Origin of the sequence: Loigolactobacillus coryniformis subsp. coryniformis KCTC 3167 = DSM 20001, from assembly GCF_002706425.1 — a bacterium.
Taxonomy (GTDB): Bacteria; Bacillota; Bacilli; order Lactobacillales; family Lactobacillaceae; genus Loigolactobacillus; species Loigolactobacillus coryniformis.
Window position 1 is genome coordinate 1,095,758 of sequence record NZ_CP017713.1, and the last position, 57,671, is coordinate 1,153,428.

The following is a 57,671-nucleotide window of genomic DNA, read 5'->3' on the forward strand; positions in this document are numbered from 1 at the left end:
TTAGTTGGTACGGCTATTCAACCTTATTCACGGCAAGATTTTTTTATTATTTCCAAATTCTATCCTCAAAATGCCACTAAACAGCGAATGCAGCAAAGTCTAACGGCTAGTTTACAGCGTCTTGGGACTGATTATTTAGACTTATACTTACTTCATTGGCGCGGCCGTGTGCCGTTGGCAGAAACAGTTGCTGGTTTGGAAGATTTAAAGCGAGCGGGAAAAATTCGTCATTGGGGAGTTTCTAATTTTGATCAAGCTGATTTATTAGAGTTGCAGCAGATCAATGCCGGCCAAAACTTAGCGGCTAATGAAGATCTGTATAACTTAGGTGCGCGTGGGGTTGAATTTGATGTTTTACCCTGGCAACAACAACGACAAATTCCGTTCATCGCTTATTCACCGGTTGCACAAGGGGATAAGCGTTTCAATAATGATGCAGTTGTCCAAGCGGTTGCAGCGGCACATAATTTAAGTGCACAACAAGTTTTGCTGGCTTGGACTTTACGGCAACCTAATCTGTTGGCGATTCCGCAAACCAGTAATTGGCAGCATATGCAGGCTAATATTGCGGCTGCAGATATTATTTTGACAACGGCTGAATTAACCGCGCTTGATCGTGAGTTTCCGGCGCCAACACGCAAGCAGCCTTTAGAAATTATTTAGTTTTTCGTTGAGTGAATTATGCTAGACTAAATAGATAGTAGAGCGAGAGGTGAGCTGATGGTTCAATTCACAGCAGCAGAAAAAGAACAATATATGCGTGAAGCATTATTTGAGGCACAATCAGCGGCCCAAATTGGTGAGGTTCCGATCGGTGCAGTGGTTGTGCGTCAGGGTGAGATTATTGGTCGCGGACATAATATTCGTGAGCATACCCAAGACGCAACGACCCATGCTGAAATTCTGGCGATCCAAGAAGCTTGTTTAAATTTAAAAAGTTGGCGTTTAGAGGATGCAGCGCTTTTTGTTACATTGGAGCCATGTCCGATGTGCAGTGGCGCAATTATTAATTCGCGGATCGCAGCGGTTTACTATGGAGCTACTGATCCTAAGGCGGGGACGGCCGGTACTTTTATGAATTTATTGACGGATACGCGCTTTAATCATCAAGCAACTGTGGAATCAGGTGTATTAGCCGATCAGGCCCAAGCACAATTACGAAAATTTTTCCGTGGCATTCGTGCGCAGCGAAAAGCGGCCAAACAAGCAACTCGAGAAAAATTAGCAAAAGATGACGTAAAGGACTAGCTTTTTTGAGCCAGGTCTAATATAATAAGTATTGCCGCAAGGCCTTAAGGCAATGGTGTGCTTACGAATCGTGTCAGGTTCGGAAGAAAGCAGCACTAAGTAGGATACGTCATGTGCCTTTTGTTTATTTGAATTGAGACAGCTCTTAGTTGACCATAGACTAAGAGCTTTTATTTTGAGCTTTATGGTTATTGATCGTTAAATGGGTGCTGGATTTGGCGATTTGATCAATGAACCATTTTAATTGGGAAAACGTGCAAAAAAGGCAGATTATTGTGTATAGCTACGCTAGCCAAACGAGTCACTTCATGTCTCTTATTGCCTGGCTAGTACTTCATAATCTGAGCGCTTTTTTGACACTCTAGGGCCATGATTCTTGCGGTACGGTTTTTTGCCACAAGAATGGTTATCGTCCGTAACATCGAAGTTTATTAGCGTATTTGGCTAATAAACTACCTTAATTGTGAAGTAGAAAGGAAGCATGGGGTTGGCTTATCAAGCATTATACCGAGTTTGGCGGCCGCAACGGTTTGCTGACATTGTGGGACAAGAAACGATCACGCAGACATTGCGTAATGCATTAGAGGCGCATCAAACTAGCCATGCTTATCTTTTTACTGGTCCGCGAGGGACCGGTAAAACATCGGCGGCGAAAATTTTTGCCAAGGCAATCAATTGCCCGAATTTGAAAGATGGCGAACCCTGCAATGAATGTCCGACTTGCCAGGCGATCACCGCTGGTACCTTAAATGATGTGATCGAGATCGATGCGGCATCGAACAATGGGGTCGACGAAATTCGTGATATTCGTGATAAAGCAAAGTATGCGCCGACTAGTGCACCGTTCAAAGTGTATATTATTGACGAAGTGCACATGCTATCAACTGGCGCCTTCAATGCTTTACTGAAAACATTAGAGGAACCACCGAGTCATGTCGTTTTCATTTTGGCAACAACAGAACCGCATAAGGTCCCATTGACGATTATTTCGCGGACGCAGCGGTTTGATTTCCAACGGATCTCGGCACAGGCAATTTACAATCGTATGAGTTATATTTTGCAAGAAAAGGGGATCACCTTTGAAGAACCAGCGTTAAAAACAATTGCCAAAGCGGCAGAAGGCGGGATGCGGGACGCGTTAAGTGTGCTGGATCAGGTATTGTCATTTAGTGATAATCACGTGACCTTGGACAATGCGTTGCAAGTGACTGGTAGTGCGGCACAGCAGTTGCTGGCTGATTATATGCAGGCAGTTCAAAGTCACGATACGCCGCAAGCATTGGAATTGCTGCAACAAGTTTTGGCCGCTGGCAAAGATGCGGGACGCTTCATTGAAGATTTGATCGAATATAGTCGTGATCTATTGCTTTACCAGCAGGCGCCAGCAATGGTGGAGAAAATCGAATTAGGTAGTATCGATGATCAGTTTAAGCAGTTAAGTCAGGCTTTTGCTGCTGATGAATTATATCGGGTAATCGATGTGCTGAATGATAGTCAGCAGCAATTGCGCTTTACTAATCATCCCGATATTTATTTGGAAGTGGCGTCAGTCAAATTATGTCAGACGCCGACGATTCCGGTGGCTGCGGCTGCAACTCCAGAAACAACCGCCGAACTCAGTCAACTGCAGCAAGAGTTAAAAACTTTGCATCAGCAGTTGGCTACTTTACAAACTAATGGCGCTGCAACGTCACAACCGGCGGTACCAGTGCAGACACCACCACGGCGGGCTAGTAAGCAACATACCAATGTAGCAGCAATTTATCCAATTTTGGATCATGCCACTAAGGATAGCTTGCAACAATTGAAGTCAGTTTGGGCCGAGCTATTGCAAATGCTGACGGTACAACATCGGGCGTTAATGCACGCTTCGAAACCGGTGGCGGCAAGTCACGATGGTGTCGTTGTTTCCTTTGATAGTGACTTTTTACTTGATCGGGCTAATAGCAATCAGGCTATGGTTGATTCGTTGGAAAATGGATTGGATCGTTTGGTCGGTTATACGCCAAAGATCATTTTTGTGCCCCAGGATGAATGGCCGCAAGTACGTAAGTCCTATATTCAACAACATCAGCGCGCCAAACAACCGACAGAACAAACGGCTGAAACGAAAGTAGCACCGGTGGTTAGTCAAGCGGAAGCACTATTTGGTAGTGAAAATATTGAAATTAAGAATGATTAAAATTTTATCTCTTGAAAGGATGATCAACTATGATGCGTGGCGGAAATATGCAAGGTATGATGAAGCAAATGAAAAAATTACAAAAAGAAATGGCTCAGGCACAGGAAGAGTTAAATGCGCAAGAATTTAAAGGTGCTGCTAGCGATGACGCAGTTGTGGTGACTTTTAACGGCGAAAAGAAAATGCAAGATATCCAGATCAAAGCCGAAGCTATCGATCCGGAAGATCCTGACATGTTACAAGATTTGATTATTATGGCAGTTAACAATGCATTGACCAAGGTTGATCAAGAAACTGAACAAAAAATGGGTAAATACACCCGCGGTTTACCAGGAATGTAGCTTTTAGATATATTTTAAGGTACGGCTAGTTAAGTTTATGAAGATGTGTTTATTAGTATAAACGTGGTCGAAAAAGTACTGTCGCTCATTGGTGGCAACTCGCTATAGCAAGTATTAGATTTAGCACTTGTTCGTTAAATAGAGCTTACTTCTCGTTGACTACTCCACAGCAGAGGTAGCTATACCGCATAATTTGAGTGCTTTTTCAATCCACTCTAGGAAGGAACGTTGCAATGCAATATCCTGAACCAATTGCAAAATTGATCGAAAGTTATATGAAATTGCCTGGAATTGGCAGTAAAACGGCTACTCGGTTAGCTTTTTATACGATCGACATGCAACAAGATGATGTCACTGACTTTGCCAAAGCATTGATCGCTGCACAACGAGATTTGCATTACTGCAGTATTTGCGGCAATATTACAGAAGAGGATCCTTGTTTGATCTGCACCGATAAAAGTCGTGATCAGAGTACTGTTTTAGTTGTCGAAGGGCCTAAAGATATTATGACGATGGAACGGATGCATGAATATCATGGCTTATATCATGTGTTGCACGGTGTTTTATCACCAATCGAAGGTAAAGGACCTGAAGATATCAATATTGCTAGTTTGCTGAAGCGGCTGCAAAATGATACGATCAAAGAAGTGATCGTTGCTACTAACGCAACGCCTGAAGGAGAAGCCACGGCAACTTATTTATCACGACTGATCAAACCAGCTGGGATTAAAGTGACTCGTTTAGCTCATGGCTTGTCAGTGGGTAGTGACATTGAGTATGCGGATGAAATGACCTTACTGAAAGCAGTTGAAGGTCGGCAGGAAATGTAAACAACATTATTGCACAGTCTGTTTTTAATGGGTAATAATGGATAAGTAATTTTGTGGAAACGTACTACAAAAGGTAGATTATTCAACATAACTACGCTTATTAGTAAGCTAGGTTATGTTCCATAATCTGAGTACCTTTTTTAGCACTCTCTGGAAAGAGGTATTTAGATGTTTAAGCGTAAGCAGGATCAACGTTCTAAGCTGCAGAAAAGTTATGATGAAAAATTGCTCAGCGCGATTTATGAAGCGATGAGTGATTGGAATCGGGCTAAAGAAACAGTCATTTCAATTGACGATGCGGACGAAGAATTGATTTCACAAACGCAATTAGCACGGGCTAAATACTTATTTCTGTACCATGAAGCTCGTATTCGCGGTACGAAAGGTGATCGTTTGATGCCTGGAGCGGCGCGTAGTGAGCATGATTTCTTAGAATAAACGGTGATTAGAAAGTCGTGGCGAAATTTATTTTTCGTTGCGACTTTTTTTGCGATATTTTCGGTCGAAAGACGTTAATTAAGGGAAATTCCGATTAGACAGCAACGAAGACTTACAGTAGAATAAAAGTAGTTCAATCAGACGATAGTAAACGTTGATCTATTCAGAAAAGTGCTAGTTCCGGATAACGGATAAAGCATTAAAGTAGCGCAAAAATAACGTTAAGCGACAATAAGTATATATAGAAATAGAGGAATTAATGTGGCGGGTTTATTGATTACATTTGAAGGTCCTGATGGCGCTGGCAAAACCAGTGCTTTGACTGAGTTGGTGCCGCGTTTGCAGCAAATTGTGCGACGACCGATTGTGGTGACACGTGAGCCAGGGGGCAATCCGATTTCAGAGGCGATTCGCCAGATTATTCTTGATCCTAAAAATACGGCGATGGACAAGCGGACTGAAGCGTTACTATACGCAGCAGCGCGACGCCAGCATATTGTTGAAAAAATTCGTCCAGCCTTGGCAGCCGATAAAATGGTTCTTTGCGATCGTTTTGTGGACAGCTCATTAGCTTATCAAGGCGCTGGCCGTGATATTGGCGTGACGGCGGTGGGTAAGATGAATGAGTTTGCCACTGAACAGTTGGCACCAGATCTAACCTTATATTTGGATGTTCCTTCAGAATTAGGGTTACAGCGGATCGCGGCACATCGACAATCGCAAAATGATCGTTTGGATCAAGAAGCTTTATCGTTTCATCAAAAGGTCCGTGGCGAGTATTTAGCATTAGCCAAACAATATCCGCAGCGCATCAAGACAATCGATGCAACGCAGTCATTAGAGCAAGTTATTGTTGCGTGCCAGACCGTAATCACAACAACCTATCAGGACTGGTTTAATTAGTTGTACTGCGGTTAGCAGTCGATTTAACCAAGTCAGATCGTGTCATATAGGAGGAGTTTTAAATATGAAAATGATTTTTGCCATTGTGCAAGATAAAGATAGCAATCGCTTGAGCGCGGAGTTCGTTGACGCTAATATTCAAGCCACTAAGTTATCGACGACTGGTGGTTTTTTGAAAGCTGGCAATACAACCTTTATCATTGGGATCGCCGATGAGCGGGTGGATGAGGTATTGAAGATTATCAAAGAGACGTCGCACACACGCGAACAATTTATGACACCACCAGTTAGCTTGGATAACACGGTTGGTGGCGAAAGTACTTATCCAGTCGAGGTCCAGGTCGGTGGTGCGACTGTTTTTGTTTTGCCAGTCGAACAGTTTCATCGTTTCTAAGCGATGACATTGACGATTGAAACGCTGCAACCGCGCTTAGTAGCACTATTTCAAAGTGTGATTGCGCGTCAGCAGTTAAGCCAAGGCTACTTATTTAGTGGTGACACAGGAACTGGTAAAAGTGAGCTGGCTACATGGGTTGCATTGCGGTTATTTTGTACTCATGTGGTGGATGGTATGCCAGACGGTACTTGTAGTGAGTGTCAGCGAATTCTTAGTGGCAATCATCCCGATGTTGTCAAAGTGGCGCCAGAAGGACAGAGTCTAAAAATTGAGCAAATTCGCTTTTTGAAACAAGAATTGACCAAAAGCGGTATGGAGACTAACCAACGCGTATTTATCATTCAAGATGCCGATAAAATGACGGTCAGCGCTGCCAATGGCTTATTGAAGTTTCTTGAGGAACCTGCACCACAAACTTACTTGATTTTGACGACAACAGTTAAAAATCAGATTTTACCAACGATTATTTCACGCTTACAGATTATTGAATTTAATCGTTTACCACGGCCGCAATTAATTGCGCAACTAACGGCTGCAGGTATCAATACGGTTGACGCGGCGTTATTGGCACGACTGACTAACAGCTTGCCTACAGCTCAGGAATGGCTAGCCAGCGATTGGTTTGAGCCGCTACGGCAGAAAGTCTGGCAGTGGTTTGGCCACGTGCAAGAAAATAATCCGTTAGCATTTGTTGATGTACAAGCTAATTTGGTGCCTGTAGCTAAGGAACGAGCAATTCAAAATGAAGTGCTGGCCCTGATTTTATTATTATTACAGGATGTGCTGGCATTACATTTTGGCCGCGATACTGAGTTGAGTTTTCCTGGGCAAAGGACGCAATTATCAAAATGGGCTGAGAATGTTACTAATCAACAATTATTAACGCAAATGGAAGCTGCGTTGGCGGCACAAAAGTACTTAACTGCTAATGTTAGCTTTCAAAATACATTGGAGCATTTAACCTTGCAACTATTAAAATAGTAATATTTGATTATGCAGTTTATTCGTTAACCAGCTTAATTGTGAAGTAGAGCCATGTTTCTTGCGGCACGCTTTTCGCCACAAGAATGGCCATCGTCCGTAACATCAAAATTTATTAGCGTACTTGGCTAGTAAATGTCCTTAATTGTGAAGTAGAGCCATGTTTCTTGCGGCACGCTTTTCGCCACAAGAATGGCCATCGTCCGTAACATCAAAATTTATTAGCGCACTTGGCTAATAAATATCCTTAATTGTGAAGTAGAAAGGTAGGGGTGCGTGTATGGAAGTTATGGAAATTCGGTTTCAAAAGGCAGGCCAGTCGCATTGGGCGGTCAATCAGTTGCAGGTGCAAGCTGGCAGCCAGATCGTGGTTAAGTTCAACCATTGTCAAGATCTGGCACAAGTGGTGCGCGCACAAGAGCTAACGACGGATGAAGTTGCTTTAGATGAGATCGTGGTTGAGCGAACTGCTGTGGAAGCTGATTTGACGCACGCGGTCAGCAATCAGGCGGACGCACAGGCTGCCTTACACCAAGCGAGACAAATGGTGCGGCAACACCATTTACGAATGAAATTGACCATCGCACGCTATACATTGGATCGACATAAGTTGATTTTCTATTTCACAGCTGATGGTCGCGTGGACTTCCGTGAATTGGTCCGTGATTTAGCTAGTGTGTTCAAAACACGAATCGAGTTGCGTCAAATTGGTGTTCGTGATGAGGCAAAGTTGTTGGGCGGTATCGGGCCGTGCGGTCGTCAATTATGCTGTTCCACCTTTTTGGGTGAATTTGTGCCAGTATCGATCAAAATGGCCAAAAATCAAAATTTATCGTTGAATCCAACTAAAATATCTGGGCTTTGCGGTCGCTTGATGTGCTGTCTACAATTTGAAGATGACATGTATGAAGAAGCAAAAGCGGCGCTACCTGATTATGGAGAACGCGTACAAACCGTTGATGGACCTGGTAAAGTTGTTGGCATGAACTTATTATCGCACGTACTACGTGTACGTTTAGACGGCCATGAAGTGCCGGTAGACTACGATTTAGAAGAAATCAAGCAGCATTAATAATATATTGCTAAGCAACTATTCTAATTAAGTGAGATAGAGCCCTGTTTCTTGCGGCACGAATTTTGCCACAAGAATGGTCATCGCCACGAACATCAAAAGTTTATTAGCGTACTTGGCTAAGCAACTAGCACTAATTAAGTGAGATAGAGGTGAACAAAAAGTGGAGAAACGGGAGCTGTACGATAGTTTCGTACAACTAGAGGCCGATATGAAGCGTATGCTGGCCCGTATTGATGAAATGCAGACAGATATGACACAGATCTTAGAGCGCAATGCAGAACTGGAAATCGAAAACCAACATTTACGCGAACATTTGCAGGAAATTCAGTCTGAGGAAGTTGAGCACCAACAAGCAACAAAGCAACACGAGCAAACGCCACAATTGTCGAAATCGCGTGCTAACTTGGAAAAATTGTATGAAGAAGGGTTCCATGTTTGCTACCTAATGTATGGTTCACGGCGCATCGATGACGAGCCGTGTGCTTTTTGCTTGGACGTTATCTATGGTGAACGCCATTGATTTTTAGCTGAGCTTGAGACTCAGCTTTTTTATATAATAGTAGTTTTACTAATTTTTAGTGAAATAAATAATTTGACTTTTATTATCTTAATATTGTGGGATAGGAGCGATTGCATGCAGGAACAACGCAGTTTTGCTGCTCAGACATCAGGTACGTTATTTTTAGTACCAACGCCGATCGGGAATTTAGACGATATAACCATGCGCAGCATTAAAGTGTTGCAGCAAGTGGATTTGATTGCGGCAGAAGATACCCGTAATACGCAGCGATTACTTAATCATTTTGACATCACCACCAAACAGATCAGTTTTCATGAACATAATACGCAAGAACGAATTCCACGTTTGCTGGCACATCTGCAAAGTGGGCTGTCCTTAGCACAAGTTAGTGATGCTGGAATGCCGTCAATCAGTGATCCGGGGAAAGAATTGGTAGCAGCTGCGATTGAACAGGCGATTCCAGTAGTCCCACTACCGGGAGCTAATGCCGGTTTGACCGCTTTGGTTGCCTCAGGTTTGGCCCCACAACCGTTTTATTTTTACGGTTTTTTGCAACGTAAATCACAACAGCAATTAACTGAATTAGCACTGCTGAAAAATCATACTGAAACGATGATTTTTTACGAGGCACCACATCGTTTACTGAAAACTTTGACTAGCTTAGCCACAAGTTTTGGAGAACAGCGCCAGGTTGTTTTAGCCCGTGAAGTGACTAAGAAATATGAAAGTTTCTTGCGTGGAACCCTGGCTGAAGCGCTGGCTTGGTTCACCGAGCATGAGCCGCGTGGCGAATTTGTTATCTTAGTTGCTGGTAATCCACAACCAGCTGAAGCCGAAGATGATGCATATGCTGATTTAGATTTGCATGATTATGTCGCGCAACTAGTCAGTGAAGGCAGTGATCCTAAGCATGCCATCAAAGTGGTTGCTAAACAGCGGGATGTGGCCAAACAAACGGTTTACAAAGCGTACCATCAGTTTTAAATTTTTAACCGGTTAGCAGCTATGCTAGAATGAAATAGGGGGAAATTAACGTGGCGGCAATCTACACAGAACCACATCAAGTCACTTATTACGAAGGTGATACCAAAAATCAAATGACACTGGCAATGTTACTCAATGTTGCAATTCTAGTTTCCGAGCGCCAGAATGATCAATTAGGTTTAACCAATGAAGTCGTTCATGGCTACAATGTCGGTTGGGTCGTGACTCAATATCAGATTGAAATTGAGCGGATGCCACAGGTTGACGAGACGGTGATATTTGGGACGACAGCAACTGGCTATAATAAATATTTTTGCTATCGTGATTATTGGGTTGAGGATGCTGCCGGTAAACGATTAGTGACGATTCACAGTTCATGGGTCTTGATGAGTTACGAAACCCGTAGTATGGTGTCCGTAATTCCAGCGTTAGTACAACCCTATGCTGCACCTGAAATAAAGGGTATTAAACACTTTCCCCGAGTTCACCACGTGGACACAGCGAATGCCGAACAACAAGAATATCGTGTCCGGTATTACGACATTGATGCTAACCATCATGTCAATAACGTGCATTATTTTGACTGGATGTTCGATCATTTAGGGATGGCTTATCTAAGTAATCATGATTTAGTTCGTGTTAATATTCGGTATGAACATGAACTAACGGCTGGAGATATTGCTAGTAGCCATTATCAATTAGACGGGCTAACCAGCCAACACTTGATCAATAATACCGCTGGTAAATGTGCTGAAGCGGAAGTTGTTTGGCAAGAACATGAACAACTTAATTAGAAAATTAAGGACGCTCTAAAGTTTTCTAAGTTTTCTGTAACCTACTATGATTTATATTGCTCAGGTTTGCTGACACTGCTATACTGGGACAAGTATCTTGCTGGATTTACGGGTAAACTTGTTTTTGAACCGGGAATTCAGTATACTTACATTTGTTGTTTACACGAGGAGTTGTTGGAACAACCTACTTTGTAAATTTGAAGCAACACACCCTGTGCGTCTGCTTACGGCCTTACCTTAGTAATGAGTCGGTTTTAGGAGGATAATTATTGATGGAGAAAAAGGAAAGCGTAGGGGCTAATTGGCAACAATCACGGCTACTCACGTCTAACCAAATTAAATACCTTGAAAATATGCAAACACGTTCGAAAACTTATTTAGCGATCAAGCGGACCTGCGATATTATCGTTTCCGGATTGGCTTTAGTTGTACTCGTGCCAACTGTCTTTCTCGTCATGGCGATTATTTACCGATTTGGCGAGAATAAAGGACCGATGATTTATAAACAGCGACGAATCGGTAAAAACGGTAAGCCGTTTAAAATCTGGAAATTCCGCTCAATGGTTGTCAATGCCGACAAAAAATTAAAAGCAAATCCTGAATTGTATCGTAAATACATTGCTAACAGCTATAAGTTACCTGCAGAAGAAGACCCACGAATCACCAAGTTTGGTCGCTTTATTCGTAAAACATCGATCGATGAACTACCACAATTTATCAACATCTTCAAAGGTGATATGGCGCTAGTTGGGCCACGTCCAGTCGTTGAACCTGAGTTGAAAGAATATGGCGATCAAGTTGATAAATTGTTATCAATGACACCAGGGGCAATGGGCTGGTGGCAAGCCAGTGGCCGCAGTAACATTGAGTACCCTGAACGTTGTGAGGTTGAGCTATATTATATTGATCATGCGAGTTTGTGGTTTGATTTGAAGATTATTTTTATGAATATTGCTAGTATATTCAAACATACAGGCGCCTATTAATCTAAAACATGAAATGTGCTGGTGAATTTGATCAGCACTTTTTTTTTGAAATAAAATGATGGAGATACATATGAATATTAAAATATTGGTGGCAGCACATAAAAACTATGTTATGCCGCAAGATCAAAATTTATACTTACCTATTTTTGTCGGTAAAGACCTACACCCGGATGTTAATCATACTTTTCAAGGGGACAATACTGGCGATAATATTTCGGTTAAAAATGCTCATTACAATGAGTTGACGGCCATTTATTGGGCGTGGCGTAATTTGGATGCCGATGCGATTGGTTTGGTGCATTATCGGCGCTATCTCAGTTTGCATAAGCAAAAAGATTTGACTAGTGTGCTTGATCAAGCACAGGCAGAATCATTATTGCAAGATCATGATATTATCTTACCTAAAAAGCGCAATTACTATATTGAATCCAATTATTCACATTACGTTCATGCTCATCATGCGGAACCATTGGATTTGACCCGTAAAATTATTGAACAGGATTATTCGATGTATCTAAACGCTTTTGATGAAGTCATGCAGCGTAAATCGGCGCATATGTTCAATATGTTTATTATGAAGCAACAACCATTTGACGAATATTGCCAGTGGCTATTTGACATTTTAGCTAAAGTTGAGCAAAATTTGGATATTAGTGATTACAACCAGTATGAAGCGCGAGTCTATGGTTTTATCAGTGAGCGGCTGCTGGATGTATGGTTGGCAGTGAATGAGCAGTACCGGACAACTGAAGTTAATTTTGTTTATATGGAAAAGCAAAATTGGTTGGTTAAAGGTGGTAACTTTTTGAAGCGAATGGTTAAACCGAATTATTAGAATAAAGAAAGATATCAGTATATTTTGCAGTTTGATCGTTAATCTGGAAAGGAAAAATAATCGCGCGTTTTATAATCAAGTTAGCCAATTAGATCCAGCTAATTGAAAAAATAAAAAACACCAAGACAAATCTCTGTTATCATTGATGTTCCAACACAAAAATGAAAGAGGTTATTGTCTTGATGCAAGAACAGAATACCACAGTCCGAGAAAAAGGTCACCACCTAACTTCATTTGAGCGCGGCAGAATCGCCACGCTACACAGCCAAGGATACTCTAACCGCGCAATTGCTAGAGTTATCGGCGTTTGTCATCAAACAATCAGTAATGAACTACGCCGTGGTGAGATCGACCAAGTTAAAAAAGTGAACGGTCAACGGCAATATCACCGCGAATACTCGCCAGAAGCGGCACAGGCCAAATACGAAGCTAACCGAATGTCCTGTCATCGACCTTTGAAACTCGCTGGTGTCGCTGACTTTATCAACTACTTTACGGCCCATTTGCACCAAGACGGTTGGTCGCCTGATGCCGCGGTGGGCCGCGCTAAACTTGAAGGCTTATATCAACCTGAGGAGATGGTTTCGACCAAGACGTTATACCACTATATCGATGCGCAACTACTTGAAGTCCGTAATCTTGATCTGCTCGAAAAAAACCGGCGCCGCACCAAACACCACCATTCACCCAAGCATAAGCGTCTGGCCGGACGAAGTATCGAAGAGCGACCTAAAAGTATTGATCAGCGCCAAGAGTTCGGTCACTTTGAGTTGGATACCGTAGTCGGTAAACGTAACGGCCAAGAAAGTGTCATTCTAACGCTGATCGAGCGCCAATCTCGCTGTCAGATCCTGCGTTTGATTGATGGCCGTGACGCCGATTCAGTCAACTACGAACTGGCTAAGATCTGCCAAGAATACGGGCACATCATGAAGTCCGTTACCGCTGACAACGGGGCAGAATTCGCAGCGGCGGGGACGGTGCTTGACGGGGTTGCCGACCTTTATTATGCCCACCCTTACCGCTCTTCAGAACGAGGCACAAATGAGGCGCATAATCGAATGATCCGTCGTGATGTGCCTAAGGGCCTGTCCATGGATACTTTAGGCCCTAGTGATATCCAAGCAGTGGAAGCCAAGCTAAACAACTTACCACGCCGGCAGTCAGGTTACCAAACCCCAAAAGAGCTTTTCTCCGCTGCCGCTGGCTAAAGATTGAATCTTTAAAATATGAATATCAATGAAAATACTGTCTTGCCGGGATTTATTGCGTGGCTAATTTGTTCTTGCAATTTGGGAAGGAAAAATAATGAGCCGTTTAAAGAATTTTATTAAGCATAGTGACTTGATTGGAAATATCTATTTTCAGATTATGCGTTGTATTTTAGCTTTATTATCGCATGTGGTATCTGTCCGCTCTAAGCAAATTTTATTAACTAGTTATTCAGGGCGTCAATATAGTGATAGCCCCAAAGCAATTTATTTAATGTTAAAAGCAGATCCTGAATTTAAGGATTATACTTTTCTATGGGGGTTTCAAAGGCCAGGAGAGTTTCCAGAAATCCCTGAGAATGAAAAATTATCGATTGACAGTTTTCGGTATTTCATTAAATTACTTCAATCAAGATATTGGATTTCTAATACTTCGATCGAACGTTTAATTCCTTTTAAAAATGCTGAGCACATTTATATAAATAGTTGGCATGGGATTCCTTTGAAACATCTTGGACCTGATGAAGCTCACTTAGAATTTCTACCACGGAATTGGTATCGTAAAGTTAGTTTTGATCTTTTACTTTCTTCTGGTCAATATGATCATGATATTTTTAAACATATTTTTCCAAATACAAAACAAATTAAAATCACTGGATTACCGCGCAACTATGAGCTTGTGACAACATCTGATCATGAAAAGGAAGCAATTAAACAGAGAGTTGTGCAACAGTTAGGCCTTGATCCAAATAAAAAGAGTATATTATATGCGCCTACCTTTAGGGAGTATCAGCAAGTAGCTGGTCATAACGATTTTAAAGTGCCGTTTGATGATGATTTTTTTCGGCGAATGAATGAGAAGTATAATTTTATTTTTCGGGGACATTATTTTGTTGAACGAACCGAGAATAGTGATCATATATTTGATGCATCTAAGTATCCAGATTTAAATGAGTTGTTTATTTCTACGGATCTTTTGATTACCGACTATTCTAGTTTAGTGTTTGATGCTGCATTACTGGAAAAACCAATTATATTGTATTTGTACGATTTAGAAGAGTATCGCAAATTGCGCGGATTTTACCGTGATCCTGAGGAACTTAATTTACCTAAGTCCTATTCGCAACAAGAGTTAGAACAACAAATTGGAGTAAGCCTAAGTAATACTTATGAGTTGTCTATTGAACACGAGTTTAACCACGAGTATAATCAGCGGCTGGATTTAGACTATAAGGCGATTAAGTCGTTATTAAAAAAGTAAAAATATTAGAGATCATTTTTAAACTCTAGTTTATTTTACGGCCTCAACCTTAAAACTTTAAATTAGATCTATGCTAATAAATTTTAAGATTTTTCTTGTCGTGTTTCAGTAATTGTAAGGTGTTTTATATTGAAGGAGATGCTAGCAAATGGAAAAAAGACTTACATTAGGAGACCTATTAAAAATTATTTTAAGATTCTGGTATATCCCATTAGTTTTATTAATAATTGGTGGTTTTTTAAGTAGAACATATGCTCAAAAAAAGTATGAACCTATTTATACAGCAAAATCCACGGTCATAGTAAAACAAAAACATGCTAGTAGTAATCATCTTGAACAACAGATCAGTGGGGAATTGCAATTAATGCCTACTTATCAGGACTTCATTAGTTCTGATAAAGTGATGGAAAAAGTACATAAACAATTAAAGAAAAGTACTTCACGTAGTGAAAGCGTTACTGAATTACAAAAAAAAGTTGCAGTAATAACTAAAACTAATTCATTAATTTTGAATATTCAGTCCTCTGATCGTTCAAAGAGTAGTGCGATAAAGCAAGCTAATATAGTTGCTCAAGTTTTTAAAAAACAAATTCATACTATATCTTCAACAAGTCAAGTAAGAGTTATATCTAAGGCAAAAAGTAAAAGTGTGACTACTTCTGGTTTTAGTGGTAAAAACCCATTATTGTATGGTGCTATTGTTGGTGCTGTGTTAGGAATTTTTATTGAATTTATAATTGGTGTTTTGATAAACCGTAAAGACTAAAATACACGATACTTTATGATTGGAGGGGTGGTTCTGTGGCACAATGGCTAGTTTTAATTGGTCTTTTTACGAAGACATATGGATCATCGATTCCAGTTACAATGACGTCTATTCCCGTTTATCTTTATTTTGTTATATTTTGTCGGCAAATTTGGCTACGACCAAACAAATTTAATAAACTTGTTTTGAATTCAAAAGTAGTTTTTTGGACTTTTATTGTTATATTGGATCAGTTGTTAATGATTGGTTTTAGTTACTATAAAACGCTACAACCGGATTTCACACGAGGAATTTTTAATGGTTCTGTAAATGCGATTCTTTTTGTGGCAAATGTATTTTTGATTTATTATTTACTGATGTTACTAATTGATAGTGAAACGCAAATTTTAAGTTTTGTACGTGGTACAATCAAAATATTTATTGGTTTTATGTGTTTTGTGTTACTGCCACAAGTTGTTGCTACCGTAAGTCATATATTTGATGGTTGGGTTAATTTAGTAGGTAATTTATTTGAGGCAAGATATATTGGACGTGATGATTTTTATCGGATGGGGAGTTATGTAACAACATTACATCGGGTTAATGGATTTTCATCAGAGGCAAGTTTTTTGGCTGCTTTATTAGGTATAGTGTTTGTGCCATTTGTCTTAGCTGCCATTCGTTATAATTTCTCTTTTTTCAAGAATCGAGTCGATTCAAAAACAACGAAATATTATATGTTGTTTTTAATAGTAAGTTTTGGCGTTTTATTTTTTGCTAAGACTACTACTGGTATTGTGGTTATCATACTTTCTAGCTGCATATTATTAATTCGTTCAAATGGTAAACAACGAAAAAGAATGGTAAAGGTCGCTTTTTTTGTAATAATAGTCGTATTTGCTCTTTATTTTGGGGTTCCATATGTTCAAGATTTATTAAATAATTATCTTTTTAAAAAACAGGGAACTTCTAATCGTTTCGGCGGAACTATTGGATTACTATTGACATTTTTACATTATCCTTTAACTGGTGTTGGTGATGGTTTTACTAGCTTTTATAATTTCCAATTTGTTCCAAAAGATACTATTCGTAACTGGGAATTTCAAAATGTTTTCTTACAGTCTGGTTATCCAGTATTGAGTGTATGGGGAGGATGGCTAGCAGGATTTGGTCTTGTTGGGGTAGTACCAGTGGGTATGTTTATTTATCATAAATGCAAAACTGCGGTTAAATTGTATCAAGATATATCTTTCATGGATAATGAGCAACTCACGCTTTATCAGGTTTTGATTGAGAGCTTTTTTTACTCACTATTCATGTTTTGTGTTTTAGCCTTATTTACATTCTCATGGAGTGATAATATTTATTTTGTGATCTTCTTTTTTTATCTTGCAGTGTTTAGAATCATTAGAAATCAACTAGATAATTCGAAATAATTCCGAATCATTTATTTTCTAGACGCTTTAAAAACATTAAATTATTGGTGCCGGATAACTTTTAACTAAACTATAAAAATTGGGATGATTTAAATGACGACTGTATTAACTTATGGAACTTTTGATTTATTGCATTGGGGACATATTAGACTGTTAGAGCGCGCAAGTAAGTTAGGTGATCAGTTGATTGTTGGTTTGTCAACGGATGAATTTAATGCTCAAAAACATAAGGAAGCTTACCATAGTTATGAACATCGTAAATATATTTTGGAAGCTATTCGTTATGTAAATCAAGTTATTCCGGAAAAAAATTGGAAGCAAAAGATTTCAGACGTTAAAAAATATCATGTAGATATTTTTGTTATGGGTGATGATTGGAAAGGACAGTTTGATTTTCTAAAAGAGTATTGTCAAGTGATTTATCTACCAAGAACAGAGGGCATTTCAACGACAAAAATAAAAGATGATTTAAATTTTGATCATCCCTCAACCAATAGTAAATAAAATTTTTTCTGCATCGATTCTATTAATCAGCTACAGAATAGAGCCAACAATACTGGAGTATTATAATGAAAATATTAGTAGTTTGTAGGACGTTAAAACAGGGCGGCGGAATTTCGGAATGGATTCTTAACTATTATCGTGAATTAGCTAAGAAAACAGATGTTTCAATTGATCTGTTGGTTGAAGAGAAGAGTGCCGATTTCACTAGAATTAATATTCCACAGGAATTTAATATTATAAATATTCATAGTCTAAAATCTAACTTTTTTGGTTACCTTTCAGATTGGTATCGGATTAGTCAAAAAGTAGAGACAGACTATGATTATGTTCATATACATTTAGACAATTTTGTTCGTGTCTTTTATCTACCTTTCTTAAAGAATAAAAATAATATTATTCTGCATTCGCATAATTCATATAACGATGATGTCACCAATAGTTTTATAAAGCGTTGTATTCATAATATTGGTAAACAAATTGTTAAACACGGACGATTTATTCGTTTTGCTTGTTCTGATTTAGCAGCTGCCTGGCTTTTTGATGAAGCACCATATAAGCAGATTAACAACGGTGTTAATTTATTGGATTTTCAATACGATGGCGCAACGCGAGCAGCGTATCGCAAGAAATTAAATTTAATTGACAAGACGGTTTATGGTCATGTGGGTCGTTTTGTTTATCAAAAAAATCAACAACGTTTAGTCAAAATTTTTTCTGAAATATATAAGAGTAATAGGAATAGTGTTTTATTGTTAGTTGGTACTGGTACTGAACAAGACAAGGTCAAACAATTGGTTAATGAACTTGGTCTAGAAGAGGCTGTTTATTTTTTAGGGCACCGTAATGACGTAGCTCAACTCTTGAATGCACTAGATTTCATAATTTTTCCATCGCACTATGAGGGGCTTCCAATTGCCTTAGTTGAAGCGCAAGCTAATGGAATACCTGTTTTTTATTCTGACAGTATTACAAAAGAAGTTGAGTTGTTACCCACTTCCTTTGCCTTTTCATTACATGATAATGATATTCAAATTGCACAAAGAATTTTACAGGCGCAATCATTATTGAATCGAAAGTCAGCAACAACAATTTTGAAAGCTAAGGGGTATGATCGTAATGATGTTGTTGAGAAGCTTTATCATTTTTACAAACAAGATTAAGGTGGAAAAGTTTTGAAGAATATTGCAGTGATTGTAACTTTTAATAAAAAAACAATGTTAGTTGAATGTTTGAATGCGCTATTGAGTCAAACTGTTAAATTAGATGGTATTGTCGTGTTTGATAATGGCAGTAATGATGATACTAAAACATATTTGCAATCAATTGAGGATTCGCGAGTTCATCCTATATTTTCAACTGTCAATCTGGGTGGAGCTGGTGGATTTAATAGAGCCATTAAAGCAGCAATGGAATATGATCCAACGGCCGTTTGGATTATGGATGATGACTCTATTGTTAAGCCTAATGCTTTGGAAGAATTAGTGAGTGCAAAAGAACAGTTGAAAGACAAATATGGTTTTTTGTCCAGTAATGTTCTTTGGACGGATGGTAATCCATGCTTGATGAATATTCCTGAGGTTGATAAAGTTTGGAATAGTCAGATGACAAACGGGTTAGTGAAGTTAAAGCATGCTTCATTTGTTTCAATGTATGTTAACGCCCAAGCAATAAAAAAAGTAGGTTATCCAATTTCTGAGTTCTTCATTTGGGGAGATGATATTGAATATTCTGAACGGATTTCTCAACACTATGCTAGTTATTTTGTACCTAAAAGTACAGTAATACATAAAATGAAAGATAATGTTGAGGTGAATATTCTAACGGATGATCCTAACCGCATATCTAGATATTATTATGATGTAAGAAACAAGTTTTATAGGTTTAGAAAAAAAGGTATGAAGTATTTAGTAAAATATATTCTTAGAATTATTTTACTAAATTTTAAAGTTATCTTTGTCAATAACCAACATAAATTACGTAAACTTGGTATTATTACAGAAGGTTTTTTTGCTGGTGTTATTTTTAATCCAAAAATTGATAAGTTCAGTAATAAGAATAATTGATTGTGACATTGTTATATACTAATTAATCTTAGTTTGTTAATTATTACAACTAAGATTTTTATTTATAGTTTAGTGCTAGAATACCAAATAATTTCTCTTTTATTGTAGGCGTATAATTAGTACTTAAGATTAGGTAAAAACAGGTGAAAGTGATGATTCTTTTTGAAATCAAAAATAAGTAAAGCTTCGATAATTCCATTTTTTGCTGGTGTTCTTATTTTATTACATTATATTTTAGTTAGCAGTGTAACTCCACCTACAAATAATGGTTTGGGAATTCGCTATTTATTTTATTGGTTATTAGTCATTATTAGCAGTATTGGAACAAATCTTTTGGCTCTATATCTTGGCTATACTGCTATGAATGATAAATATCCTTGACGTAAGTTAGTAAAAATTGCGCTTTATTTAGGATTGACAGTTGCTACTAGTGTTATTATCGGGATTGTTTTCTTTCATCGCTTTTCTGCAAAAGATCTATGGCTAATGTTCGTTCCTATTAGTCACGCCGATTTTCCATTTGCTGCTTCAATGCTTATTTGGTACTCCTTAGGTCCAATTTTAGCACAAGGTTTAGCACACATTTCGCAGGCAGCCCGACATACACTAGCTTTCTTATTAACTTGGTTTACTCTAATTATTCCCTTTATTTTTGCGAAATCTGTCTGGGGAATAAGTGATGCTAATAATATTGTTTGGGTGGGTGTGCTCTACGTATTTGGAATTTTGATTGCTAATGGCGAATATAAATGGATTACGCGTAGGTGGGCAGTTTCTACAATAGTTATTGGATTGGGCGTTGCCGCCATCATTTTAAGATTCAGCTCAATCACAGCTACTCCAAATCTCTTAAGTGGACGCTTTTTTTCTATTCATTCATTAAATGTTGCTTTGATTAGTTTTGCAATATTTGGTGTTCTAATTCAAATATCAAGAATTTCTTTTTTTAACTTAAACAAAGCTCATTGGCCTAATTGGTTTGCCATGATTGCTTATTTTGTTTCTTGTCTTCCAATTGTAACGAGCTTTTTAAATGAAAGCTTTTTTATTAAGGAGAACTTGAGCTCTCTTGAATGGTTATTATTGATTGTTATTTATTTAGTGGTATTTATTGTATTAGTCACTTGTTTAACTGCAATATTTGCGATAATTAGTCGATTTAAAATATTTAAACGACTGATCGATGACTTTCCAATAAAAAAATTTTCTGATTTTACTCAATTACCGCAACTATTTCAAAAGAAAATTCGTGATAATTGGCGAATCTTACTCGTTATTTGTAATGGAGTACTCTTTACTTTTGTACAGATGTTCATTTCTTCTTTGGCTACAACTAGCTTTTCAATTGAAATCGTAAAAAATATTTTCAAAACTTCATCAGGTCCAATATTGTTAAGCACAATTATTTTTACTTGTTTTTTCTGGTTATTATATAGTTTAATCAATCGTTTTTGGCCAGCTTTACTTTTTACTATTGGAGTGTCAATTTTTATTACCGTGGCTGAATTCCTAAAAATTAGTTTACGTGATGAGCCAATTTTACCAGCCGATTTATCTATGGTTACTGCTCTTAGTGAGATTGCTAAAATGATCAGTCCAGTCATTATTGTTGCAGCTAGCTTACTAATTATTATATTAGTTACAGCTAGTTTAATTTTACAAAAACATTTAGGTGGAATGTATCCGCAATACGCTTGGAAAAAGCGTGGTTTGATAATTGTTCTGATGTTAATATTTTTTACTGGTGGTTTTTGGGTTAATCATGAAAATTCTTTACCGTACATCGTTTTTAAGGCTTTTAATGTAAGTTCTTGGTTTTATGATCAAACAACAGGTGCTAAGATGAATGGACCAATACTGCAATTTATTAATAATTTAGATGTGAAAATTATGGATAGGCCCGCGGGTTATTCTAGAGTAAAAATACAATCGATAATGGCTAAATACGATTGTCAGGCTAAAGTAATCAATAGAAAGCGAACTAATAGCCTGAGTAACCAAACTATTATTTTTGTTTTAAGTGAGAGTTTCAGTAATCCCAATAGAATACCAGAAATGAAAGTTACACCGAATCCCATACCATATTTAAGTAATTTAGAAAAAACTACGGATTCTGGGTTAATGTTAAGTTCTGGATACGGTGGAGGTACTGCTAATATGGAGTGGCAGGCTTTGACGGGATTATCAATCAGTAATTTGTCACCAACATTACCAACACCGTACACTCAGTTAGTGCACCAACAAAAAACGGCACCAGCTTTTACAAATTTATTTGATTCTAAGATTGCTATCCATCCTTTTAACGCTAGCCTATATAATCGTAAGCAGGTCTTTAAAAAATTTGGTTTCAACCGATTCTATTATGAAGGCAGTAAGTATAAAATCAGTTACAAGAAGCGTTTAGGAACAAGTCCTTATGTTTCTGATGATTCGGCATACAAACAAACCATGAAAATCGTAAATCAAGCTCAATCAGGTTCACAGTTTATTCAGCTCTCAACAATGCAAAATCATATGCCATACACTAATTACTATAAAAACGGTAAAAAATTTAAAATTACCGGTTCAGCATTTGATTCGGCTAATGCTTCCAGTGTCCAAACATATACGCAGGGAATTTATTATACTGATAGAGCGCTGAAGGAATTTATTTTGGAATTAGATAAATTAGATAGGCCGGTTACAGTTGTTTGGTATGGAGATCACTTAGCATCCTTATATAAGTCTAATTTAATGAATAAGTACCCAATTCAGCTCCATGAGACGGACTATTTTATATACAATAACAAAAATCACAAATTATCATACACAAATAGATTAGTCAGTCCTTATTCGTTTTCAGCACTTGCCCTTGATAATGCTAATAGTAAAATAACTCCATACTATGCGCTTATAACTAAAGTAACCGAAGATTTACCTGCAATGACAACTAATCCATCGACATCGCAAATCAATGCAGTCAATGGTGGAAATGTTTTTGTTGGGCAAAATAGTAAACTGATCAAATATAAGGCATTAACTAAGAAGCAAAAAGTTTTATATCATGATTACCAGTTGATTCAATATGATATTGTTGCTGGAAAACAATATTCGACTAAATGGGCCGAACAGAAGATTAAGTAGACAATATTATTAGGTTCAGTCGGCAAAACGATTTATGATTTGAAAAACACTATGAGTGAGGAATATTGAATATGTTAGTTTCAAACAAGATAAGAATTAAGTTAACTCTAGTGCAAATAATGCGGGTTCTAGCGTTATTGATATTTATAGTAATTGGTGTACAAGCAATCTTTTTTACAAATAATTTTTTTGGCTCTAAGATAGGTTTGTCAGCGTTTAATATTGTTATTGGTAGTGTGATGCTAATTGCTGTACTTTGTTTGCTTGTCAGTTGGCTGAAGCGATTGTCTTTAAAGAAGCAACGTGCAGTACTATGGATTCTGATGTGTATGTGGCTGTTGTTGCAGCTATTCTTTGATTTTTATGTTCAAGGTGCTCAAGGTGTTGATGATTTAGATGTTAGATTGCAAGCACATAAGTTAGCTGCTGGTGATATCAATTGGTCGGGTTATTTTCATGTGTGGCCTAATAATGTTAATATTGCGATTTTTTTTAGTTGGATAATTAGATTCTTTAGATTGATTGGAATAACTGATACTTGGTTGCTGTTTAATTTATTTATCACATTAATTACTTTTGTAACACTAGTCATGGGGACTAAAATACTTGATAATATTGTTTCTTTTGAAGCAAAAATAGTATTATGGACCTTTATTTTATTTTATGCACCATTTTACGTAGTTAATTTTTATTCTTATACTGATCCTATAGCAGCATTTTTTGTTGTGCTCAGTTTTTGGGAGCTTTCTAAGCTAGGTGCACATAATAAATGGGATCTTATACATCTTCTTTGCGGGATTATTTTAATTGTTTGCGGAACACTAATAAAAACAAATGCGGTTATCTTTGTTATTACAATACCTATTTTTATTTTTTTCAAGTATGGTTGGAAAAAATTGGCTCAGTCTTTATTAATATTAATTATTGTTATGGGATTGGGAATTTTTTTTCAAAATAAGATTCAGTCTCAATACGAGTATTCTGAAAATAGTGAAGTGAAATTTCCAACTGAATATTGGATTGCTTTATCCTACAATAAATATTCTAAGGGAACAGTGAAATCGAATCAGTATACTTGGAGTTATACAGGCAGAGTTAAGGGTGTTAAGAACAAGGTTAAAGTTGACAGGAAACTGATTAAAGATGAAATTCGTTCATTAGGATTAAGTGGTGTCTTGAAACAATATTTGGATAAGACTAACGTAATGTATTCCAGCGGAAATGCTGGCATAATAATGCGTGATTTCTCCATATATCCAAAATATTCTAAAATTACAACTTATTTGAGTGGAACAAATGGAAATTTGATGTCTTATCTAGCACAAATTGTTTACACCGTGGCGATAATTCTGGTTGCGTTTCAGATTGGCTATATGTTTTTAAGACGTATGTCTGTGACATTATTTGATATGTTTTTAATTTTCTTCATTGGTCTTTATATGTTCCATATTCTGCTCTGGGAAGTAGAAAATAGATATTTATATTTAATTTTACCGTTGATATTTGTTTTTGCAGCTTACTCATTTCTAAGTAATAATTTAGAGAATGAAATAACTGTATTAGTTGGTCACTCAAGTCGCGGTAAATGGCTGATTACTGCCCTTATTATGACTATAATTGGGACTTTCTTGATTGGAAACTATAGTTTAATAGAATTCAAAAATAGTAATTATGTGGCCATACAACAACAAACATTTTTTAGAACTGATTCAATAAAATTAAAGCCACAGGAGTCTATTGAACAGACTTTTAAATTGAGTGTGGCGCCTAAGTATTTAAAATTAAATTTAGGATCAAAATATGACCATTTTCATACTACATTGATTGATTTAAAAACACATAAGAGCATATTATTTGGTCAGCAGAATGGCTATTATAAATTGAAAGCTAATTCAGGAAATATTTTAATTAAAGTAACTAATAAGTCAAATCATAAACAAGATTTATCGGTGAATAAATCAAAGGATATGAAATTAGCACAGAGTATGATTAAAGTTAAAGATGTGCAACAAAAAAAGCATAGCGGTCTATATTTAAATGAAGGATTTTATCGTGATGGTTCATACCCATTTTCAAAAAAAATTTATTGGTTTGGTGCCTTCTTACTAATAATATTAGTGGCGATAGTATTGGCAGTAGTGTGGAGAGTTTAATTGTATAGCTGGAGTTTTCTTATAATCAAGGCTAGGTTACAATATTATTTGTTGCCTAGCCTTGTTGTATTTAAGCGTAATATCTATTGTAGAAACGATATTTTAATTTTTATTTGGGTTAGATTAATAGGGGGAAAGTTTATGCATGCATATTTAATAATTGCCGATCGTAATTTTGATCAATTAAAAACTTTGTTGAGGACACTAGATGATGAACGTAATGATATTTATTTATTAATTGATGCTAAATCACATTTCCAAGATCAAAGTTTACTAACTAGTGTGATTAAGAAGTCAAGAATTATTTTAGTAGATCCAATAAAAATATTTTGGGGAAGTTTTTCTCAAATTCGGGCCGAATTATCATTGTTTAAGGCTGCCGCGCCTAAAAAATATGAATACTATCATTTGCTGTCAGGGCTTGATCTACCATTGCAATCGCAAGATAAAATTCATGCTTTCTTTGAACAAAATGCGGGCAAGGAATTTCTAACCTTTTCTGATAAGTCAATTGCTGAGAAAAATAAAATAAACGATCGTTTAGACGTTCATTTATTTCCTGATATATCCAGTAGGACTTTTAAATCTAGAATTGGAAAAAAGTTATATCGCTTGTATAGAAAGTTTGAGCACATATTTGAACATCTATTTAAAATTGGGCTTAATAAGTTAGATTGTCCGTTGGGATATGGGTCGCAATGGGTTAGTATTGATCATTCTTTGGTCGAGTTTATATTAAGCAAGGAAGGCTGGATTAATATGAATTTTAAGAGTGCTATTCTTTGCGATGAAGTCTTTATACACACATTAGTAATTAATTCAAAATTTAAAGATAGAGTCTATGCAATAAAAGGAGTATTGGATCATCCAGAAGATGTACAAGGAAATCTGCGTTATATTAATTGGTGGGATGGTAATCCGCATACTTGGACAATAAAGGATTGGCCAACGTTAGAAAGTGTTAGCCAAGGTAATTACTTTTTTTCTAGAAAATTTGATGAGCTTGTGGATAAGGAAATTATAGAAAAAGTTATTCAATCATTATAATAAAAAATACGTTTATAGTCTTAGCAAGAATCATTAATAATGATTCTAAAGGATGCTGATTAGTGAATTTGAAAAAAATGTGACTTTTTCAATTATCTGAAAAAACAATTAAAAATTGAGTTATAGTTAAAGAGTATTATATCGCGCGTTTTATAATCAAGTTAGCCAAATACTTTTAGCTAATTGATAAAATAAAAAACACCCAGACAAATCTCTGTTATCATTGATGTTCCTACACAAACAATGAAAGAGGTTATTGTCTTGATGCAAGAACAGAATACCACAGTCAGAAAAAAAGGTCAGCACCTAACTTCGTTTGAACGAGGCAGAATTGCTACGCTGCACAGCCAAGGCTATTCCAATCGTGCAATTGCCAGAGCGCTTAATGTTTGTCATCAAACAATCAATAATGAATTGTGCCGCGGCGAGATCGACCAAGTAAAAAAAGTGAATGGTCAACGCCAATATTACGCTGTATACTCACCAGAAACAGCACAAGCTAAGTACGAAGCTAATCGAGCCCACTGTCATCGACCTTTGAAACTCGTCGGTGTCGCTGATTTTATCGACTATTTTACGACTCATTTGCGTCAAGATGGTTGGTCGCCTGATGCAGCAGTAGGACGGGCCAAACTTGAAGGCTTATATCAACCTGAGGAGATGGTCTCGACCAAGACGCTATACCACTATATTGATGCCCAGTTACTTGAAGTCCGTAATCTTGATCTACTCGAAAAAAAGCGCCACCGTGCCAAACATCATCACTCGATCAAGCACAAGCGTCTGGCCGGACGGAGTATTGATGAACGGCCTAAAAGTATCGACCAGCGCCAAGAGTTCGGCCATTTCGAATTGGACACCGTGGTGGGCAAGCGCAACGGTCAAGAGAGTGTGATCTTAACGCTGATCGAGCGTCAATCCCGCTGCCCAATTCTACGTTTGATCGATGGTCGTGATGCCGATTCAGTCAACTATGAGCTGGCCAAGATCTGTCAAGAATACGGATCAATCATGAAGTCAGTTACTGCCGATAATGGCGCTGAGTTCTCGGAAGTTGGCGCTGTACTTACCGGTGTCGCTGACCTTTATTATGCCCATCCATATCGTTCCTCTGAGCGTGGGACTAACGAAGCGCATAATCGAATGATCCGCCGCGATGTACCCAAGGGTCTATCCATGGATATTTTGGGTCCTCATGATATCCAAGCAGTTGAGTCAAAGCTAAACAATTTACCGCTGAAGGCGGCATCGTGAATTAACCAAGTGAGCGTAAAAATTGACCACACTCGGCGAAAGAATTGACCAACTTATGCGAAGAAAATTGACCATACGACTAAAAGAACCCACTAAAGTGGGTTCAAACATTGTTATTGCTCTAGGTATTCTTTGATCAATTTAATACCAATATCAACGAGCTCATTCTCACTAATTTGTTCATTGCTTTGAAGCATGGCCATTGTTAACCGATCAACCAATTTATTTTCAAAGCTTTCTTCTATCGAGTTAAGAAAGTAGTAACTAGCGAGCCGATTGCGCACATCTTCTGGAATCATACAGAGTCACCTCGTAATCCATAGCGTTCACGCATTGATTTATCGCCTTGAATTAAAATCGGGTAGGCATCATGGATAATGCGATCAAGGATTGCATCGGCTATTTGTGGATTACCTAGTTTATTATGCCATCCATCTGGCGCAAACTGTGAACAATAAATGGTTGATGATTGATGTAATCGACTTTCTACTAGCTCTAAAACATAGGTAGACTGCTCTAAAGACAACTCCGTTAACAACCATTCGTCAATGATTAAAACATCAACTTTTTTATAGCGAGCTAATATTTTATGAAAATTTCCATTAGCTTCATGCTTAGCTACAGCTAAGTCGTCTAAAAGTTCTGGCAGCCGAACATACTTCACCTTATAAAATTGGCGACATGCTTCTATGCCTAAGGCATTAGCGAGCCAAGTTTTACCATTGCCAGATGCGCCCATCAAAATAATATTATGATGCTCACGAATGTAGTTCCCTGTTGCTAGTTTTTGGATTAGCTTACGATCCAATTTGCGATCTGGCAAATAATCTATTTCGGCTAACGCAGGCTCTATACTCGGAAAATCAGCGCTGTGTAATAGCCGACTAAGCTTATTAGATTGCTGTCTGGCATAAGCACCATCGACAATTAATTCAAACTTATCTTCAAAATCCATTTGTTGGTATTCTGGTTGCTGTTCCTGAACTTCTAAAATCTCAACCATAGCGTTGAGTCGCATTTCTCGTAATTTACGCTTAGTTTCATCTGATGTCATTATCTTTTTCCCCTTCGATTCCAAAATAGGCTGCGCCACGCGTGAAGCCATAAGTGTTTTGTGCACTTGCATTGTGAGGTTGCTCCTGTTGTTGGCTACTGCGTAATAAACGCTCGATTACTGGCACCGTTGGTGCTGAGGCAATTTTTATAATATCTTGGCAAGCCTGCTCAATCGCTTCACTGGAGTACTTACGGCCAAAATTCTTTAAACGAAGGGTTGCTTTCAGTGCTTGCTTTTCCACTTTTGCCGATTTAAGCAAATAACGAACGACTTCCGTTGTTGCTTCACCAATACTTTCGGCCCACTTAATTGCTTCTTTTGGGGTGTAATCAAGATACAACTGGTGGTTCTCTGGTAGATGATCATGATTAGTCGAGAATTGACCAAGCTTGCCATAAAGTCGTTTGTGTGAGGCAATACGACTATCTTTGTAAAAGATCTCAACGAGATCTTTCGTAACTTTAATATCAACTTTATTCTGGATATATTCGTAAGGAACAGAATAAAACATATTCTCCACATTAGTGTGGTAATCTAATTGTACAGTGGCAGTTTTCCAGGTTGCCATTTTATAAGGTACCCGTGGTAGAGGCTGTAATGCGAACTGCTCTTCGCTAATAAAAGCGTCTTTACGGTTACCTTTTTTATATTTCTTGGTGAATGGTCGCAAATTAAACTCATCTAATTTTTCCCTAACAGCCTGATTTAATTCTATTAATGTGAAAAACTTTTCGTTACGTAGCGCAGCGATAATCCAAGTTGAAAGGATCTTTACACTACCCTCGACGTTGGCTTTATCTTTAGGTGTTCGGACACGTGCCGGCAATATAATCGTGTTATAGTGACTTGCCAATTCGCGGTAAGTCGAATTAAGCACAGCTTCTCCAGCTTGGTGCCTGGTAACACCAGTTTTTAAATTATCTGGGACAAGGATTTCCGTAACCCCACCAAAGTACTTATAAGCGTGAATATGACTAACTAACCAATCTTCTTGTTTCATTGACAAGCGAGCCTCACAGTAGCCATATTGGCTACACGGTAGTGTGGCGACAAATAAATAAGCTTTAACAATTTCTCCTGTATCTGAATCAGTTAGAGACAATGTTGTACCTGCCCAATCTACTTCCATAGTTTCTCCCGGCTTACGCTTTATGCGCATAGTCGCTTTATACTTTTGTGCATATTCGTGATAATACTGACAAAATGTGCGGTAAGCGTAGGGAATAACATTATTTTGACGGCACATTGCCTCATATTCATAGTGTAGTAGTGACAACGTCACATTAGACTTAGCTAGTTCCGTATGGATATGTTCAAAATCTGGCAATTGTCTGCCTTTAGACTCACGCTTTTTATGCGGGAAAAGTAGCGCTTCGAACCATTCGTCATCCATTTCATCAGTGAACGGTGGTACTAACACTTCTTCTTTTGCCCGTTTGATGATCTCTGCAATTTTGGGGCGAGAATTACCTGTAGCTGCAGCGATATTCCGTTGTACGACCTTTTGAGCATGGAGCTCAAGAATCTTACGATACTGAATGGACATAAAAAACCTCCTGTATAATATAATTACGCAATGTATGCGCTATCACATTATACAAGAGGTACCTTAGGGCTGGTCAATCTCTTTTGCAGAACTTGGTCAATTTCTTCGCTTAATGGGGTAAAATTTTATGCCGAAGGGGGTAAATGGGAATGCCGTCATCAACCGCGCCGGCAAACTGGCTATCAAACACCCAAAGAGCTTTTCTCCGCTGCTTCCGCCGGTTAAGTTAAGTCCATAAAATATGAATATTAATGAAAATACTGATTTAATAGGATTTATCGTGTGGCTAATTTGTTCTTGCAATTTGGGAAGAGTATTATATCTATATTTATGGGGGAAAAATCTGTGCATGATTACAATTTTAAAAGTAACGTAAAAAGACGTTTTAAACTTTATAAGGCAGGTAAACATTGGGTAGTAGCGAGTATTGGAGTTACTGCTCTCGGTATTACTCTTTTTACAGCCACTGCTGTTGATGCTGCGAGTCAAGCATCATCAACAGCGAAGGCGGAACCTACTGCTCAAGCTGTGGGCAGTGCAGCCTCAGTGACGGATAGTTATCAACTAAGTAATGCAGCACTTTCTTCGCAATCTGCAGCTATGGTAGCAATAACTGACAATAGCCCGAATTATTCATACGAGGTTTAATATCGGCATACCGCACAATTTTGGACCAATTCTCGTGCTGCTATGGTGTAGTCAAACCAAGATGTACTGTTTTTGCTAAAGGCTACCAAATTATGGGGCTGGATAAATTTTTGATCCTCAATTTTGAGCATACTTGCCCCTTGGCCGAACCGACTTTTTTTGATTTATTGCACCAGTTTAGCCCCACTGTAGCGCTTGGATTCGAGCTAACAGTTGATAAAACAAATCCTGATAGACGTGGTGGCGGCTTAATTTTAGATAAAGTTGCCGGCCGCTGGTCACCAGCTTACCCGCTACTTTAAACAGCCATAAGCGCAAGGTTGTAACCTGTAATCGCTGATGTTGTACAGGCAACAATTGGCGCATCAAGCTGACTAAATTATAAGCGAGGACACTGAGCATCATGCGGGCATAATTTGGTATAAATTGCGAGCTAGTCATTTTATCCAGGTAAAAGCCAGCCTTGGCTTCCTTGATATAATTTTCCATTTGGCCCCGTTGATGATAGGCTTGAAACGCATCTTCGGCGACAAAACTCGTTAAATTGGACACAAGGTATTCATGTTGAAATAACAATTCACCAGCTGGTCGAGTTGATTTAATATAGATCTGGCGCGGCTTAGGCCATGATCGGGCTTGATAAGACGCGCGATAATAATGGACCTCGGTCTCAGTCCAATTCTGCTCATCACTGATCTGAACAAAACGTTCAGCCAGTTGGTTCAGCCGCCGATTGGCTTTCAGGCGGATCAAGTAAAAAGTGTCGTTGGCTTCACAAGTTTCGTATAATTCTGGAGTCGCAAAGCCACTATCCCCGCGGACCAAGATATCAGCGTTCGGTTTGACTTGATGATAGTGCTGTAGTAGTGGTGTGATAAAGGGGGCAATATCCGTACTGGTATAAACATTACCTGGGCGCAATTGAGCCTTTAAACAGTGGCCCGTTTGCCCGTCAAAAGCGACCAGCGGATGGTAACCCGTGGTACCGTAATGCGCATTAAAGGCCGTTTTTTCCTGATGACCATGAGTATCGGCGTGAGTCGAGTCAATATCGAGGATCAGCTGTTGTTGCTTGGCGCCAGTCCACGCTTGGTCAAGCAATGCTTGATTCAACGTTTGTAATGAGGTGATGGTCTGCTCGTCACAGCGTTGCCAAAAACGGGATAACGACGGTTGTGAGGCCAATTGCGGTTGTGCCAATAGTAATTTAAATGTGGGGTCATTGCGCAAACTGGTGGCAGCTAGATCGGCCGGGTAACCGGCGATCAACTGCAGCACGACCTGTTCTAGTAGACTAACGTTGCTGTAACGAGCGTAATGGCGCTGGTCATCAAAATGGACTAATTGATACGCTAAGGTCGTGAAATTGAGTTGCGCCATTAATTCTTTGAACAACACTAGCCCAGCATCAGTGGAAAGTTCACCACCAGTGTGCGAAATATGTAATTTAGGATTGAAATTAACTCGTTTTTCCGGTAAAGTTGCCATGAGAAGGACCTCTTTCTTTTGGTGGATAGCTGACTTGTGGTGAATCAACTATACCAAATCGGAGGTTCTTTTTCTGCACTAAAAAGGTGAAAAATAAAAAACACAGTACCGCCCATGATACCGGGGTGACACTGTACTTGGAGAACTTATGGTGAATAATTCAGGAATAGTATAGCTGCCAATAGTGTGACGGATCAATCCGAAGTTATTAGTGCTACGTCTGAGATGGCAAGTGAAGCTACAGCAGCGACTAGTTCAAATAATAGTGATAACTCATCTGCCAGTATAACTGCTACTAGTACGGCAGCCAGTGCAACTAATGACCCAACAGCTCCAAGTAGTACGATTAGTGAAGCTGCAACAGATACACAAACATCTACAGCTAGTAATTGGGACTCAACAACAACTAATATTGATAGTGATGCGACGCCTTCGATGGCAACAGGTTCTGCTAGTTTGGCTAATTCAGTAACCAGTCAAACGACTGCTCAGGCTAATTCTGCAACCTCGACAACTGTTGATGATCAAAGTAAACTACATAATAGTGATGCAGAACAATACATTGCTGGCGAACGTTCCAATACTAGTGCAGCTGAATATATTCCTGTAGTTGGTTCAATCAGTAGTTACATTAATGATCAGGGACAAAATGAGTATGATATACCGACTGGCTTATCGGATGATGTTCTGGCACAGTGGATTGCAAATGTCAAAGAGCAGGCTACAACTGACTATAATAATACTGGTGTTGCTCAAGTCATTACAATGAAAGATGCTAGTGTTGATACTTGGACGATTGGTGACTCGAGTCGTCCTACTGTTGATGCGGTCGATATTTCCTCTTATCAAAGCGGCTTAACACAAGCTAATTTTAATAGGTTAAAGAGCTTAGGCGTTAAGACCGTTATTGTCAAGTTGACTGAAAACACAAACTATACGAATCCATATGCGCGGAGTCAGATTCAGATGGCTAGGAATGCAGGATTAACTGTTGAAGTTTATCATTATGCTAAATTCGCTACTGCTATAGCTGCAGCAAATGAAGCTAGGCATTTGGGGAATGTGATGAGGAGCCTAGGTTTAGGCGGTAATATACGTGTGTTTGCAGATATGGAGGATAGATCAACTTATTCGTCAAATATTGCCGCTAATTTAAATAAGTTTTGGAGTGTTTTATCGAGTTACGGATACACTAACCACGGTGTTTATACTTATGTTTCATACAAATATCGAGATGCAGTGATTCGTACTGTTGGTGCTAGCAAAACGTGGATGGCGCAATATCCTTATTCACCAAGTTCAAATAATTTATGGAATACAGGTTATGGTGCTTGGCAATTTAGTTCTACTGCAATGTTGCCTGGATATTCTGGTTATTTAGATGTTTCAGTTGATTATGATAATCTGCTGACAGGTAAAAGTTACGCAACAATTACATCTACAACTAGCGTTAATTATAAAGCAAAAATTTCGACTCAAGATGGAACGCGTAATGATGGCTTGTATGTGTACGGACCATATGATACAAGTGCAGCAACAGCAAAACCTAATTCAACCGTATCTCGGTACGAAAATTGGGAGGTTAATGTCAGCTTAATTTCAAAAACATCTAATGGTGTGAGCTATGCTAAAGTAACTTCATTAGATGGTAAGCACACTTGGTGGGTAGATACACGAGCACTTTCATATGTTATTATTTCTACACAACAAGTCAATAAATTGGCAATGATGAGTACACAAAATGGGACACGTAATGATGGCTTGTATTTGTATGGACCGTATGATACAAGTGCAACAACGAAAACACCAAATTCGACAGTATCCCGTTATGATAATTTGAAAGTTACAATAAGTATGATTGTTAATGCTTCAAATGGAGCTAGCTATGCTAAAGTAACTTCATTAGATGGCAAACATACTTGGTGGGTAGATACGCAGGCACTTAATGACATCATTTTAAATACAACAAGCGTAAAATATGTAACAACTATGAGCACACAAAATGGGACGCGTAATGATGGCTTGTATCTAGATGGACCGTATAACACGAATGCAGCAACTAAAATGCCAAATTCAACAGTATCTCGTTATGAAAATTGGGGGGTAACAGTAAGCTTAATCGAAAAAACGTCAGGTGGAGCCAGTTATGCTAAAGTAACTTCATTAGACGGTAAGCATACTTGGTGGGTAGACACGCGTGCACTTAATAATGTTATATTAAGCACAACAACCGTTAACTATACGGCTACGTTAAGTACACGAAATGGGACACGTAATGATGGTTTATATCTATATGGACCATATAACACTAGTGCGACTACCAAGGTGCCTAATTCGACAGTATCTCGTTATGAGAATTGGGGGGTTATTGTTGGTAAAATTGAAAAAACATCAAGTGGATTTAGTTATGCTGAAGTGACTTCATTAGATGGTAAACATACTTGGTGGGTTGATGTACGTGCGCTAATGTCAGTTTAGATAAAAAATTCAAGAATAATAAAGTCTATTCATGGTAAATCACTTGAAAAATTAGGTAAATATTATCATATGATAGGCTTTTTTTACTTATATACAAGCAGTAAAAGAAAACGAATACATTGATTTTACAATAATTCATGCTTAATGAGAGGTGTGCTATAATGAAAAACGTTGTTTATTGTGTAAAGGATCCGGGGTGAATGTTGTGGTTAAGTTGAAGAACATATTATTATTGTTAGCAAAATTCAGTTGTTTAGTTTTATATACTCTATTTTTTATTAGCACAGTAGTATCAGATAACTTTATCGTTAATAGTTTAAGAAGAAGATACATAATTGTGGTAATAGTGTCGGTAATCTGTGTCGTATTATATATAGCCTTCAGGTATTATTCCAGTAGTTTTATAAAAAAAATAAGGAGTATTTTTCAGATTAAGCTAATTAAATACAGTTTGGCAGTTCTATTAATTAGTCTTCAAATAATTATTGCATTAAAATTAAAAGCGCCAACTGGTTTTGACCCTGGTGGCATCATGAATCAAGCCACATATACAAGTCTGAGTAGCAGTGGACAGTCTTATTTGTCTAGGTACCCTAATAATCTATTGTTATTCTTTTTAGAGAGATTAATTTTTGTTTTAGCGGGTAGACCAAGTGCAATTAACTTTTTAGCGGTTTTAATTATCTTAAATATAGTAGTATTGGATTTAACCATTATTATTAATTATTTAATTTTAAATATATTCAATCCAAAAAAGATACAAATACTTATTTTTGGCTTTTTGAGTATTACTTTTTTTGTGTTTACACCGTGGATAATTGTTTTTTATTCAGATACATTGGTTTTATTACCCAACAGTATTTTATGTTATTTATTACTGACTTATTTTAGGTATAGTAATACAAAGTGGTACTTATTACGCGGACTGGAGATTGGAATCACGCTCTGGTTTGCTTATCATTTGAAGCCTACCAGTGTTATTATTTTATTAGCTGGTGTAATAGTACTTATTTTATCTAAATCGATTCGTAAAACAAAAATAGTTATTTTACTTTTAAGTAGTTTAATCTTGGCTACCAGTTTTATTGTTTTACAGCAGGGATTTACACAATTCACTAATCAACAAAAAATTGTTCACTTAGATTGTAATGCACGTTTTACAGCAGCACATTTTATGATGATGGGATTACAAAAAACAGGTCGTTATTCAAGAACAGATGTTATTAACAGTATTAATCAACCAACGGTTAGTAAACGAACGGCTTATAATAAAAAAATTATTTTTCAACGTTTAAAGGCTTTTGGAGTGAAGGGCTATATTAAATTCCTGATTAAGAAGAATTACTATAATACTGGTGATGGTACGCTAGGTTGGGGAAAAGAAGGAAACTTTTTAATAGATTATTATCCAACACAGCATCGATTTATTAAATCCTTCTTTTATCCAAACGCGCAAAGACAGATATATTATCGAGTGTTTTGTCAGGTAATCTGGGTCTTTGTTTCATTTGGTATACTTTTAACTATATCAATTAGTGATCCGAGAATACTTATGTTACAGCTAGCTTTCGCTGGATTATTATTATTTTTACTATTATTTGAGGGCGGTCGTTCACGCTATTTGATTCAATTCTTACCGATTATACTAATGTTAGCAAGTATAGGCTATGCCAGATTAGCTGACTGGCTTAAACATAGGTTATGTAGTAGTTAGATTAAGGAGTAAACTGTATATGAGTTCAATAAAGCAAAATAAAAAGTTGACCGTTATCGTTCCTTGCTACAACGAAGAAGAGGTTCTGCCAGAGACGGTTAAAGAGCTAAGCAATATTTTAGATAGTTTAATTAAGTCCAAGCAAATTGATTCACAAAGTCGATTATTATTTGTCAATGATGGTAGTAAAGATGATACGTGGAATCTTATTGAGAATTATAGTCATGAGTTACCTCATGTGACAGGAATTAAGTTCAGCCGTAATTTTGGTCATCAAGATGCATTACTTGCTGGTATGACAGTAGCAGTTAATTATTCAGATATGATTATTACAATTGATGCTGATTTACAAGATGATATTAATGCAATTCCTAAAATGGTTGCAGCATACTATAATGGGTACGATGTAGTATATGGTGTTCGCAATAATCGGGATACAGATACTGCCTTTAAGCGCGGTACTGCAATGGCTTTTTATGGATTAATGCGGCGATTAGGGGTAGATATGGTTCCAAACTCGGCTGATTATCGTTTATTGAGTAAACGAGCAACGAAGGCTTTATTAGCATTTAAGGAGCGAAACTTATTTTTACGTGGAATGGTACCTTTAGTTGGTTTTCCCTCAACAAAAGTCTATTATGCTCGGAAGGAACGTTTTGCGGGCACTTCAAAGTATCCGTTAAAAAAAATGATTAAATTTGCTTTTGATGGAATTACTTCTTTCTCGACTGTTCCAATTCGGTTGATTATGAACTTGGGTATTTTGTTAGTCGTTGTTGGTATTGGTTTGTTTGTTTATACTTTAATGCAGAAATTACGTGGAGCAGTTATAACTGGCTGGGCATCTTTGATGACTTCAATATGGGTCATTGGTGGTGTACAGTTAATATGTATCAGTGTTATTGGTGAATATATTGGGAAGATATTTATTGAAGTTAAGCAAAGGCCAAGATATACCATTGAGCAGGAGAATTATACTGAATCCTTTGAATACAAGGATAATAGTGATGATTAATTAAATTTAATTTTGTGTTGAGTGGAGTAATGAGGCTGAGATGAAGAAAAGAATTGTTTGGATTGATATTGTTCGTGGGATAGCCATAATATTTGTTATTATTGGGCATGGTTTACAAAATAGCGGCATTCAGCAGTTTGCTTGGGGTGCTTTTTTAGTGAACTTTATATTTGCCTTTCACTTACCTGTCTTCTTTGTTGCAAGTGGGTATCTCTATAAAAGTAAGTCAATTAAAAAGTCTCTGAAGTCAGGATTTAATAATTTGTTACTACCATATCTATTTTCAGTAGCGATAATTATACTCGGCTCTTTGTTGGCTAAGCATAAGTTGTTAACTAATATATTTGCTAATAACTGGGTATCTTTACCTAGTATGTTTATTCGGGTCGCGTATGCGGCAGGACAGAGTATGGAGAGTGTAGTAAGCAATCAGCATTATGGACCTATACCACCAGTTGGGGTTATCTGGTTTTTACCATGTATGTTTATTGCTGTTGTCTTATTCAATCTCTTGATGCGTTTGGCTGATCGGTACCAGATGGCAGAGTTTAGTCGTGTAAGCTTAATATTGTTGGTTACTGCTTTGGGGATTCTAATACATAAGCGTATTTTTATGCCTTGGACTGCGGATTCAGCTTTAATAAGCCAGAGTTTCTTTTATTTTGGATATATAGTAAAAAAATATCGAATTTTGGAAACTTTGAGTAGTTCTTACTATGTTGGATCAATTTCAATTTGGTTACTCAGTGCAAAATTGGGTATGTTTCAGTTATCGTCTGGAAATGCACCCGACTACTTAGTCGGCATTGTTGCAGGATGTGGTTCGAGTTTAGTCATTTTTAAAGCTTCTATTTTAATTTTTAAATTTTTAGGGGCTAAAAAATTAGTTTTATTTTTACAAAAAATAGGTCAAGGTTCTCTGTTAATTATGTGTTTTCATTCTCTAGATGGTACGGGATTTGTTTTCTTGGGACATCTGATGTCTTATTTTTCTACTCGGTATGCTTCCTGGTTGTTAGCGATTATACTTATTTTATATCGTTTGATCATACCAATGCTAGCTTTAGTGATAATACCTCATGTTCCATTTGCACGTAATTTTTACGATAATCGACGCTATCAATTTTTCTGGCAACATTCTATAAAGGGAAACAAATCGAATCTAATATTTTCGCCAAATAGTAAAATGAAACATCATATGTTTTGAGTACTAAAGTAACCCCCTAAGATTGGATTTGGTGTCCAATCTTAGGGGGTTACTTTAGTTAAAGCTTTTTATTTCTACTTTGATCCAGCATTTGGATCATTGTTGACTTTGTTATTATAACTATCATTAGGACTATTTTGCATATTATTATGCGACTGTACATTGCCGTTATAAAATTCGTTAGATTCTAATCCTGCCTCGGAGCTATTATTGACTTTGTTGTTATAACTATCACTAGGATTATTTTGCATATCATTATGCGATTGTACATTACTATCATAAGATTTGTTAGATGCCGATTCAACATTAGAATTATTGCTATCCTTATCACTAGAACTATTTTGTACGGTATTTTGTTGCAAACTACTTTGTTGAGTATCTGTGCCGTTAACGCTGTTATTGCATGAACTTATAGAACTGCTGACACTGACTTGACTTGAGCGAACTTGCTCTGATTTCTCGCTAGCTGAACTCGAAGCTGAATTACTATGAGTTTTTGAATTATTACTGCAAGCAGTTAAATTCAATGTGATTAAAAGCAGCATGACAATGCTTAATCGTTTCATGATATTCACCTCACTAGACGTCTATTTCTAGCTAGATTATATCACGATTGGTCGTGGATAGAATGGAATCACGCTTTTGCATAGCTGAAACCTATTTGTTTGATTTAAAAATATACAATTTACTAAAGAAATAATTAGCGATAACCACGACAATGTTATCAACTATTTTTGTCAATACAGGATTAGCATGCAAAATGGATATACCCAACCACATCATGAAGATATCCATAATCAGTGATAGGCCACGAAAAATAAAGAAAGAGCCCATCTCTTTGACCAGGGCCGTAAATCCCTGTGTCTTAGATGAAAATACCCAAATCTTATTAGTGACGTAAGCAAATAGTACGGAGAGAAACCAGGCAATAATGTTAGCTACTTGATAGTTCATTACTGAGTTTAACAAAGTAAATGCAACAATGTTGATCAAGGTGGTTAAGCCGCCAAAGACTAAATAGCTAATGACGGATCGATACTTTTTAATTAATTGAATAATAATAATCCACTCCTTCGTCTGACTAGATAAATTTACCCGCAACTTGAAGAAGTGTCAACATGGATTTTTTAAGATTAAAGGCTTGATGTTATTACTGCTTTCTACGATAATTAGTTTTAGACAAGGTTAACGGAGGACAAAATGACAAAGAAGCTTTCATTAGTTGTACCATGTTTTAATGAAGAAAAAACGGTACCACTTTTTTATGCCGCTTTACAAGATGTAAAACCAACTTTGCGCGGAGCTGAACTAGAATATTGGTTTATCAATGATGGTTCAGAAGATGGAACGCTTGATATTTTACGCGATTTACAGCAAAAAGACCCGCAACAGGTCCATTATATTTCGTTTTCACGTAATTTTGGCAAAGAAGCGGCGCTCTATGCTGGATTACAGGCAACAACGGGTGATTATGTTGCAGTAATGGATGCAGATCTACAAGACCCGCCGGAACAATTAGCTGAGATGTTAGCCGGTATTGAGGATGAAGGTTATGATGTTGTCGGCACACGACGAATTGATCGTGGTGGTGAACCAATGATTCGTTCATTCTTTGCTAACGGCTTTTATTGGTTTATCAATAAAATTTCCTCAACACCGATCAAAAATGGGGTGCGGGATTTTCGTTTGATGACCCGCCAAGTGGTGGACGCAGTGTTATCAATGAGTGAATACAATCGCTTTTCTAAAGGAATTTTGAGTTGGGTTGGCTTTAAAACCAAATACCTCAGTTATGAGAATCACGATCGTGTTGGCGGTAAAACATCCTGGTCGTTTTGGAAATTGTTACGCTATTCGATTGATGGAATCATTGACTTTTCCGACGCACCATTGAATTTAGCGACCTTAGTTGGTTTTCTTTCGTTCTTAGTATCATTAATGGGCGTTGTCTTCGTTATTGTACGTAAGATCATTTATGGCGGCTCAGTTACCGGCTGGGCTTCAATGGTTTCGATTATTTTGATGATTGGTGGCTTGCAGTTACTGTGTTTGGGGATTTTAGGTAAATATATCGGCAGTATTTACCTAGAAGCGAAGAAGCGGCCAATTTATATTATTAAAGAGCAAAAATAGGCGTTTTTTATTGTTCGTTTTTAATAGTGCATAGGCAATTCAATAAATTGTTTTTTTGTCGATGTTTAATATTATTTAAATTCCTGAATTATTCATAGTTCATAAAAATCCCGTCAGTTTTCGTATTTTTTCGAAAACTGACGGGTATGTCTTTATCTTTTGCTGAAATACGATGTTTATCAGTTCTAGCTAGTGAGATCTTTCAACTAACTCAGAATTGCTTTGAACTTTTGGATACACTTGTCCCTTGGTTGTACAGATTTTTTTAATTTTGCCGGTTATTCAATAGCCTGGATACGCTGTAGAGCCTGGTAGAACAGCCGATGGTAAACATGATACGAGCTCAGCCGCAACTGAATGCGTCGGCCAGTATGCACAACACGTGCCGAAACTTTGAATAAACGGATCCGCAATGTGCTAACGCACAAGCCGGAATCATGTTTTGTCAGTGCTAGCTGCTTTAAAAAGTTGACAATATTGTAAGCCAGTACACTAACCATCATCCGGTTCCATGGCAAGGTAAAGAAATCGAAGAAATACTTGTACTAGTCGAAGAATATTATAATAACTAGTTATCTTATCTCTTTATCGTTGCTATGCCGGCTTTGACAATCAAAACAGATGAACTTGACTGCAAAGTTTGCCTGATTTTTTATTATTTTTACAGTTATTCCCACAGTCCTTGTCTTTCTTTACAAATCAAAGAATAACAAAAAAGCTACCTTGTCTGAGGTGGCTTTTTTGCGTAACTATAACTTTTCTGTAATATAATCTAACATTTTAAACAGTACTCTTTTATTCTCAATAGGTACAGTTTTTTTTAGAATATCAGTAGCAGATTGACCAAGTACCGAATTTTTTATATATGGGAAGTCATTAACAACCATTTCACGTACATTATCAGCTTGGGGTTCAAAATGGAACTGTAAACCAATAACTCGGTGATTCAGCACAAATCCCTGATTTTTAACAGCTTTACTTGAGAAAAGAAGTTGAGCCTCATATGGGATTTCAAACATTTCTTCATGCCAATGCAAAGCTAATAATTCGTCTGGCAAATCAGGAATTACCATACTTTTACGATAAACTGGAGCCCACCCTACTTCTTTAGCAGGAGATTTGGTAACAGCGTATCCTAGTGTTTTAGTAATTTGTTGAGCACCATAACAGACACCAAACATTGGAACATTCCTATCTAAAAGACCTTGGATTAACTCACGTTCCTGTTTAATCCATTGAAGATCGTCATTTGGACTCATTGGACCACCTAAAATAACTAACATATCAGTTTTTTCTGCTGTCGGCAAATATCCAAATCGATATGGGTGATAGATATATACTTGATGATTATGGATTTGAGCCCAGTCTAAAATAGCCCCTGGCCCTTCATTAGGTGTATGTTGTAAGACATTTATTCGCATATAAAATCCTCTCCACACTAAAAGTGCCAACGGCAATTTGATATGGGTTTCGCCTGCAACTGCCCTAAATTACGATAAATTATAACTCAACTTGAAAATAATTGAAAGAGATGAATTCAACCAACACTATAATTGCCTGAATTATTCATAGTTCATAAAAATCCCGTCAGTTTTCGTATTTTTTCGAAAACTGACGGGTATGTCTTTATCTTTTGCTGAAATACGATGTTTATCAGTCGCGCGTTTTATAATCAAGTTAGCCAAATACTTTTAGCTAATTGATAAAATAAAAAACACCCAGACAAATCTCTGTTATCATTGATGTTCCTACACAAACAATGAAAGAGGTTATTGTCTTGATGCAAGAACAGAATACCACAGTCAGAAAAAAAGGTCAGCACCTAACTTCGTTTGAACGAGGCAGAATTGCTACGCTGCACAGCCAAGGCTATTCCAATCGTGCAATTGCCAGAGCGCTTAATGTTTGTCATCAAACAATCAATAATGAATTGTGCCGCGGCGAGATCGACCAAGTAAAAAAAGTGAATGGTCAACGCCAATATTACGCTGTATACTCACCAGAAACAGCACAAGCTAAGTACGAAGCTAATCGAGCCCACTGTCATCGACCTTTGAAACTCGTCGGTGTCGCTGATTTTATCGACTATTTTACGACTCATTTGCGTCAAGATGGTTGGTCGCCTGATGCAGCAGTAGGACGGGCCAAACTTGAAGGCTTATATCAACCTGAGGAGATGGTCTCGACCAAGACGCTATACCACTATATTGATGCCCAGTTACTTGAAGTCCGTAATCTTGATCTACTCGAAAAAAAGCGCCACCGTGCCAAACATCATCACTCGATCAAGCACAAGCGTCTGGCCGGACGGAGTATTGATGAACGGCCTAAAAGTATCGACCAGCGCCAAGAGTTCGGCCATTTCGAATTGGACACCGTGGTGGGCAAGCGCAACGGTCAAGAGAGTGTGATCTTAACGCTGATCGAGCGTCAATCCCGCTGCCCAATTCTACGTTTGATCGATGGTCGTGATGCCGATTCAGTCAACTATGAGCTGGCCAAGATCTGTCAAGAATACGGATCAATCATGAAGTCAGTTACTGCCGATAATGGCGCTGAGTTCTCGGAAGTTGGCGCTGTACTTACCGGTGTCGCTGACCTTTATTATGCCCATCCATATCGTTCCTCTGAGCGTGGGACTAACGAAGCGCATAATCGAATGATCCGCCGCGATGTACCCAAGGGTCTATCCATGGATATTTTGGGTCCTCATGATATCCAAGCAGTTGAGTCAAAGCTAAACAATTTACCGCGCCGGCAAACTGGCTATCAAACACCCAAAGAGCTTTTCTCCGCTGCTTCCGCCGGTTAAGTTAAGTCCATAAAATATGAATATTAATGAAAATACTGATTTAATAGGATTTATCGTGTGGCTAATTTGTTCTTGCAATTTGGGGTTGAAATTTAATGCCATTTCCTGTAAAGTTTTCAATATAGAGTCCTCTTCTCTCATGTGGTTTTGTTTAGCAATTTAACTATACCAGAGCTGAGGCTCTTTTTGTGTACTTAAAAGGTGAAAATACAAAATACCCATCAAACGCGTGATGCATGTGTTTGATGGGTATTTTGCATATCTTTGTGAATAAATCAGGAAATTTAGGCCTTAATTTTAAAAGAGAAGACAAAAAGGATATTTTATGGAAAAATTAAGCATTTTGAACATTTTACAAATTATTGTACCTTGGTTTATATCATTACTTTCGGTTTTTATTGCATTTAAAGCGCTAGAATTGAATAAGAATATTGCTGCTGAAAATAAAAGAAACACCGAGGAAAATAAAAAGAATACAGAATTCAATAAAATAATTACGGAAAAGAATAGAGCAATTGTACATTCTACTATAACATTTACACAATTATCAGAAAAACCTAGTGAAGTTTCTGTTACACAATTACGAAATAAAAGACTTATTAAAGTAAGTATGTATCCAGTACAAATTAATGTAAAATCTGGTGCCATTGTTCAGGTATATCCAATAATCTCGTATTTTTCTAGAAAGGGAGAACAAATTATTCAGGTCAATGCCAATATACAACCTCAAGATCAATTAAGGCCTATGGATAATGTCAATATAAAGCTAATTCCAAATGAAATTGGTACTTTTTGGAATAATGATATCTCGGTGGCCAGTTTTTATCAATCTTATTTAATTATTGGGGCAGATGGTTCAAATCACTTAGTTATGATTTGGTATGATGGATCACAACCAAGACAGGGTTATTTAGATGTTATTCGTTCTGTTGGGGTTGGTGAGGGTACACCGGAATTTGTATTAAACCAGTTTAATAAGTTGAGAAACTATTTGAGAAGTAAAGGTATTGAGACAATATAGTATAATAATTTTAGGTTTACTGATATGTAATGTATTAGTTCGTTATGCAAAAATAACTGAACCTTAAAAAACAAACCGCGCAATTTGCGCGGTTTTTTGCTAAACTAGGTAATGTCGGCTTGCCGATAGCGAAATTAGTTTTGGAGGATAGCAATGATGATGAGTAATTCAACGCGCGACGGGCTTTCATTTGGGGAATTTCTGTTGGCGCTAGGCCGTTACTGGTACATATGGTTGGTCACAGCGTTGATCGTGACTGCAGGGGCGTTTGCGTGGGGTAAACGGACGATAGTGCCCACTTATTCAGCATCTAGCACGGTGATGATCTATCATCCCAATAACGATCCTAATCAGCGTAACGCGGATATTTTGGCAATGGCGTCGTATCGTCAACTGGCTAAGAGCAATATGATCGTACAGCCGGTGCAAGAGCAGTTGCTTAAGGTCAAAGGTTATCAAGGCAGTATCGACACTTTGACTGCCGGTATCAGCACTTCAGTGGCGCAAAATACATTAAATTTACAATTAAAAGTTCAAGGTAGTAGTCCTAAGTTAGCGGCACAGACGGCTAATTTATTGGCTAAGTCGGTGCAGCAACATTTGCCGCAGTTAGTTCCTAATACTGGGTCGGTTCAGGTTGTTGAGCAGGCAGCAGCTAAGCGGTCAACGTTGATCAATGGTAACCGTGTGCAAAAATTAACACTAGGTGGGTTATTATTTGGTCTTTACTTAGGCGTTTTGGCAACGTTTATCTATACAGCTTGGCGGAGGTAGTGCGATGATGATAAAATCATCTACTGGTCGGATCACGGCGGCAGGCCTGTATTTAGCGGCGTTTGGCCTTTTTTTCGGCCATGCTTTTTTTGCGACGTCGATGTACAACGATGCACTGCCGGTGCGTTTTGAACTCGTGGTTATGGCGGTAGTAGTACCACTTCTATTGACGAAAATAGTCGTCTTTGATCATTATAGTATGGGGCAGTGGATCGTGATCTTCACTGGCTTAGTTTTGGTGGCCTGGACGGCGCGGACTTCGGGGCGTTATATTTTGATCGCTGTTTATCTATTGATCATTGGTGCGCGGCGCGTTTCCTTTGCAGTGATTGCTAAAACCGCGTTATTAGTTGGCTTAGCGACATTTATTTTGATTTTCGTTTCTGCTTGGTTGGATCTGATCCCTAACCTGCGTTATTTACGGCAGGGGACATATCGCAATTCATTTGGCATTCAATACCCAACTGACTTTGCGGCGCATGTGTTGTACTTATTATTGACTTATGCGGCGGTAAAGCATGGCCATTTCAAATGGTACGATTGGTTGCTGAGTTTATTTGCCGCTTGGTTTGTGTGGACTTATTGTGATGCACGCCTCGACACTGTTTTGATCGTGATCTTGTTGGTGTTATTAAGCGTTTATTGGTTGATTGAAAAAGGCTTTAAGCCGGCGTTGTTAGTTAGTTGGATCAGTGTTGGGGCAATGGCGATCGGGGCGGCTTTATCGATTGGTTTGAGTTACTTCTACTCACCGAAAATAAAGTGGCTCGAAGATTTGAATCATTTACTATCAACACGCTTGCAATTAGGTCGTAAAGCACTTGACCGTTACGATCCGCAATGGTTTGGTCAAGTGGTACGAACCAACGGCTGGGGTGGTAGTCAAGGTTTCAAGCACTTTACCGGCAAGTTGATTACGAAAGAATATTTTTTCATTGATTCATCATACTTAACGGTTTTACTAACTTTTGGTTTGATCGTTTCGGTGTCGTTGTTGGTGGGGTATACTTGGTTTGCTTGGCGGGAAGTCCGGCGGCAAGAGTATTTGTTGCCACTTTTGATTGCGGTGACCGCAATCAGTTGTATCGTCGATCAACATTTATTGGATGTGTCGTATAATATTTTTGTCTTGGCTTTATTGGCGGACACAACCAGTTTTCGGCTACCGATAAGTGGTTGAGAATATTGCTGTTTTAGCGTCAGCGGATCTAAATTTATGATCATGCTCTAGAAACGAGGAATGACATGAAAGTCGTTAAAAATTATCTTTATAATGCGGGTTATCAGATTTTTCTGTTACTCGTCCCTTTGATCACAACGCCGTACATTGCGCGGGTGATTGGACCAACTGGTGTCGGTATCAATGCCTACACTAATTCAATTATTCAGTATTTTGTGTTATTCGGTAGTATCGGTATTAATATGTATGGTAACCGGGAGGTAGCTTTTTATCGGGATGATCCGCATAAGTTAACTAAAGCCTTTTGGGAAATTGAATTGTTGCGTTTTTCGGCGATTATTGTGGCGGAAGCAGCCTTTTTTATTTACCTTGGTTTTACTGATCAATACCACACTTATTTATTGATGCAGTCATTATTGATTACCGCCGCTGCCTTTGATATTTCTTGGTTCTTTATGGGTTTGGAGGATTTTCGCACAACGGTGGTCCGCAATACGATCGTTAAAATCGTATCGGTGATTTTAATTTTTTCATTTGTTAAGACGGCACAAGATCTAGCAATTTATATTTTGATCATTTCTGGGTCACAGTTGGTTGGTAATTTAACTTTATGGCCGTTTTTACGCCGTCACTTAGTAAAGGTTAATTGGCACAAGCTGAATTTAGTGCCACATCTACGACCGGCTTTGGTGTTGTTCATTCCACAAATAGCAACGCAGATCTATTTGGTTTTAAATAAGACGATGTTAGGGAAGATCACCGGTGTGACTGCAGCTGGATTTTTTGATAACTCAGATAAAATTATTAAAATGGTTTTAGCGGTGGTTACGGCTACGGGGACTGTTATGCTGCCACGGGTTGCTCATACATTTGCCCAAGGCGATAAAGTACAAGTTCGACGTTATCTGTACAGTTCATTTGACTTTGTAACGGCTGCTTCGGTGCCAATGACCATGGGCTTAGCGGCGATTGCACCTAAATTTGCTGTCTGGTTCTTTGGTGCTAAATTTGCAGCGACCAATGTTTTGATTATGTTAGAAGCACCTGCCATTCTAATGATTGCTTGGAGTAATGTTTTGGGGATGCAATATTTGATGCCGACCAATCGTAATCGTGATTTTACGATCTCAGTCACGATCGGAGCTGTGGTCAATTTGATCCTCAATATTCCGTTGATCATTAACTTTGGTGCTGCTGGTGCTGCTGTGTCAACGGTTCTATCTGAAGCTAGCGTCACAATCTATCAATTGTACGTTGTCCGCGATGAATTATCGGTTCGCCATTTATTTGCCGATCTATGGAAATATTTGGTTGCAGGGCTCGCGATGTTTGCCGTAGTTTTTTGGCTCAATACAACACAGCCGTTTAATACCATGTGGTTATTGATTGAAGTTGGTGCTGGCGTAATTATCTATGCTGGATTGATTGTACTTTTACGAGCGCAAATTATTAAACAAGTTCGTCAGTTACTTGGACGGTAAAATTTAGTGGTATGACTTAGCACTGATTCGTTTAGCTTCTTCCTACTTGGAAGAAGTTTTTTTATACCTGCAACTAACTAGAAGTTCCCACCAATTTTGAATATTGTATGAACTTTCCAAGTTTATTCGGTGAAAGCGGTTTACAAAAGGGTTCGCGCGTTTTATGATCAAGTTAGCTAATTAGATCCAGCTAATTGAAAAAATAAAAAACACCAAGACAAATCTCTGTTATCATTGATGTTCCAACACAAAAATGAAAGCGGTTGGTCGCCTGATGCCGCGGTGGGCCGCGCTAAACTTGAAGGCTTATATCAACCTGAGGAGATGGTTTCGACCAAGACATTATACCACTATATCGATGCGCAACTACTTGAAGTCCGTAATCTTGATCTGCTCGAAAAAAACCGGCGCCGCACCAAACACCACCATTCACCCAAGCATAAGCGTCTGGCCGGACGAAGTATCGAAGAGCGACCTAAAAGTATTGATCAGCGCCAAGAGTTCGGTCACTTTGAGTTGGATACCGTAGTCGGTAAACGTAACGGCCAAGAAAGTGTCATTCTAACGCTGATCGAGCGCCAATCTCGCTGTCAGATCCTGCGTTTGATTGATGGCCGTGACGCCGATTCAGTCAACTACGAACTGGCTAAGATCTGCCAAGAATACGGGCATATCATGAAGTCCGTTACCGCTGACAACGGGGCAGAATTCGCAGCGGCGGGGACGGTGCTTGACGGGGTTGCCGACCTTTATTATGCCCACCCTTACCGCTCTTCAGAACGAGGCACAAATGAGGCGCATAATCGAATAATCCGTCGTGATGTGCCTAAGGGCCTGTCCATGAATACTTTAGGCCCTAGTGATATCCAAGCAGTGGAAGCCAAGCTAAACAACTTACCACGCCGGCAGTCAGGTTACCAAACCCAAAAAGAGCTTTTCCCCGCTGCCGCCGGCTAAAGATTGAATCTTTAAAATATGAATATCAATGAAAATACTGTCTTACCGGGATTTATTGCGTGGCTAATTTGTTCTTGCAATTTGGGAATAAATTATACATTATGAATACTATAAATTTTAAAGGCAAAAGATAAGGGGAGTGAAGCACAATGATCAAATTATTTACGCAGACAAGTTGTAATTCTTCACGAAAGGCGCGCCAATGGCTTCGGGACCACGATGTCCAATTTGAAGAACAAAATGTCGGTAAAAAGGCGCCAACGACCGCAGAATTGAAGCACATTTTAAGCCTGACTGAAAATGGTTTAGATGATATTATTTCTACTCGTTCGCGTGCGTATCCAGAAGTTGCTGCTCAGCTACCAGATATGTCATTTAATGAAACTTTAAAATTACTTTGCGAACGGACCCAGTTACTACGTAAACCGATTATGGTCACTGAAAATAAAGTACAAATTGGCTTCAATGATGATGAAATTCGGAAATTCATACCGCGGCATATTCGGCGCTTGGATTTTATGAAAGCGATGATCAACGCGGCTGGAGTCTAGATGTAAAATTTAAGCAAGCTTTTGTAATACAGATAAAATAAGATTGAGGTTGAAGCCGGGCTAGGGGTGGCACGGCTTTTTTGATACAATTAAATTAAAAGAGAGGTTTTTTAGATGGAAATAAAAATTAGGCCAGTGCAACCAGCCGAATATGCAACAACTAAATTAGTGGTAAAACAAGCTTTTGCGGGGATTGAATATACCGACGGTGATGAGCATGAGCTGATAGGACGGCTACGCCAGGAGCATGCTTATCATCCAGAATTTGATGTGGTGGCACAGAGGGCTAATGGGGAAATTATTGGTCATGCGCTTTTATCGGAAATTACAATTTGCGATCAAGAGCTGACGGTTACAGCGTTAGTCCTAGCACCACTGGCTGTTTTACCGGAATATCAACATCAAGGTGTTGGTGGTCGCTTGATTGCTTATTTGGAGCAAGCAGCGCGGCAAGCTGGTTATCCTGCAATCAGTATTTTAGGTGATCCTGCTTACTATAGTCGCTTTGGTTATCAACCAGCCAGCAACTACGGTATCAAAGCAAGTTTTACAGTACCAGCTGCCTACTATTTGCTTAAGCCGCTGGTCAACGATGGTTTATCAACTGTTAAAGGTACGATTTATTATCAAGCTGCTTTTGGTTTGAATTAAAAGCTAACATGGATATGTTATTTTACGTCTGAGCAAATTTTAGATTGGTATTTGGTAACAAGTTGCTAAGAAAGCCCTAATTTTGCCGGTTATTGGTTGTGCTAATTTCTAGATATGTTATGGTATAGCCAACAGATAAATTAACAACCTTACATGTCAATTAGAAAGGAAGAGAACCTTGTCAGCCACGAGAACTATTTCTGATTATGAACTGTTTCAGCATTTCAAAAGTTATTTGTTAGACCACCGTCAGCAAGTCAAACAATATCGATCAGTCAAGGAATACGTGCAAAAGGAACAACCGACTATGACCCCGTTTATGCGCAGCCAGGTCCGAATTCCCAAGCATTATAAGCGGGTGATTCGTCAGTTAACACCGCAAGATTTCGCTCAGTTCGAACGACAATTAAATCGTTAACCAAGCAAACTCGTTACGTGTAATAGCGAGTTTTTTTGATACTATTTAAAGTCTTGATGAGATTTACTTAAGATTAAATAATAAATGTAACAGATTACTTGCTATGTGAGGTGGAACGCGTTACTTTAAAGGCGTAGAGCAAACGTTTTATTGATTTATTGTAGGAGGAGGGTTTATCATGTTTACCAGCACGAAACCAATTAATGATTATGAATTGTTGCAGCAGTTCAAGGGCTTTTTAACTGATCACAAAGCGCAGATCAAAGATTATCCTGATTTGGAAACCTATGTGGCTAATGCACATGCAGGCTTTTACTTCACACCACTGCAAACGGACAAAATCCCGGCACGTTACAATCGGGTAATTAGACAGCTGACCTCTAGTGATTATCAGCAATTAGCTAAAATGTTACAGTTATAGTTTTATGCCATTATTTTGGAGCTTAGGACAATACCTAGGCTCTTTTTTATTTAATTACCGTGGTTACTAGCTTATTCTTGTATGCGCTTGCGATTATTAGGTGTTTTTAAGGAACTGGTGCCCAACTTATTGTATAATGAAATCATACTTTTTATTGGAGGCATGAAAATGAACGTACATAAAGCAGTGATTCCTGCCGCAGGATTAGGGACGCGGTTTTTACCAGCAACTAAAGCAATGGCTAAAGAAATGTTGCCGATCGTTGATAAACCAACGATTCAATTCATCGTGGAAGAAGCACAAGCATCTGGGATCGATGATATTTTAATTATTACTGGTAAAGGTAAGCGACCAATCGAAGATCATTTCGATTCCGTACCTGAACTGGAACAAAACTTGATCAAAAAACAAAAAGATGAAATGTTGAAAGTTGTTCAAGAGACAACCAACATGAAAGTTAATCTGTTTTTCATTCGCCAATCACATCCCAATGGTTTAGGCGACGCCGTTCGTTTGGCCAAGTCATTTATTGCCAATGAACCTTTTGTCGTTATGCTTGGCGATGATTTAATGGAGGATAAAGTACCGTTGACCAAGCAATTGATCAATGATTACGAAAAGACCCATGCGTCAACTTTAGCCGTTAAGCGGGTTCCCCACGATGAGGTTTCTAAGTACGGTGTGATCGATCCCGAAGCTGAAGAGTTTCCTGGGTTATACAATGTGCGCCAATTTGTCGAGAAACCAGCTGCCGATAAAGCACCTAGTGACTTGGCAATCATTGGTCGTTATCTGCTAACCCCAGAGATCTTCGATATTTTGGAAAATCAAAAACCTGGTGCTGGTGGGGAGATCCAGTTAACTGACGCAATCGATGAATTAAATAAAATTCAGCGAGTGTTTGCCCATGAATTTAAGGGTAATCGTTATGATGTTGGTAATAAATTTGGTTATGTGCAAACTAATATTGAATTTGGTTTACGCCATCCAGAAGTGAAGGATCAGTTGAAAGACTATATTATTGAGCTTTCAAAAAAATTAGAAGCTGAGAAAAAAGCAGCTAAAAAATAGTGTTAAAAAACAGTGAGGCTTTATTCCTATTTTGGAATAAGCGTCACTGTTTTTGTCTGCTTATGAAATCGCATCGCGCATGTAAGTGGCTAGTTCTGTGCCTGTTTTACCGCTAGACAAGGCGACTAATAATTTGATTCGCGCTTTTTGACCGTTTAAACCCTGGCAAAAGATCAAGCCCATTTTGGCTAGTTGCTGGCCACCACCTTCGTACCCGTAAACGGGTTCGGCCACGCCATTAAAACAGCGTGAAACCAAAACGATGGGAATATGCCGTGCCAATAACTTTTCGATTGCGGGTAAAGTTTGTGGCGGCAAATTACCAGCACCAGTGCCTTCAATCACTAGGCCGTTAGTTTCAGGGCGATCTAAGGCTGCAAATAAAGTGCCGTCCATCCCGGCGTAGGCTTTCAATAAATAGACTTGATCGATCACATGATCAATTTTACACAGTGATTGATTGGTGAGTTCTTGAAAGAATTTAGCACCATCTTTTTCCATAATACCGATCGGCCCAAAAGTTGGTGTACGGAAAGTCGCCACGTTAGTCGTATGGGTTTTAGTGACGAAACGCGCACTATGGACTTCATCATTCATTACCACTAGGACACCTTTGCCACGCGCACTAGGCGATGCCGCTGTTTTTAAAGCACTGGTTAAATTATATAAACCATCGGAACCAATTTCATCAGAAGAGCGCATGGCACCAGTGATGACAACTGGAATCAGCGGTGGCAAAGTTAGATCAAGAAAATAGGCAGTTTCTTCCAGTGTGTCGGTACCATGGGTGATAACGACACCGTCGATACCATCTTTTTCGGCAGCTACGATACGATCTTTGAGTTGCAGCATTTCTGTTGGGGTCATGTGTGGCGAGGGTAGATTAAAGGCTTCTTCCACAGTTAGATCGTATTTACCTTGAAACAAGTTATTATAGGCCATTAATGGGTTGGCTGTACTAGGTGTAAGTGCACCACTTTCATTTTCGGCCATGGCGATCGTACCGCCAGTATGTAAAATTAAAATACGTTGCATTGCTCATCGACTCCTATTCCACGATTAAGGTCGTTTCTTCTATAAATAAATAATAAGCATTATTGGCAGAGGTTCAACTATGCTAAATAAAAAAAGAACATCTTCGGGCGGAAGATGTTCTGGGGAGAGTCACTTCTTCGGGGGAAGAAGTGTCGAAAAATGAAAAAGGTTTGGTTTGTTTTGGTTACATGATTAATATAACCGATAGAAATGAAAAATGCCCGTGAATACACTCAGAAAATGATTAATTTTCGCTCATTTTATTATTGCCAGTAGTTTTTACGTCAAGAATGGTTAAAAACCATGTCCGCCACTACAGGTAAGTTTTGGTATAATGTATTGTTAGAAGTACAAAGAGCTGGCGAGCTGAAACCAGTATTGATTTGTGCTAAGATGAGGAAATTAAAATAGTTGTTATGAACTAAAATAACGGCGTTAGCGAAAACGTGTTTGAAAAAGTTATTTTTTCAAATACTTTGAAAAGGAAGTTCGAGATGTTAGTTTTAGCAATTGATACATCAAATCAAGCATTGACGGTAGCATTGGCAACTGAACAACAATTGTTGGGCGAAGTGACACTGAATGTGAAGCAAACGCACAGTGATGGATTGATGCCAGCACTGGAATATTTACTTACTGCGACAAAAAGGCAGCCCAAGGATATTGAGCGGGTAGTCGTAGCGCAAGGACCAGGATCGTACACTGGGATTCGAATCGCTGTAACCACCGCGAAAACGTTAGCATGGACATTGAATAAGCAGTTAGTTGGTATCTCGAGTTTGGCGGTGCTAGCCAGCAATCTACCAGCCAGCGATCAGTTGATCGTGCCATTATTTGATGCGCGGCGGCAGGCCGTTTTTACTGGTGCTTACCAGTGGCAGAATGGACGATTAGTCAGTGTACTGGCGGATCGTCATGTTGCCTTAGCTGAGTGGCTGCCTAAATTAGTAGCGACGAAGCAGTCGCTACTCTTTGTTGGCGATACCGCTGCTTTCAGTGAACAGCTTGGCCAAGTAGGCACGATCGCTACGGCTAATTTTGCGTTACCCCATGCTGGCCAGCTAGCTCAGTTAGGGACGCAGGCAACCCCAGTTGAGGATATTCATGGTTTTGTTCCAACTTATTTACGTATGACTGAAGCCGAGGCCAACTGGTTGAAGCAACATCCCGACAATGAAGGACATGAGCCCTATGTGGAAGAAATTTAGACAATGGTATAACAATGAGACGATGACACCACCGCTAAGTTTTACTGCCCAAGAAATTAGTCTAGGGGGTAAGCCGTTTACACTGCGTCGCGCCACCGAAGCTGATCTAGACGAATTGTTGGAAGTTGAACGGCATTGTTATGCAGGTACGACACCGTGGGACCGCACATCGTTTACGAACGAATTGCGTAAGGTCAATGATACGTTATATTTGGTGCTGATTACGCACGATACGATTATTGCGTTCATTGGTTGTTGGTTCACGACCCACGAATCGCATATCACCAATTTAGCTGTTGAGCCCGATTATCAAAATGCCGGTATTGGTCGCTTTTTGATGACGTGGATGATTCGGCAAAGTCAAGAACTACCTTCAGCCAAGCTGACTTTGGAGGTTCGTGTTAGTAATGAACCAGCCAAGCATCTGTACCGCAAACTTGGTTTTCAGGATGGTAATATTAAAAAGGCCTATTACGTAGCTGATAATGAGGACGCACTGAACATGCTATTGCCGCTGCGCACAACACCATGATCGACTATTATTGGCCTGATAAGAAAGAACTCACCCAGCGTGCAGCAAGGTTAGGCACTTGGTGCTACCAAGTTAGTGCAGCCAGCTATCCAAATGGCGCGCCCTGGAGTGAAGGAACGTTTCGCGCTAATTTAACTGCACCGCACCAGTATTATTTATTTGCGGTTGTTGCTGGTCAACTGGTTGGCTTTATTAGTTATACGGCTATTTTTGATGAGGTTGAGATCACTAACGTGGTCGTAGCGCCCCAATACCAGCGTCAGCATGTTGCTTGGCAGTTATGGCAAATTTTATTGCAGGCGCAAACACAGCCGGTTTATTTTTATCTTGAAGTGCGTGCCAGTAATTTACCGGCACAAAAATTATATAAAAAACTTGGCTTTACGGTGATCAATCGCCGGCGTACTTATTACACGGCACCGGTGGAGGACGCCTTGATTATGGCATTAGAATGGAAGGAATCGAATAATGATGGAGAACAAGTCGCAGCAACGCGAGTTAATTTTAGCTTTTGAATCAAGTTGTGATGAAACCAGTGTGGCAGTAGTCGAAAATGGGGACACGATCCTATCTAATGTGATCGCCTCGCAGATCAATAGTCAAAAGCGTTTCGGTGGTGTGGTTCCTGAAGTCGCTAGTCGGCATCATGTGGAGCAAGTCACTTTGTGTGCAGAAGAAGCAATGACTCAAGCAGGTGTGACTTATGCCGATTTAACAGCGGTGGCAGTGACTTATGGTCCTGGTTTAGTTGGTGCACTGTTGATTGGTGTTTCGGCAGCTAAAGCAGTGGCCTTTGCCCATCAATTACCATTGGTACCAGTCAATCATATGGCTGGCCATATCTACGCTGCGCGCTTAGTTAAGCCATTAACTTATCCGTTGTTGGCGTTGCTAGTTTCTGGTGGACACACGGAGATCGTTTATATGCGCGCAGCAGGGGAATTTGAGATTATTGGTGATACGCGGGATGATGCTGCAGGTGAAGCTTTTGACAAAGTTGGTCGGGTACTAAATCTCGCTTATCCAGCTGGTAAAAAGATCGATGAGCTGGCTAAGCAAGGTCAAGATACATTTGATTTCCCCCGGGCAATGATCAAAGAAGCTAATTACGATTTTAGCTTTAGCGGGTTGAAGAGTGCGTTTATTAATACGGTGCACAATGCTGAACAACGTGGCGAGGAGCTTTCACGTGCAGATCTGGCTGCTAGTTTTCAAGCTAGTGTGATCGATGTAATCGTGACTAAAACAATGCGAGCGGTTCATGAATATGGTGTTAAGCAGTTGGTCATGGCCGGCGGTGTGGCGGCTAATAGTGGATTGCGGGCTCGTTTCCAGCAAGAAATTGCCGCGCAAACGCCAGATGTAGATTTCGTAGTGCCACCGTTACGTTTATGCGCCGACAATGGGGCGATGATCGGTGCTGCGGCGCATGTTTTCTATCACCAAGGGATTCGCGCGGATGGTCATTTAAACGCTAAACCAGGTCTGTCATTTGATTATATGACGCCCGCACGACAGGCGGAATTAGTTAACTAGCATGCAAAAAAAGATTGCCATGGTGGCAATCTTTTTTATTTTGCATGTAATTCTTCTAGCGCCAAGCTTTGTTGTTCCCACTGATCCTCAACTGTTTGTTGTTGCTGGTGAATGGCTTCCAGTTGTTGCTGCAAGTCGTTTAGTTTGGCAGGGTCTTGTAAAGTATCGGGTTGGGTCATCGCCAATTGTAATTGTTGATCTTGCTGGTCCAACTCTTCTAATTGGTGCTCTAATGCGGTAACTTCACGTTGTAATTTGCGTTCTTGTTTTTGTTGTTCCTTATTTAACTGATATTGTTGTTGATCAGTGCTTGGTGCCGCACTGGTAGCAGTAACGGTTTCTGGTGCTTTTTCGGCAGCAATCGCAGCAGCCTCAGCTTTTTTATCCAAATAATAGTCATAATTACCTAAGTAAGTTTCAGTACCTTGGCGCGACAATTCAACGGTCAAGGTGGCTAGATTATTCATGAAATAACGATCATGGGAGACGAAAAGGATCGTGCCATCATAATTTCGTAACGCTTCTTCCAAAACTTCTTTACTATCAATATCCAAATGGTTAGTCGGCTCATCTAAAATCAAAAAGTTATTGTGATTCATGGCTAGTTTAACCAGCATTAACTGGGCACGTTCACCACCGGAAAGGCTGGCTACTGATTTTTCAACGTTGCTACCGGTGAATAAAAAGCTACCGAGAATGCGGCGAATGTCAGCTTCTGGCATCATCGGGTGTTCATCCCAAATTTCGCCTAAAACAGTTTTCTGATTGTGTAAGTTTTCCTGCTCTTGATCATAATAACCAACGTCCACACCAGTGCCAAATTGGGCTGCACCGTGTAAAAAGCTGATCTGGCCTAGAATGCTTTTAAGTAGCGTCGATTTGCCGACTCCGTTTGGTCCAGTGATGGCGATGGCTTGGTGACGTTTCACTTGTAAGTTGATCGGATCGGCCAAAATGGTATCACCGTAACCAACAGCGGCATTAGTTACCGTTAAAACCTCATTGCCAGAAGGTTTGTCTGCGGTAAAACTAAAACGAACCGTTTTATCATCGTTTTGTGGTCTTTCCAGCCGCTGAATTTTTTCCAGTTGTTTCCGGCGGCTTTGCGCACGTTTAGTGGTGGAAGCACGGACAATATTTTTGTCGACGAAATCCTGTAATTTAGCGATTTCCGCCTGTTGTTTTTCGTATGCCTTCCATTCCTGTGCTAAATTAGCAGCCTTTTGTTCACGATAACGGGTGTAGTTACCGTGATAATGTCGCGTTGTATGTTGGCTAAGATCATACACTTCAGTGGCTACTTTATCGAGGAAATACTGATCATGGGAGACGATCAGTAGGGCACCGGCATAGCCTTGTAGATACCCTTCGAGCCAGGTTAATGTATCAATATCCAAATGGTTGGTCGGTTCATCTAAGATCAGTA

General features: G+C 38.8%; 56 protein-coding genes, 1 other RNA gene and 1 pseudogene (2 of these 58 running past the window's edge). 48 read left to right on the forward strand and 10 right to left on the reverse strand.

All coding sequences use genetic code 11. The features are described from left to right. The 27 genes from LC20001_RS05445 to LC20001_RS05575 form a co-directional block, all read left to right on the forward strand. Positions 1-663, forward strand: the 3' portion of a protein-coding gene (locus LC20001_RS05445) for an aldo/keto reductase (RefSeq protein ID WP_010009509.1). It extends 177 nt beyond the left edge of the window; the window shows 663 of its 840 coding nt (coding positions 178-840); its start codon lies off the left edge, out of view; it ends in the stop codon at positions 661-663. Between the two features lie 57 nt (positions 664-720). Then, positions 721-1,248 (forward strand): tRNA adenosine(34) deaminase TadA, encoded by a 528-nt coding sequence (gene tadA, locus LC20001_RS05450; protein WP_010009511.1) that lies wholly within the window; start codon positions 721-723, stop codon positions 1,246-1,248. A 41-nt stretch (positions 1,249-1,289) separates the two neighbouring features. Further along, positions 1,290-1,376: signal recognition particle sRNA small type (gene ffs, locus LC20001_RS05455), an RNA gene on the forward strand. A 353-nt stretch (positions 1,377-1,729) separates the two neighbouring features. Further along, on the forward strand, positions 1,730-3,430 hold the full coding sequence (dnaX, locus tag LC20001_RS05460) for a DNA polymerase III subunit gamma/tau (RefSeq protein ID WP_010009515.1): 1,701 nt from the start codon (positions 1,730-1,732) through the stop codon (positions 3,428-3,430). A gap of 29 nt (positions 3,431-3,459) precedes the next feature. Then, a complete protein-coding gene (locus LC20001_RS05465; protein WP_010009516.1) occupies positions 3,460-3,771 on the forward strand; it encodes a YbaB/EbfC family nucleoid-associated protein in 312 nt (103 codons plus the stop codon). A 233-nt stretch (positions 3,772-4,004) separates the two neighbouring features. Beyond that, positions 4,005-4,601 (forward strand): recombination mediator RecR, encoded by a 597-nt coding sequence (gene recR / locus LC20001_RS05470; protein WP_003678406.1) that lies wholly within the window; start codon positions 4,005-4,007, stop codon positions 4,599-4,601. A gap of 168 nt (positions 4,602-4,769) precedes the next feature. Then, positions 4,770-5,039, forward strand: a complete 270-nt coding sequence (locus LC20001_RS05475) for a YaaL family protein (RefSeq protein WP_010009517.1) — start codon at positions 4,770-4,772, stop codon at positions 5,037-5,039. A gap of 261 nt (positions 5,040-5,300) precedes the next feature. Further along, positions 5,301-5,942, forward strand: coding sequence for a dTMP kinase (gene tmk / locus LC20001_RS05480; protein ID WP_010009518.1), 642 nt, complete (start codon positions 5,301-5,303; stop codon positions 5,940-5,942). A 64-nt stretch (positions 5,943-6,006) separates the two neighbouring features. Continuing rightward, positions 6,007-6,336, forward strand: a complete 330-nt coding sequence (locus tag LC20001_RS05485; protein WP_003678402.1) for a cyclic di-AMP receptor DarA — start codon at positions 6,007-6,009, stop codon at positions 6,334-6,336. Between the two features lie 3 nt (positions 6,337-6,339). Next, entirely contained in the window at positions 6,340-7,320 is a 981-nt protein-coding gene (gene holB, locus LC20001_RS05490; RefSeq protein ID WP_010009519.1) for a DNA polymerase III subunit delta', read from the forward strand. Between the two features lie 280 nt (positions 7,321-7,600). Next, positions 7,601-8,392 carry a PSP1 domain-containing protein gene (locus LC20001_RS05495; protein WP_010009521.1) on the forward strand — a complete coding sequence of 264 codons (792 nt, stop codon included), beginning with the start codon at positions 7,601-7,603 and terminating at the stop codon, positions 8,390-8,392. 163 nt (positions 8,393-8,555) lie between these two features. After that, a complete protein-coding gene (locus LC20001_RS05500) occupies positions 8,556-8,915 on the forward strand; it encodes a DNA replication initiation control protein YabA (RefSeq protein ID WP_003678395.1) in 360 nt (119 codons plus the stop codon). Positions 8,916-9,029: 114 nt separating this feature from the next. Then, positions 9,030-9,899: a 16S rRNA (cytidine(1402)-2'-O)-methyltransferase gene (gene rsmI, locus LC20001_RS05505; RefSeq protein WP_056943296.1), complete on the forward strand. Its 870-nt coding sequence runs from the start codon at positions 9,030-9,032 to the stop codon at positions 9,897-9,899. Between the two features lie 50 nt (positions 9,900-9,949). Next, positions 9,950-10,693 carry an acyl-[acyl-carrier-protein] thioesterase gene (locus tag LC20001_RS05510; protein ID WP_010009522.1) on the forward strand — a complete coding sequence of 248 codons (744 nt, stop codon included), beginning with the start codon at positions 9,950-9,952 and terminating at the stop codon, positions 10,691-10,693. A 272-nt stretch (positions 10,694-10,965) separates the two neighbouring features. Beyond that, entirely contained in the window at positions 10,966-11,679 is a 714-nt protein-coding gene (locus tag LC20001_RS05515) for a sugar transferase (RefSeq protein ID WP_010009524.1), read from the forward strand. Positions 11,680-11,749: 70 nt separating this feature from the next. Further along, positions 11,750-12,514, forward strand: a complete 765-nt coding sequence (locus LC20001_RS05520; RefSeq protein WP_010009525.1) for a DUF4422 domain-containing protein — start codon at positions 11,750-11,752, stop codon at positions 12,512-12,514. A 182-nt stretch (positions 12,515-12,696) separates the two neighbouring features. Beyond that, complete coding sequence (locus tag LC20001_RS05525; protein ID WP_169925064.1) at positions 12,697-13,725, forward strand: IS30 family transposase; 1,029 nt, start codon at positions 12,697-12,699, stop codon at positions 13,723-13,725. 97 nt (positions 13,726-13,822) lie between these two features. Beyond that, positions 13,823-14,986, forward strand: a complete 1,164-nt coding sequence (locus LC20001_RS05530) for a CDP-glycerol glycerophosphotransferase family protein (RefSeq protein ID WP_235804465.1) — start codon at positions 13,823-13,825, stop codon at positions 14,984-14,986. Positions 14,987-15,134: 148 nt separating this feature from the next. Beyond that, positions 15,135-15,752: a YveK family protein gene (locus LC20001_RS05535; RefSeq protein WP_010009527.1), complete on the forward strand. Its 618-nt coding sequence runs from the start codon at positions 15,135-15,137 to the stop codon at positions 15,750-15,752. Positions 15,753-15,787: 35 nt separating this feature from the next. After that, positions 15,788-17,167: an O-antigen ligase family protein gene (locus tag LC20001_RS05540; RefSeq protein WP_010009529.1), complete on the forward strand. Its 1,380-nt coding sequence runs from the start codon at positions 15,788-15,790 to the stop codon at positions 17,165-17,167. A 93-nt stretch (positions 17,168-17,260) separates the two neighbouring features. Continuing rightward, the gene (gene tagD / locus LC20001_RS05545) at positions 17,261-17,671 is read left to right on the forward strand and encodes a glycerol-3-phosphate cytidylyltransferase (RefSeq protein WP_003678381.1); all 411 of its coding nucleotides are present in this window, start codon (positions 17,261-17,263) and stop codon (positions 17,669-17,671) included. A 65-nt stretch (positions 17,672-17,736) separates the two neighbouring features. Then, positions 17,737-18,831, forward strand: coding sequence for a glycosyltransferase (locus LC20001_RS05550; RefSeq protein WP_010009531.1), 1,095 nt, complete (start codon positions 17,737-17,739; stop codon positions 18,829-18,831). 12 nt (positions 18,832-18,843) lie between these two features. Beyond that, positions 18,844-19,734, forward strand: a complete 891-nt coding sequence (locus LC20001_RS05555) for a glycosyltransferase family 2 protein (RefSeq protein WP_010009532.1) — start codon at positions 18,844-18,846, stop codon at positions 19,732-19,734. 486 nt (positions 19,735-20,220) lie between these two features. Then, complete coding sequence (locus tag LC20001_RS05560) at positions 20,221-22,857, forward strand: LTA synthase family protein (protein WP_056943318.1); 2,637 nt, start codon at positions 20,221-20,223, stop codon at positions 22,855-22,857. A 71-nt stretch (positions 22,858-22,928) separates the two neighbouring features. Then, the gene (locus tag LC20001_RS05565) at positions 22,929-25,010 is read left to right on the forward strand and encodes a glycosyltransferase family protein (protein WP_010009602.1); all 2,082 of its coding nucleotides are present in this window, start codon (positions 22,929-22,931) and stop codon (positions 25,008-25,010) included. Positions 25,011-25,151: 141 nt separating this feature from the next. After that, positions 25,152-26,057 carry a beta-1,6-N-acetylglucosaminyltransferase gene (locus LC20001_RS05570; protein ID WP_003681017.1) on the forward strand — a complete coding sequence of 302 codons (906 nt, stop codon included), beginning with the start codon at positions 25,152-25,154 and terminating at the stop codon, positions 26,055-26,057. 264 nt (positions 26,058-26,321) lie between these two features. Beyond that, complete coding sequence (locus LC20001_RS05575; protein ID WP_425319779.1) at positions 26,322-27,311, forward strand: IS30 family transposase; 990 nt, start codon at positions 26,322-26,324, stop codon at positions 27,309-27,311. Positions 27,312-27,424: 113 nt separating this feature from the next. On the opposite strand, the gene LC20001_RS05580 is transcribed toward LC20001_RS05575, so the two are convergent. From LC20001_RS05580 to istA, 3 genes are read right to left on the reverse strand one after another with little or no spacing between them, the layout of a single operon-like run. After that, the gene (locus LC20001_RS05580) at positions 27,425-27,610 is read right to left on the reverse strand and encodes a hypothetical protein (protein WP_056943351.1); all 186 of its coding nucleotides are present in this window, start codon (positions 27,608-27,610) and stop codon (positions 27,425-27,427) included. Next, on the reverse strand, positions 27,607-28,365 hold the full coding sequence (istB, locus tag LC20001_RS05585) for an IS21-like element helper ATPase IstB (RefSeq protein WP_003680852.1): 759 nt from the start codon (positions 28,363-28,365) through the stop codon (positions 27,607-27,609). Before istB ends, LC20001_RS05580 begins: the two co-directional genes overlap by 4 nt. Further along, positions 28,352-29,914, reverse strand: a complete 1,563-nt coding sequence (istA, locus tag LC20001_RS05590) for an IS21 family transposase (protein ID WP_099267128.1) — start codon at positions 29,912-29,914, stop codon at positions 28,352-28,354. Before istA ends, istB begins: the two co-directional genes overlap by 14 nt. Positions 29,915-30,259: 345 nt before the next feature. Between istA and LC20001_RS05595 the strand changes: the two genes are divergently transcribed. Further along, on the forward strand, positions 30,260-30,562 hold the full coding sequence (locus LC20001_RS05595) for a KxYKxGKxW signal peptide domain-containing protein (RefSeq protein ID WP_056943378.1): 303 nt from the start codon (positions 30,260-30,262) through the stop codon (positions 30,560-30,562). 177 nt (positions 30,563-30,739) lie between these two features. Here the strand turns inward: LC20001_RS05595 and LC20001_RS05600 are convergent, their stop codons facing one another. Beyond that, a complete protein-coding gene (locus LC20001_RS05600) occupies positions 30,740-32,050 on the reverse strand; it encodes an IS1380 family transposase (protein ID WP_099267129.1) in 1,311 nt (436 codons plus the stop codon). Between the two features lie 225 nt (positions 32,051-32,275). On the opposite strand from LC20001_RS05600, the gene LC20001_RS05605 reads away from it, so the two are divergent. From LC20001_RS05605 to LC20001_RS05620, 4 genes are all read left to right on the forward strand, one after another. Further along, entirely contained in the window at positions 32,276-34,528 is a 2,253-nt protein-coding gene (locus LC20001_RS05605; protein WP_145955956.1) for a GW dipeptide domain-containing protein, read from the forward strand. Between the two features lie 451 nt (positions 34,529-34,979). Then, positions 34,980-36,242, forward strand: a complete 1,263-nt coding sequence (locus tag LC20001_RS05610) for a glycosyltransferase-like membrane protein (protein WP_263850866.1) — start codon at positions 34,980-34,982, stop codon at positions 36,240-36,242. A gap of 19 nt (positions 36,243-36,261) precedes the next feature. Next, a complete protein-coding gene (locus tag LC20001_RS05615; RefSeq protein ID WP_003679926.1) occupies positions 36,262-37,257 on the forward strand; it encodes a glycosyltransferase family 2 protein in 996 nt (331 codons plus the stop codon). 40 nt (positions 37,258-37,297) lie between these two features. Beyond that, positions 37,298-38,464 (forward strand): acyltransferase family protein, encoded by a 1,167-nt coding sequence (locus LC20001_RS05620; RefSeq protein WP_003679924.1) that lies wholly within the window; start codon positions 37,298-37,300, stop codon positions 38,462-38,464. Between the two features lie 74 nt (positions 38,465-38,538). On the opposite strand, the gene LC20001_RS05625 is transcribed toward LC20001_RS05620, so the two are convergent. Both LC20001_RS05625 and LC20001_RS05630 read right to left on the reverse strand, forming a co-directional pair. After that, positions 38,539-39,030 carry a hypothetical protein gene (locus LC20001_RS05625; RefSeq protein WP_010009869.1) on the reverse strand — a complete coding sequence of 164 codons (492 nt, stop codon included), beginning with the start codon at positions 39,028-39,030 and terminating at the stop codon, positions 38,539-38,541. A gap of 91 nt (positions 39,031-39,121) precedes the next feature. Beyond that, on the reverse strand, positions 39,122-39,526 hold the full coding sequence (locus LC20001_RS05630; RefSeq protein WP_029507971.1) for a GtrA family protein: 405 nt from the start codon (positions 39,524-39,526) through the stop codon (positions 39,122-39,124). Positions 39,527-39,664: 138 nt separating this feature from the next. Here LC20001_RS05630 and LC20001_RS05635 point away from each other — a divergent pair, with 138 nt between their 5' ends. Continuing rightward, a complete protein-coding gene (locus LC20001_RS05635; protein WP_010009867.1) occupies positions 39,665-40,597 on the forward strand; it encodes a glycosyltransferase family 2 protein in 933 nt (310 codons plus the stop codon). Between the two features lie 278 nt (positions 40,598-40,875). Here LC20001_RS05635 and LC20001_RS14765 read toward each other — a convergent pair whose 3' ends face one another. Next, on the reverse strand, positions 40,876-41,100 hold the full coding sequence (locus LC20001_RS14765) for a transposase (protein WP_081455888.1): 225 nt from the start codon (positions 41,098-41,100) through the stop codon (positions 40,876-40,878). 246 nt (positions 41,101-41,346) lie between these two features. After that, entirely contained in the window at positions 41,347-42,018 is a 672-nt protein-coding gene (locus LC20001_RS05645) for a type 1 glutamine amidotransferase (RefSeq protein WP_010009865.1), read from the reverse strand. Positions 42,019-42,377: 359 nt separating this feature from the next. On the opposite strand from LC20001_RS05645, the gene LC20001_RS05650 reads away from it, so the two are divergent. From LC20001_RS05650 to galU, 11 genes and pseudogenes are all read left to right on the forward strand, one after another. Beyond that, positions 42,378-43,409 (forward strand): IS30 family transposase, encoded by a 1,032-nt coding sequence (locus tag LC20001_RS05650; protein ID WP_169925065.1) that lies wholly within the window; start codon positions 42,378-42,380, stop codon positions 43,407-43,409. Between the two features lie 325 nt (positions 43,410-43,734). Then, entirely contained in the window at positions 43,735-44,430 is a 696-nt protein-coding gene (locus LC20001_RS05655; protein WP_010009861.1) for a hypothetical protein, read from the forward strand. 153 nt (positions 44,431-44,583) lie between these two features. Next, entirely contained in the window at positions 44,584-45,204 is a 621-nt protein-coding gene (locus LC20001_RS05660; RefSeq protein ID WP_235804476.1) for a YveK family protein, read from the forward strand. A 4-nt stretch (positions 45,205-45,208) separates the two neighbouring features. After that, positions 45,209-46,384: a hypothetical protein gene (locus tag LC20001_RS05665; RefSeq protein ID WP_010009853.1), complete on the forward strand. Its 1,176-nt coding sequence runs from the start codon at positions 45,209-45,211 to the stop codon at positions 46,382-46,384. Between the two features lie 65 nt (positions 46,385-46,449). Next, positions 46,450-47,865, forward strand: a complete 1,416-nt coding sequence (locus tag LC20001_RS05670; protein ID WP_003679916.1) for a flippase — start codon at positions 46,450-46,452, stop codon at positions 47,863-47,865. Positions 47,866-48,063: 198 nt separating this feature from the next. Further along, positions 48,064-48,822 (forward strand): annotated as a pseudogene (locus LC20001_RS05675) (IS30 family transposase); the annotation flags it as partial. 149 nt (positions 48,823-48,971) lie between these two features. Continuing rightward, on the forward strand, positions 48,972-49,373 hold the full coding sequence (locus LC20001_RS05680) for a Spx/MgsR family RNA polymerase-binding regulatory protein (protein ID WP_003679912.1): 402 nt from the start codon (positions 48,972-48,974) through the stop codon (positions 49,371-49,373). 114 nt (positions 49,374-49,487) lie between these two features. Continuing rightward, positions 49,488-50,024, forward strand: a complete 537-nt coding sequence (locus LC20001_RS05685; protein ID WP_010009849.1) for a GNAT family N-acetyltransferase — start codon at positions 49,488-49,490, stop codon at positions 50,022-50,024. A gap of 178 nt (positions 50,025-50,202) precedes the next feature. Further along, entirely contained in the window at positions 50,203-50,442 is a 240-nt protein-coding gene (locus LC20001_RS05690; RefSeq protein WP_010009848.1) for a hypothetical protein, read from the forward strand. 178 nt (positions 50,443-50,620) lie between these two features. Further along, on the forward strand, positions 50,621-50,863 hold the full coding sequence (locus LC20001_RS05695) for a hypothetical protein (RefSeq protein ID WP_010009846.1): 243 nt from the start codon (positions 50,621-50,623) through the stop codon (positions 50,861-50,863). A 168-nt stretch (positions 50,864-51,031) separates the two neighbouring features. Beyond that, positions 51,032-51,934 (forward strand): UTP--glucose-1-phosphate uridylyltransferase GalU, encoded by a 903-nt coding sequence (gene galU / locus LC20001_RS05700; protein ID WP_003679999.1) that lies wholly within the window; start codon positions 51,032-51,034, stop codon positions 51,932-51,934. Between the two features lie 60 nt (positions 51,935-51,994). Here the strand turns inward: galU and LC20001_RS05705 are convergent, their stop codons facing one another. Continuing rightward, positions 51,995-52,969 (reverse strand): asparaginase, encoded by a 975-nt coding sequence (locus LC20001_RS05705; RefSeq protein ID WP_003679996.1) that lies wholly within the window; start codon positions 52,967-52,969, stop codon positions 51,995-51,997. A 494-nt stretch (positions 52,970-53,463) separates the two neighbouring features. On the opposite strand from LC20001_RS05705, the gene tsaB reads away from it, so the two are divergent. The 4 genes from tsaB to tsaD are packed head-to-tail and all read left to right on the forward strand — an operon-like array spanning position 53,464 to position 56,245. Then, a complete protein-coding gene (tsaB, locus tag LC20001_RS05710; RefSeq protein WP_010009844.1) occupies positions 53,464-54,177 on the forward strand; it encodes a tRNA (adenosine(37)-N6)-threonylcarbamoyltransferase complex dimerization subunit type 1 TsaB in 714 nt (237 codons plus the stop codon). Continuing rightward, positions 54,161-54,709 (forward strand): ribosomal protein S18-alanine N-acetyltransferase, encoded by a 549-nt coding sequence (gene rimI / locus LC20001_RS05715; protein WP_010688021.1) that lies wholly within the window; start codon positions 54,161-54,163, stop codon positions 54,707-54,709. Before tsaB ends, rimI (LC20001_RS05715) begins: the two co-directional genes overlap by 17 nt. After that, positions 54,706-55,224: a ribosomal protein S18-alanine N-acetyltransferase gene (rimI, locus tag LC20001_RS05720; protein ID WP_010009842.1), complete on the forward strand. Its 519-nt coding sequence runs from the start codon at positions 54,706-54,708 to the stop codon at positions 55,222-55,224. The genes rimI (LC20001_RS05715) and rimI (LC20001_RS05720) overlap by 4 nt, the downstream gene beginning before the upstream one ends. After that, positions 55,181-56,245, forward strand: coding sequence for a tRNA (adenosine(37)-N6)-threonylcarbamoyltransferase complex transferase subunit TsaD (gene tsaD / locus LC20001_RS05725; protein ID WP_010009841.1), 1,065 nt, complete (start codon positions 55,181-55,183; stop codon positions 56,243-56,245). Before rimI (LC20001_RS05720) ends, tsaD begins: the two co-directional genes overlap by 44 nt. 35 nt (positions 56,246-56,280) lie before the next feature. Here tsaD and LC20001_RS05730 read toward each other — a convergent pair whose 3' ends face one another. Continuing rightward, positions 56,281-57,671 carry the 3' portion of an ABC-F family ATP-binding cassette domain-containing protein gene (locus LC20001_RS05730; RefSeq protein ID WP_010009840.1) on the reverse strand. It continues 559 nt past the right edge of the window, so only the last 1,391 of its 1,950 coding nucleotides appear in the window; its start codon lies off the right edge, out of view; it ends in the stop codon at positions 56,281-56,283.

Bases quoted from the DNA above. Each gene is read 5' to 3' on its own strand.
- tadA (WP_010009511.1), top strand. From the start codon at position 721: ATGGTTCAATTCACAGCAGCAGAAAAAGAACAATATATGCGTGAAGCA.
- dnaX (WP_010009515.1), top strand. From the start codon at position 1,730: ATGGGGTTGGCTTATCAAGCATTATACCGAGTTTGGCGGCCGCAACGG.
- LC20001_RS05465 (WP_010009516.1), top strand. From the start codon at position 3,460: ATGATGCGTGGCGGAAATATGCAAGGTATGATGAAGCAAATGAAAAAA.
- recR (WP_003678406.1), top strand. From the start codon at position 4,005: ATGCAATATCCTGAACCAATTGCAAAATTGATCGAAAGTTATATGAAA.
- LC20001_RS05475 (WP_010009517.1), top strand. From the start codon at position 4,770: ATGTTTAAGCGTAAGCAGGATCAACGTTCTAAGCTGCAGAAAAGTTAT.
- LC20001_RS05485 (WP_003678402.1), top strand. From the start codon at position 6,007: ATGAAAATGATTTTTGCCATTGTGCAAGATAAAGATAGCAATCGCTTG.
- holB (WP_010009519.1), top strand. From the start codon at position 6,340: ATGACATTGACGATTGAAACGCTGCAACCGCGCTTAGTAGCACTATTT.
- LC20001_RS05495 (WP_010009521.1), top strand. From the start codon at position 7,601: ATGGAAGTTATGGAAATTCGGTTTCAAAAGGCAGGCCAGTCGCATTGG.
- rsmI (WP_056943296.1), top strand. From the start codon at position 9,030: ATGCAGGAACAACGCAGTTTTGCTGCTCAGACATCAGGTACGTTATTT.
- LC20001_RS05515 (WP_010009524.1), top strand. From the start codon at position 10,966: ATGGAGAAAAAGGAAAGCGTAGGGGCTAATTGGCAACAATCACGGCTA.
- LC20001_RS05520 (WP_010009525.1), top strand. From the start codon at position 11,750: ATGAATATTAAAATATTGGTGGCAGCACATAAAAACTATGTTATGCCG.
- LC20001_RS05525 (WP_169925064.1), top strand. From the start codon at position 12,697: ATGCAAGAACAGAATACCACAGTCCGAGAAAAAGGTCACCACCTAACT.
- LC20001_RS05530 (WP_235804465.1), top strand. From the start codon at position 13,823: ATGAGCCGTTTAAAGAATTTTATTAAGCATAGTGACTTGATTGGAAAT.
- LC20001_RS05535 (WP_010009527.1), top strand. From the start codon at position 15,135: ATGGAAAAAAGACTTACATTAGGAGACCTATTAAAAATTATTTTAAGA.
- tagD (WP_003678381.1), top strand. From the start codon at position 17,261: ATGACGACTGTATTAACTTATGGAACTTTTGATTTATTGCATTGGGGA.
- LC20001_RS05550 (WP_010009531.1), top strand. From the start codon at position 17,737: ATGAAAATATTAGTAGTTTGTAGGACGTTAAAACAGGGCGGCGGAATT.
- LC20001_RS05560 (WP_056943318.1), top strand. From the start codon at position 20,221: ATGTTCGTTCCTATTAGTCACGCCGATTTTCCATTTGCTGCTTCAATG.
- LC20001_RS05565 (WP_010009602.1), top strand. From the start codon at position 22,929: ATGTTAGTTTCAAACAAGATAAGAATTAAGTTAACTCTAGTGCAAATA.
- LC20001_RS05570 (WP_003681017.1), top strand. From the start codon at position 25,152: ATGCATGCATATTTAATAATTGCCGATCGTAATTTTGATCAATTAAAA.
- LC20001_RS05575 (WP_425319779.1), top strand. From the start codon at position 26,322: ATGCAAGAACAGAATACCACAGTCAGAAAAAAAGGTCAGCACCTAACT.
- LC20001_RS05580 (WP_056943351.1), bottom strand. From the start codon at position 27,610: ATGATTCCAGAAGATGTGCGCAATCGGCTCGCTAGTTACTACTTTCTT.
- istB (WP_003680852.1), bottom strand. From the start codon at position 28,365: ATGACATCAGATGAAACTAAGCGTAAATTACGAGAAATGCGACTCAAC.
- istA (WP_099267128.1), bottom strand. From the start codon at position 29,914: ATGTCCATTCAGTATCGTAAGATTCTTGAGCTCCATGCTCAAAAGGTC.
- LC20001_RS05600 (WP_099267129.1), bottom strand. From the start codon at position 32,050: ATGGCAACTTTACCGGAAAAACGAGTTAATTTCAATCCTAAATTACAT.
- LC20001_RS05605 (WP_145955956.1), top strand. From the start codon at position 32,276: ATGGCAAGTGAAGCTACAGCAGCGACTAGTTCAAATAATAGTGATAAC.
- LC20001_RS05615 (WP_003679926.1), top strand. From the start codon at position 36,262: ATGAGTTCAATAAAGCAAAATAAAAAGTTGACCGTTATCGTTCCTTGC.
- LC20001_RS05620 (WP_003679924.1), top strand. From the start codon at position 37,298: ATGAAGAAAAGAATTGTTTGGATTGATATTGTTCGTGGGATAGCCATA.
- LC20001_RS05625 (WP_010009869.1), bottom strand. From the start codon at position 39,030: ATGAAACGATTAAGCATTGTCATGCTGCTTTTAATCACATTGAATTTA.
- LC20001_RS05635 (WP_010009867.1), top strand. From the start codon at position 39,665: ATGACAAAGAAGCTTTCATTAGTTGTACCATGTTTTAATGAAGAAAAA.
- LC20001_RS14765 (WP_081455888.1), bottom strand. From the start codon at position 41,100: ATGATGGTTAGTGTACTGGCTTACAATATTGTCAACTTTTTAAAGCAG.
- LC20001_RS05645 (WP_010009865.1), bottom strand. From the start codon at position 42,018: ATGCGAATAAATGTCTTACAACATACACCTAATGAAGGGCCAGGGGCT.
- LC20001_RS05650 (WP_169925065.1), top strand. From the start codon at position 42,378: ATGCAAGAACAGAATACCACAGTCAGAAAAAAAGGTCAGCACCTAACT.
- LC20001_RS05655 (WP_010009861.1), top strand. From the start codon at position 43,735: ATGGAAAAATTAAGCATTTTGAACATTTTACAAATTATTGTACCTTGG.
- LC20001_RS05660 (WP_235804476.1), top strand. From the start codon at position 44,584: ATGATGATGAGTAATTCAACGCGCGACGGGCTTTCATTTGGGGAATTT.
- LC20001_RS05665 (WP_010009853.1), top strand. From the start codon at position 45,209: ATGATGATAAAATCATCTACTGGTCGGATCACGGCGGCAGGCCTGTAT.
- LC20001_RS05670 (WP_003679916.1), top strand. From the start codon at position 46,450: ATGAAAGTCGTTAAAAATTATCTTTATAATGCGGGTTATCAGATTTTT.
- LC20001_RS05680 (WP_003679912.1), top strand. From the start codon at position 48,972: ATGATCAAATTATTTACGCAGACAAGTTGTAATTCTTCACGAAAGGCG.
- LC20001_RS05685 (WP_010009849.1), top strand. From the start codon at position 49,488: ATGGAAATAAAAATTAGGCCAGTGCAACCAGCCGAATATGCAACAACT.
- LC20001_RS05695 (WP_010009846.1), top strand. From the start codon at position 50,621: ATGTTTACCAGCACGAAACCAATTAATGATTATGAATTGTTGCAGCAG.
- galU (WP_003679999.1), top strand. From the start codon at position 51,032: ATGAACGTACATAAAGCAGTGATTCCTGCCGCAGGATTAGGGACGCGG.
- LC20001_RS05705 (WP_003679996.1), bottom strand. From the start codon at position 52,969: ATGCAACGTATTTTAATTTTACATACTGGCGGTACGATCGCCATGGCC.
- tsaB (WP_010009844.1), top strand. From the start codon at position 53,464: ATGTTAGTTTTAGCAATTGATACATCAAATCAAGCATTGACGGTAGCA.
- rimI (WP_010688021.1), top strand. From the start codon at position 54,161: ATGTGGAAGAAATTTAGACAATGGTATAACAATGAGACGATGACACCA.
- rimI (WP_010009842.1), top strand. From the start codon at position 54,706: ATGATCGACTATTATTGGCCTGATAAGAAAGAACTCACCCAGCGTGCA.
- tsaD (WP_010009841.1), top strand. From the start codon at position 55,181: ATGGAGAACAAGTCGCAGCAACGCGAGTTAATTTTAGCTTTTGAATCA.